Source organism: Pectobacterium sp. 1950-15, assembly GCF_037136835.1.
Classification (GTDB): Bacteria; Pseudomonadota; Gammaproteobacteria; order Enterobacterales; family Enterobacteriaceae; genus Pectobacterium.
In genome coordinates this window covers 1-49,248 of sequence record NZ_JBBBQR010000025.1, presented here as the reverse complement: position 1 = coordinate 49,248, position 49,248 = coordinate 1, and the positions used below count along the sequence as shown (strand labels likewise).

Genomic DNA, 49,248 nt, shown 5'->3' with positions numbered 1-49,248 from the left:
GTGGCGCTTGACCAATGACGGGCTTGATTAAGCCTAAACGGATCGGGATCGATTAATGATCGGTCACGCTATACAACGGATTACGGCGCTGTAGCATTTGACCACCGTCACGCGTCAGCGGCACCCAGCCAACCGATCCACGTTTCACCGTCGGTTCAGTGAACAGCAGATCAAACGGTATCGAAACGTAGAAGCCTTTGGTGAAACTGCCTTCACCATATTCAGCGGCGCTAACGTTGGTTTTGGTTGCAAAGGCACCCGCAACAATCCCGCTATCAAAGCGGCGAGACAGATCGAGAGTGACCCCTTTGTCCCCTGCCAGATAACGACCCACACTCACCTTCGCTACCGCGCCTTTCACAAACGGCAGTTCCCAGTAGGCGGTCAGATGGCCTGTTACCACATCATAATCAGCCATTCTCATGATGTCGTTCCAGTCGCGCTGTTTGACGTAGTTAACATCCATCCCCAGCGCCCAGCTTTTACCGAACGGCCGATACAGCACCTCAGACCCGACACCCGCGTACATCATTTCCAGATAGCCGCCATAGACCTGGGTATACCAGTCCTGTGCAGGGTTATCCCTACGAGTCAATTGCAGATTGGTCAGCAGCAGATCCGAAGAAGTGACGTATTCACGCACCCAGGTTCTGACACGTGGCAGCGCTGCCCCATCCACTGGTGGGGCTTTATAGTTGAACTTGTCGTAGTTATCCAACAAATTCAGCGTCGCGGTGCCGCCCACACTCCAGTGATCGCTCAAACGATAATCAACGTTACCTTTCAGTGCAATCTGGTACATGTAAAAGGATTCAGGGCCACCGAAAGACTGCGTCAACGTCGGATCTAATGAATACGTTAGACGATCGGGCTCTGCGAGCAACACCTGCTGACCACGCACATCAGATACTGGCTCTTTGCGATACGTGTCCGGTTCCGGTTGACCCAGTGGGACGGCGGCCTGTTGAACCTGATGGAAAGCTTTGGCATCGACTTCCGTGCTGGCAATCGGTAAGCGCTGGCTGCGCTGAACAAGGTGGTATTCATCAATACTACCCGGTACATGATTCGCCAATACCGTCGCTGCGCGCAGTGTCGCTTGATCGCTATCACGATACTTGGTCTGATCGGCAACAATGGTGACCTGCTTTTGGTCCGCGTAAATATCGGCGTCCTTAAAGCCAGCCTTATCATTCAGCTCTTTCGAAACAAGCTGCCAGTTTGTTCCTTTGCCATCCTGCACCGGCGCATAAACAGGGGGTGCATCATCTAAGTAGTTCGGCTTCAGGCTGTTAAAGTTGGTACGCAGGGTAAACCCCCACATCAGGGTGTTGCCACGCTGCCACGACAGCGTAGTATCCAGATTGTTGCCAACACGGTAGACCGCACCGATGTTGAAGGGGGAGTCATGCTTGATAATACCGGCAAATTCACGGCTATAGTCATTGCCGTCATACTCAAATTTTAAACGCAGTGGATCCCACGGCGTCTGGTATTCAATCCCCCCAAACAACGCAGCGGGGCCGTGGAAGAAATTCTCAAACTCAAACTGCCCTCCACCCGCTTTAAAAGAATCACTACGCTGGCAGAAACTAGCCTTAAACGAACAAGCGGGGTTTTTAATATTGCCGCTCTCAGCCATATTGCCCCACCCCATCCCTAGGGTGAAATCAAACGAGCCTAAACGTTTACTGGCTACCAGATATTCGCTATCAAACAGGCCTGTACCGGCAATATCACGCAGTCCCACGGAAACCTGCGGCAACCAATAACTTTCCTGCCACAGCCTCGCTTTCACATCAAAGCCTTTATCTTTTTGCGTCTGATCGCCACTAAAAGCAGGGTTTGGGCTGTATGGTTGCGTACGCGTGTCAGTATAACGGACCGTTGTTTCCAGCCAGTCAAAAAGCTGGAGCGAGATGGAGTAGCGTCGGTATTCTTCGTTATCACGGTAATTAAGGCTGAACTCGCCCGTTTCCGCCATACGTGCGGTCGGCATCTGTAACAGGCCCGTGCCACCGAAATCAGACTGCGATACCCCCACAGGTTGAAAGCGCAGATTCGGGTTCGTCGCAGTACGGAGGCTTTCTGTTTCAGCCGCCATCGCCTGCGCACTCAAGATGCCGCCAATCGCCAACGACAGACAGCTTAATTTAACGTTTCTGTTCTTGGTCATTCGAGTGGAGTCCGGTTAGCAAGGTAGTCAGCAAGCTGCTCGTTAAGCGATGACATGTCCTGTGGTAAAACTGCGGGATCAAAGCCGATAAAAAGCGTTTCGCCCGCAGCGGGTTCAATATGCTGACGGTTCCACAGCGCCAGCGGCACTTTGCGCCATTGACCATTTCCCGCTATCAGATAACCATAACTGTTATCCGCCCCCGCTAGGAGTCGCCGTCCAGAGAGATAATTTTCGACCGACCATCCGGCACGCAGCGCCACTTTCCCCGACATCTCTAGTTCACCCACGTCAGCGGAGGTATTGACCAGGCCAATCAGGGACATCTTGTCATCATGAGGTGCCACATACAGTGCATAGTCCCCCACCAGAGGGCGATTATTTTCTGCATATACGCGCACGCGGTCAGGATCCAAATCTGTGCGGATACGCCCAGCAACATTAATCGGATTAATGGTCTTTCTCAGCAACCATGCGGAGATCGCCAGATCGCCATCGCCTGAATTGCGCCAGCGCGTTTCCAATTCAGCCAGCTTTTGCAGTAAGACATCCCCTTGCGCACGTACCTTCTGCGTCGTCGCAAAATCAGAAATAAATGCGGTTTGCCAGTTAATATTCTGTGGCCAGGGAACCTGCTCATAAAATTTTTCAAGACGCGTACCGTCGTCAAGTTTAACGACGGCGATCGTCTCTTGAGGTGATTTCACCGTCAGTTGCGCAGACGTCGCGACGCCGGAAACCAGCAGCAACAAGGTAGCGATACGATTGAGTGCCAACATTGCAGCCCCTTATTGTGCGTAGGGTTTTAATACGGTGAATGTTACCAATGCCATACTCGGCCCCATGTACTGCTGGCTTTGCACCACGCTTCCGTTAGTCGGATCGAGCCAGTAGCTATTGGTGTAAGATTCATTCAAAGCGGGGACAGTCACTCTTTCATCAAAACGCAGCAGCTCACGCGAGGTATCCAGAATTTTTATTGTTTCTTTGCCACGAGCCTGAAAAACAGACGTCGTTTCGTAACCACCACGGAAGACTTGAGACCACTCAACCCGGCTCTGCCACGTCATTGGTGTCGATGTCTTTAATAGACCTAACGTCAGGGGATCCTGTTGCAGGTTATCCACATAGCTAATGTCTTCGCCGAAGCCCTGCGTTTTCACCAGGCGGCCATGTTGGGTCGATACCATATTTTTATCGGCCCCAATCCATTTCAACTGATTTTGTTCGGCAAAAGCGAGCACAACAAACGCTTGCGGTGCCTTACCCACCTTCAGATAAGCCGAGGCATAGGGCGTATTGGCAACCTGTTTGGCCGTCACATGAGTATCATCCTGCCCGAAAAATGCCAGTTTAAACGTTTTCCCCACCTGATCCATATTTTGGGAGCAACCGGTTAATAAAATTGAGAAAAGGGGGATAGCAATCAGCACTTTCATTTCTGCTATTCGCTTTATTCTTGTCATACAATGAAGTTCCCGTTGAACAGCGTAGCCCAGAAAAAGAAAGGCCACCGAAGTGGCCTTGGGATTAGCGAGACATCAGGTTCTTGTCGTCGTTGTCGTCGTATTGTTGTTGTCATTGCTGGCAACAGCAACAGCTATACCAACAGCGACAGCGGCAGCAACACCCACAGCAATCAGTGCAGTGGTACCCGCAGCAGCACCGGCACCCGCAGCACCAGCCGCAACACCAACGCTTGCGCTGGTCGTCGTGGTGGTCGTGGTACCCGCAGCCGTTGCGCTGGAGACGCCATCAACAGCAAACGCGTTTGACGACATGGCCAGGACAGCAACCAGCGTGATTAACGTTTTCTTCATTACGATTTCCTTTTTAACATGAAGTACTTCAGGGTGGGGTACCGTCAAAAAGACCATACCCGTCCTTCATTCCAGCCAGAACAAGGAAAAAATACCTTATACCTCGTTTACTGACCGTTACCGGGATCCTCCCAGTGATGAGTTACAGTTCAATGGCGATCAAGCTTTCTATGACACAAAGCCTCTTCTTTAAGAGGCAACAGCCTCTCGATAAGCAACATTAGAAAGCAAAACTACAACTCGATTTTTGCAACACTGTTAAAAATAGCAAGATCCCGATGTAATAAACAGCAATGATCTCGGTAAAAAAGCAGATTCCTTTAATGAAATTTACAGTATTGCAGGAAAAAAGTCATAGATATCTTAACGATATCAATGTACTCATTCAGCAATATAAAAAAACGCCAGATATTTCCTAATCTGGCGTTTTATTAGCAAAGAACGTCACCTAAGTATAAGGAATAGTTATTCCAGCCATTCGGTATGGAATACACCTTCTTTATCCGTACGCTTGTAGGTATGTGCGCCGAAATAGTCGCGCTGAGCCTGAATCAGGTTAGCTGGCAGCACGGCAGAACGGTAGCTGTCGTAATAGGCAATCGCCGCAGAGAAGGTTGGCGTAGGGATACCTTGCTGAACCGCGTAAGAGACGACGTCGCGCAGCGCTTGCTGGTACTCGTCCGCTACTTTCTTGAAGTAAGGCGCCAGCAGCAGGTTAGCGATATCCGCTTTTTGCTCATACGCATCGGTGATTTTCTGCAGGAACTGTGCGCGAATGATGCAGCCAGCGCGGAAAATCTTGGCGATTTCGCCGTAGTTCAGATCCCAGTTATTTTCGTCTGATGCCGCTTTCAGCTGTGAGAAGCCCTGAGCATAAGAAACGATTTTACCCAGATACAGCGCACGACGCACTTTCTCAACAAACTCAGCTTTATCACCACCGAATGGCTGAGCCGTCGGGCCAGTCAGCACTTTAGAGGCAGCAACACGCTGATCTTTCAGTGAAGAAAGGTAGCGGGCAAAAACGGATTCCGTGATCAGAGACAACGGCTCCCCCAGATCCAGAGAGCTTTGGCTGGTCCATTTACCCGTGCCTTTGTTAGCGGCTTCATCCAGAATCACGTCAACCAGATAGTTGCCTTCTTCATCTTTTTTCTTGAAGATATCAGCAGTGATTTCAATCAGGTAACTACTTAACTCGCCTTTGTTCCACTCAGAGAACGTTGTAGCAAGCTCGTCGTTGTTCAGATTCAGAGCCTGCTTAAGCAGCGCATAAGCTTCAGCAATCAGCTGCATATCGCCGTATTCAATGCCGTTATGCACCATCTTGACATAGTGGCCAGCACCATCAGCGCCAATGTAGGTCACACAGGCTTCGCCGTCAGCTCGCGCGGCAATCTGTTCCAGAATTGGGGCAACCAGTTCATAAGCTTCTTTCTGGCCGCCCGGCATGATGGAAGGCCCTTTCAGCGCGCCCTCTTCCCCACCGGAGACACCCGTACCGATGAAGTTAAACCCTTCCGCGGACAGTTCGCGGTTACGGCGAATGGTATCTTTATAGAAGGTGTTACCGCCATCGATCAGAATATCGCCTTTTTCCAGGTAAGGCTTCAGCGACTCAATCGTTTTATCGGTTGCTTCACCAGCCTTCACCATCAGCAGAATACGGCGGGGTTTTTCCAGGGATTCGACAAACTCTTCAACGGTGTAAGAAGGCACCAGTTTTTTACCCGGGTTTTCCGCGATAACTTCATCGGTTTTATCGGAAGAACGGTTAAAGATGGAAACGCTATAGCCACGGCTCTCAATGTTCAGCGCCAGATTGCGCCCCATCACCGCCATACCGACAACGCCAATTTGCTGTTTGGACATTAAAGCAACTCCTGTCTGAAGGATAACCTGCCTGCAACGACGACAACGATTCGCGTTGCGACCCCGCAGGCAATTTAAAAACAGGCCAACATGGTAACTCAGCTTTGCGTGAGTGGATAGTGATTGGTTTGATAGCGAAAGATTGCCCAACAGGAGCATAGGGTGCGGAAAAGAAAAAACCGCAGAACGATTCAGCGATCTGCGGTTTTACAGCGTGTTATCACTCGATATTACTTTTTCAGCAGCGCCTTAATACTTTCTTTAAATTCAGCGCCAAACTCAGGATTACGTAATCCATAGGACACAAACGCCTGTGCGTAACCCAGTTTACGGCCGCAGTTAAAGTTTTTGCCTGACATCTGCACAGCATCAACCTGCTGAGTCGCAATCATATCGGCAATGACATCCGTTAACTGAATACGTCCCCATGCGCCGGGGACTGCTTTTTCCAGCAGTGGCCAAGCATCGGCAGTTAATACATAACGCCCGACCGCAGAAAGATCAGACCCCGTTTCAGAGGGTGCCTCAGGTTTTTCAATCATAGACGTAATTGCTGCCGCATCGCCCGGGTTCACCAGCGGTTTGTCACAATCGACGACAGAGTACTCAGGCAACACCTCATAAGGACGATGCTTCACCAGCACCTGGCTACGCCCTGTTTCTTCAAAGCGAGAAATCAGCAGCGCCAGGTTTTCCTTTGTCTGATCGGCCGTGCTTTCATCCAACACCACATCGGGCAGCACCACCACAAACGGACTATCGCCAATGATTGGGCGAGCACAGGAGACCGCATGCCCTAACCCCAGCGTTTCTCCCTGACGAACGTTCATGATCGTCACGCCTTTCGGGCAGATGGACTGTACTTCAGCCAGCAGTTGACGTTTGGCACGTTCTTCCAGCAGAGATTCAAGCTCAAACGAGGTGTCGAAGTGGTTTTCAATTGCGTTTTTAGACGCATGCGTCACCAGAACAATTTCTTTAATCCCCGCCCTCACACACTCGTTGACGATTTTCTCAATCACCGGGCGGTCAACCAACGGCAACATTTCCTTAGGAATGGCCTTGGTCACTGGTAACAAATTCATCCCTAAACCTGCTACAGGGATAATAGCTTTCAATGATGTCATGGATTGACTCTCTTCAATCTGATGGTTTTTATCTGGAGAACGATTTTGTTTTATCGAACACTTTTAACTTAGCAGCGTAATCCCACAACGCCATGCATGACACTAAGATTACACCCAATCTGTGACAAAGCGATCTCAGCTATCTGACTTTTTCTACTCCCACCTCGAATCGATCGCTGATTTAATCAGCAAGCTCGGCATAGAGAAGGTATGAAGGTATGAAGGTATATAGATGATACTGAACTCACATTCTGATTTAGTAAGCTGGGATTTATTTTTAAGATGAGGAGTCAGTTACTCTATAAAAATCAGTTCTGCCGTAGTAACCGTAGAATATCCTCAGTTTTTTCAACCATCAGAGCATGGTCAGCTTTAGACTCTACATTTAAGCGGACAACAGGTTCTGTGTTAGAAGAGCGGAGGTTAAATCGCCAGCATTCAAACTCCAGGCTGATGCCATCAGTTTCGTCGATAGACGAAGCCTCAGGTAAGTAAGCGGCTTTAACACGCTCTATCGCTTTAGCCGGCTCATTCAACGTGAAATTGATTTCGCCAGATGCCGGATAAGCCTGCATTCTTTCACTTACCAGATCCCGTAAGCTCTTATTTTTTACACAGAGTAATTCCGCAACTAGCAACCACGGAATCATTCCAGAGTCACAGTACGCAAAAGAGCGAAAATAATGGTGGGCGCTCATTTCGCCACCATAGATCGCATCTTCTTGTCGCATCCGCTCCTTAATAAAGGCATGGCCAGTCTTTGACATAACCGGTGTTCCCTGATGGGAATTGACAATATCAATGGTGTTCCAGCTTAACCGAGGATCATGGATGATTTTTGCACCAGGCTCCTTTTGCAGAAAGGCGTCAGCTAATAGGCCAACGATATAATACCCTTCGATAAATTCGCCAAGATGGTTAAACAGAAAACAGCGATCAAAATCACCATCAAACGCAATCCCCATATCTGCTGAATGTGCAATCACTGCTTCAGAAGTATCTTTTCTACATTCAGGCAAAAGTGGGTTGGGAATACCATTCGGAAATGAACCGTCAGGTTCGTGGTGTACCTTGATAAAAGTTACAGGCATATTTAATTTATTGAACTGCTCTTCCAGGGCGTCAATAATATGGCCTGCAGCACCATTACCGCTATTAATGACCAACTTCAATGGCTTGAAATTATCTGGCTTAATATAGCCCATCAAATGTTCAATGTAATTTTCAAGTACGGAAATTTTAGTATAGCTGCCACGAGCGTCCTGCTGGACGGGGGAGAAATTATTTTTTTCAGCCAGTAATTGTATATCTCGCAACCCCGTATCGCCGCTAATAGGCTTAGCACCACCACGAACCAATTTCATGCCATTATAATCAATGGGGTTATGGCTTGCAGTTACCTCAATACCACCATCAACTCCAAGGTGGAAAGTCGCAAAATAGACTTCTTCAGTACCGGATAAACCGATGTCAAGCACCTGAACACCAGCATCCATCAGCCCATCTGCCAGAGACAACTTCAGGCTTTCGCTCGTTAAACGAACATCACCGCCGACGACCACACGCTCAGGTTTGAGCAATTCGCCATAGACACGACCGATGCGGTAAGCAATATCATCGTTTAATTCGCTTTCTAGGCGACCACGAATATCATAAGCCTTAAAACAAGTTAACTTTTCCATTATTTATCACTTCTTAAAAAACTGGGGTATTTTAGATAAATTCTTTCCTGCAACAGCGCTTAGCCAAGGTAGTTTATTGCTCTTCATCGCCTTAACATCTTCTTTTGTTTTCATTATCATATTAGACAAAGAGCGATTACTCATACCACCGATCCTCATGTTTATAATAACCTTGGGTATATATTTCACTGTTACTTTATGAATCCAAAGATAACGAAGTAAAGAGTCATAGTCGGCCGATATTCTATATGACAAATCAAAAGAGCCAAAACGTTGGTAGCAAGCACGCTTCATATAAAAAGTTGGGTGTGGAGGCATCCACCCAAGCTTCATTTTATTTATATCAAAACCGCCGCTTACCCATTTACGAACAACCACATCGTTGTCTGTCGAAGAGATATAATTCAAATCACCATAGACTGCATCGGCATTCGATTCACGCATGGCATCAACGATATCTTTTACAGCATCTGGGTAGGCAAAAAAATCATCTGAGTGAAGGAAACCAACGATATCGCCAGTAGCAGACAATATTCCTTTATTGAGAGCATCATATATTCCCTTATCGGGTTCACTTATAATAACTGATACTCTACTACAGCTACTTTTAATTAAAGATAACGTATTATCTTTAGAACCGCCATCGATGATAATATATTCAATATCAGGATAAGTCTGCGCATTTAATGACTTTAACGTATCAGATATCGTCTTAGCACTATTGTATGTGGCAGTAATAATACTTACTTTCATTTTAATACCCTACACTAATAGTGCCGACACGCAATACGTCATCCTCACCTAAATAAGCGCCACTGCGAACCTCTATAATTTCCAGCATCACTTTACCGGGGTTTTCAATCGCATGTGATGTACCAATTGGTATATAAATTGACTCGTTTTCTGAGACTAGATGTACTTCATCACCCCGATGGACTTTAGCTGTCCCTGAAACAACAACCCAATGCTCTGCCCGGTGATAATGAAGTTGCGTCGCCGTTCTTTCCCCAGGTTTTACGACAACCCGTTTGACATGATAACGCTCTCCTTCCGCGATTTGATCATGGGATCCCCATGGGCGGAAAACCTCGCGATGCTGTAAGTATTCGCAGCGCTCAGAACGTTTCAATTTCTCTACTATAGCCTTAACATCTTGGACGCTATCTTTATTCGCCACTAAAACGGCATCTTTCGTCTCAACAACAATAAGGTTATCAATACCTACCGTTGCAACAAGTTTATTCTGAGAATAGATGTAACTATTATTTGTTTTCTCAGTTAACACATCCCCGCGAATCGCATTTCCATTTTTATCTTTTTCTGCAATGTCCCATAAGGCGGACCATGATCCCACATCACTCCAGCTGGCATCCATCGGGACGACCACTGCATCGCTCGTTTTTTCCATAACGGCGTAGTCAATGGAGTCATCTGGGCAAATGTGGAAAGCCTTACTATCTAAGCGAATAAAGTCTAAGTCCTTATTAATGCCTTCGATCGACTTACTGCATGCGTTGTATATTTCAGGACTATGGCACTCTAGCTCTTTCAAATAGCGGGATGCTTTAAACATAAACATACCGCTATTCCAGTAATACTCACCCGAATCCAGATAGTTTTGAGCACTAACCGCATCTGGTTTCTCGACAAAGGAAGCTACGGTAAAAGCACTCTCAATCGATGATCCTCTGCGAATATAGCCATAACCGGTCTCAGGTCGATCAGGCACGATACCAAAAGTCACTAACTTACCTTTTGATGCATGTGTAATCGCTGACGAAACTGCCGCGACAAATGCATCTTCATTTTGTATAGCATGATCGGCAGCCAGGACCAGTAGGATCGGATCATCACCATTTTGAATAGCCTGCAGTGCAGCCAGAGCAATAGCAGGAGCTGTATTACGTCCTACAGGCTCTAAAATGATCCCGCTATGTTTTATGCTTTTTTGTCGCAGTTGCTCAGCGACAATAAACCGGTGTGCCTCATTGCAAATAAAAAGAGGCGACTTATGTTCTATATCATGCAATCTCATTACAGTATCTTGCAACATTGTTAAGTTACTGATTAAAGATAGAAATTGCTTTGGATATAATGTTCGTGACAGGGGCCATAAGCGAGAGCCCGAGCCGCCTGCCATAATAACTGGTAAAATCATAAACCACCCTTATTTCAAGAAATAATTCTTAGTATTTTCATGAACGTCTGGACTTGACAACAATTGGTCAATTTCGAACCAGTTATAATTATCATGTTGTTTATTTGGAAGTTGAGACAAATCAATATCAAGATTTAACTTGTAGGCCAGAACAACATAATGGGTAGAAAAATCATCGCCAGAAAAATTATCTGTATAAAAGTGTTCATAAGGTGCAATAAAATTTGCTGAGTCAAATGTTGCATTCACATTTAACTCATCTAATGCCAACCGAGTGAAGGCACTGGAAATGGTCTCATCTTTTCGTATTCTTCCTCCGGGAACAAACCAGTAATTTTTTGCAGGAAGGTTAAGTCGTTTCCCTAACAAAATATGACCACGTTTATTCTCAATGACAAAATCGATAGATATCAGAGGAGTCTTTTCAACAATTTTTTTAAAAAGATTTCTTTCCAGGAACTCTGCCATATTATTTCCTAAAAGAATTTTGATTAGCCAAAAACCAATGGTATGTTTTTAACAACCCTTCTTCTAATTCTACTTTATATTGCCACCCTAGTTTTTTTAACCTAGAGACATCCATTAATTTTCTTGGTGTGCCATCAGGTTTACTGGCATCAAATACTACTTGTCCTTGGTACCCAACAACCTTTGCCATCGTATTAGCCATTTCACCGATAGTACAGTCAACACCTGTACCGACGTTGATATGTGACAGCATAGGATCAGTATGAGAATCATAGACGTTCTTATCCAATTCCATTACATGAATTGAGGCTGCTGCCATATCGTCTACAAACAAAAATTCTCGCATCGGTTTACCACTCCCCCATACGACAACTTCAGGGGAATTTAAAACTTTAGCTTCATGAAAACGGCGCATTAATGCCGGAATGACATGAGAATTTTCAGGATGGAAGTTATCATTTTCGCCATAGAGATTAGTTGGCATTACGCTGCGATAATCTCTGCCATATTGTCGGTTATATGACTCGCATAATTTTATTCCGGCAATCTTGGCAATAGCATAGGGCTCGTTCGTTGACTCCAAAATACCAGTTAGTAGAGCCGATTCTTTCATCGGCTGTTCAACAAGTTTAGGATAAATGCATGAAGAACCTAAAAAAAGCAATTTATGCACACCTGATTGGTGTGCATAATTTATGATATTGCTTTCAATCATTAAATTTTCATAAATAAATTCTGCAGGATAAGTGTTATTCGCATGAATACCACCCACTTTCGCAGCCGCAAGATAAACTTCATCAATATGCTCGTTGGCAAAGAAACTTTTAACTGCGTCCTGTGATAAGAGATCCAACTCATCGCGCGTGCGGACGACTATCTCGATATCATTTCTGGTCTGGAGTTGTCTCACAATTGCAGAGCCGACCATACCCCGATGGCCAGCAACATAAACGCGTTTTTTCATTCTTATCTCTCCACAGAAATAGATACGTCAAATCCGTGTTGCTTGAGTAAGACATGCTGTTTCGCGTTATCCAGATCTGAAGCAACCATTTCGGCACACATTTCATTTACAGTGATTTCTGGAACCCAGCCCAATTTCTCTTTCGCTTTTGCCGGATCGCCCAAGAGAGTCTCAACTTCTGCAGGTCTAAAGTAACGAGGATCCACTTTGACGATAACATCACCCACTTTAACCGCAGGCGCATTATCTCCCGTGATAGATTTTACTGTCGCGATTTCATCAACACCGCTACCGCTAAACTCGAGTTCAATCCCAGCTTCCAATGCTGACATACGAACAAATTCACGTACTGTAATTTGGTAACCCGTTGCAATGACAAAATCTTCTGGATTATTTTGCTGCAACATTAGCCACTGCATACGGACGTAATCTTTAGCATGTCCCCAATCACGCAGCGAGTCCATATTTCCCAAATGCAAACAAGACTCTAGCCCCTGAGAGATATTGGCAATAGCTCGAGTAATTTTACGAGTAACAAATGTTTCACCACGACGAGGAGATTCATGGTTAAAGAGAATACCGTTACAGGCATACATTCCATATGATTCACGGTAGTTTACTGTGATCCAATATGCATACAACTTCGCTACAGCGTAAGGTGAACGAGGGTAAAATGGCGTAGTTTCTCGCTGAGGAATCTCTTGCACTAAGCCGTAAAGTTCAGACGTCGATGCCTGATAAAAACGCGTCTTTTTCTCTAATCCATTAATACGAATCGCCTCAAGAATACGCAGTGTGCCAATAGCATCAACATCAGCGGTATATTCAGGTGACTCAAAAGACACAGCAACATGCGATTGGGCACCGAGATTATAGAATTCATCGGGCTCAATCTCTTTAACGAGACGAACCAGGTTCGAGGTATCCGTCAAATCCCCATAATGTAAATGAAGATTTTGACCATATTCCTCACTAATATGATCAATACGTGTCGTATTGTAAGAAGATGCTCTTCTTACAATACCATGAACTTCATAACCTTTTTCTAGAAGAAACTCTGCCAAATAAGAACCATCTTGACCAGTAATACCACTAATAATTGCCTTTTTCATGTATATTCCTAATAAAAAACTATTTCACAAGGTTATTTAGTTTCTTGCTATTGATTTCATTAATTAATGAAAAATAATTTTCACTGACAACGCGACAAGAGAAATTCTCCACAACAAAATCCCTCCCCAAGCGCCCCATACTCTTCCTTTTTTCTGACGAAAGGAGGAACATATTCTTTATTGCGTAAGCAAAAGCGCAAGTATCAAACGGCTCAACAGTAAATCCTGTACGCTCATTTATAACAATATCTTTCAGACCAGAGGTTTCAAAACAAATCACTGGCGTTTCACTAGCCAAAGCCTCAGCTGCGACTTGTCCAAAGGATTCAACAAGAGAGGGAATCACAGCACAGTCTGCACATGAATAAAGTGCTGATAGCTCTGCAGGCTCTGTAATATGCCCAACCCGTGAACAAGAAAAACCTGAAAATGCTTCCGGTGACTTTTCTGCACTGCCAAAGATTATTAGGCGAATTCGGGGAAGATCGTTTTCTGATACCAAAGACTTCAAATGATTCAAAGACTCTTCAAGCTGCTTTCCGCCTTTCATCGGGTTTTTATTACCGCCAATTGCGCCAAAAATAATCAAAAAATCACTCTCGGAAAAGCCCATTTTATATCGAAGCTCATTACGTTCTAGCGCACTCAATGGCTTAAAAACATCAACATCTATTGGATTAGGTAATAATCTAATATCAGCACCTTTTAAAATCTGGCTTTTTTTAGCCCTGTCGAGCATCCACAAAGAAGGTACGGTATAAACAATGTCTTTCCTTTTGTTCAACATTCCTTTTTTAATTTTCCAAACATAAAAAGACCAATTTATTCCTTTGACCCCTTTCTTGCAAAGTGTATATCCATTTATAAAATCGATATCTAACTCTTCATTACCATTTTTACACTCAAGATCAACTTGAGCACAATGCTCAACACCGCAATATAACCATTCATCATGTAATGTAATGATCGACCCATGTGGAATTTTATCAAAATCGAAAATGCTTAACGTATCGTTGTTTATCCAGTGAAAATGATGGACATCCTTGGTGAAACTGAACGAATCAATAACTGGTTTATAGGAAAAAAGATTCAGAGAGTGTTTTATTGGATTGCTATCAAACTGCATCTTTACTAAGACAAAAGAGATTATTCTTTTAAAAAAAGGCCATCTCCCAGCATTATCCTGGTTAATAAAATCAACGCTATATCCATTATCTAAAAGTAAAGAACCAAATTTTTTCGCTGCAATTGCAGCACCTCCCTTAGACAAGGAAAAGGAGATCAGCTTTACTCTAACCATCAGTAATATGACTCTATTTGTTTTCTATTAATTTCATCAAAATTTATCAATGATATATTGGAACAAAACTCATCGTACCGCTCATTCATTTCTGATATCGCATGACTTAACGAGGACGTATCATTAACATGGAAGACGATTCCTGCTTTATATGCCTCGACAAGATCTTGTCCACATCCAACCTTATCTGAACAAATAACAGGTAAGCCGTATGCAAGTGCTTCCTCAACAACCAATCCCCATGGCTCAGAAGTTGAAGGGAAAATAAAAATATCATGCTCGACAAAAATAGAATTTAGCTCAGAATTATTAACATATCCTTTGAACCGAACATTCTCACTAGCCCTATTCTCCAGGCTCTCTCTCTGCGGCCCATCGCCAACAATAGTCAGTGACAACTCAGGATGAGTGCGGAAAAAATCCAAAAGGAAATCCAAACCTTTTTCTTCAGCTAATCGGCCAACATACAAAAATCGGCCACGATAGGTGTGTTTATCATGTCTAACATGATTCGCCATAGCATGATTATTCAACCCCACTCCGTAGGTAGTTATAACCTCGCCCTGAAAATACAGTGATTTAATGAGTTCTCTATGAGGGGCACCACTACAAAAAGCTGCTGAGATTCGACTCAGAAACAAACTTTTAATTTTTCCTTTTAATCCAGAAACCACGCTCTCATAGCGAGTAGATTCGATCACAACAGCGTTTTTCGCACGTGGGCTAGTAAAGGCCACGCCCCAAAACTCAATAAGATCCCATCCACCTATGAAAATTTTTTTATACTGAACAGTACGCAATAATTTCAGCAGATGGAACAAAGAAGTGTACTTCTGTCTTAACTCAAAGCCGCCTTGATTGATGAATTTATATTCGAAATTCATTTTACCCTTAATAAAATCGTCGTTTCTTATTTCAGAACCGCTGGAAATAAAAACAACAAGGATCCTTTTATTTTTTGCAATTTCGTTATAAAGATTTATTTTATAAAAAGCAGGGAGATGGGTAACAAATATAATGTCATACATAAGAATACCTAACTGAGGTTTTTTCATGAATTACGAAAAATAAAATTCATTAGCTTATTACTTGCGTATTCAGGTGCCAGTAAGTTAAGGACATTATTTTTTCCTTCCTCGGCAGTCTTTCTAGACCACACCATATCGTGTATGACTTTATCAAACGCGTTTATGATTTCATCTTCTGAATCAGTGCTCAAAAAAATGGCACCATTATTACCCAACACATGGCGGACATCACTGATATCCGTTGAGATTACTAATAAACCGGAATTTGCATATTCTACAACCTTAGATGGAAACGTTGTGTTAGCAAGAGCGCCGCTGATCGGTTTCAACGCAAGTCCAACATCACAATTGACCAACAGATCATGATAATCAGAGTTGCTCAACCTTCCATGGACACGAACAGCAGGGAATCCTTCCTCATTCATTAGATTTTTAAAGCTATCTAAAGATGGACCTTGCCCGGAAATCTCAAACTGAACATTACGCCACCTGCGACTATCTGAACGCATCAAACGAATCGCACTGGATAGCCGCTCAGCTCCTGTGTCCTCAGATAACGACCCAGACAATAAAATAGATACCTTATTTTTATCAAATACGGTGGTTTCTCTTATCACAGGACTCACAGTGCCATAATAACAGGTTGTATGTTCTATTTTTGTCATCGACGACAGTGCAGAACATGCGAGCATTGCACCATCGTTGCAAAAGGTATCATAGAGCCAAGGGACGATTGACTTAACTTTCTTTTTGAGTGATTTGCCTTCATTCGAAACAATCTCTCCATCTTCAATATCTATGATTCTTTTTGTTCTGAAAATAACTGAAGTAAAGAGACTTAATATATAAGCAGGCAAGCGATTATAGAAAATAACAGCTTTATCTGAGTAACCACCTTTAGCTATAGAGCAAGCAGTAATAATAGCCAAATAAAAAAAGGTGAGTAGCTCGGAAAGAAAACGAATATGTGTAAAAGGCAAATAGATAATATTCGCATCGCCTTTTTTTATTTTTTTAAGGTTATAAAACTTAAAACGACCATCTGCCCTTCCTCTGCCCATGCTAATAATATCAACATGTACGTTAGCATTAGCTAACGCATCAGCAACCATAAAGACCTTTCTGGATGCGGCAGGGCTATCTGTCGTTATATTTCGTTCACTTCTAACCATGTCATCAATAGCATTACAAATGATAATAATTTTTTTCATGGAAAAATACGTTTAACCTTAGCAGGTACACCAGCAACTAAAGAATTTGGAGGTACATTATCAATAACAACTGAACCGGCGGCCACAATAGCACCCTTGCCTATTGTAACGCCTCCCAATATCATTGCCCGAGCACCAACCCAGCATCCTTCTTCCACAGTAATTGAGACTGCGGTTCCTTTACCTGCTCTTCTGTCACTAGTCCCAATTTCATGAGAACCAGTAATGAAACTGACTTCAGGTCCAATATCACAATTATCCTTTATTGTTACAGTAGCCATAACATTAGAATATATTCTTACATTAGGACTCAACCAAACATTGTTCCCTAAAAGCACGTCTCCATTTCCATAAACGCCACCACCGCCACAGTAACACACGTTATTACCAACATGGACTTTAACAAGCCTGAGAAGGAATCGTCTTAAAGAGAAAAAACGAGATATCGGAAGAATATTATGTATAAGAAAAACCAGAAACCTAAACATTCGAAGCGATCCTTTTATAATTAAACCATCCCCAGAAAGATAAGAAAAAAACCATCCGAGAATAATCAGAGATAGAATAAGCTTCTCCTTTTATCATGGCCACAATAAAACCGAAAAACATAAATACAAACAAAGGAGTATTTACAGCCCCCCTAAACTGATAATCGATAGTAGATATATTTTTGAAAGCCGAATAGTAAGTAATTAAAATATTAATAAAGAAAAATATCCCACCACTGAAAATAGCTCGCACAATTCCGATATCTGAATAAACATCACTTGAATTTGGATTGAGAACGATCCCTTCACCAAACATTAGTGAATAAAGCCCTTCAGGGAAATAGATCATTGAGGACAAGTCATTCAGCGTCCCATTGTTTTTATATTCACTAAAGGAAAAAATATTAAAACCCTCTTTCAACCAACTTTGGTAATCATTAAAGAAAACACTAGTAATTGTCACATCCATATTTACAAGAAGGAATGATAACGAAATAGTTATTATAGAAATGAAAAAAGCATTTTTCTTCTGAGAAGAGAAATAGATGATAACTGCAACTGCAATTAGTATCAAACCTAATCGAGCATTAAGCAGGCAAATAATTGAGGACACTAGAATTAGCCATAGCTTCTTCAAAAAGAAATCTCTTACTGCATTATGATTATAATTTTTTAAAAGAAGATTTAAACCTAAAACAACTGCAATGCTTAATGGAAATGCATATAAGTGATGCCGTGTAAGTCCGTAACCACGAAAAGTTAAAGCTGCAGTAAACCCAGTTGAATCATATCCCTGATTACCGTAAATATAGTCAATGATACCAAGTCTAAGGTTGGGAAAAGCAACCATGAAAAGAACAACTAAAAACTGCATAAGAACAAAATAGTTTAAGCTTGAGACTAATCCTTCAGATGTTTTTATATTTAATGCATAATAAAAACAAAATGCTATTAGATAACCTTGTATTATTGGTCCTAAAAAATAGACCAATATATTCAAATTAACCTCTCTGTAGAAAGGATTCAAAACAATAGCAACAGATGAAAAAAACAACAATAGTGCAGTGAGTGATATATTGACTTTAAAATTATAAATAAAAATTAACACCAACAATAAAACATAAAACGCCAACTCAAGCCCACCTCGTAAGACATTACTCAGGCTTATTCCTAATAAAATAAAAAGACCGCCAAAAATATAACGCATAAAGCACCCACAAAGCCTGTTTAGTAGTTATTTTATCGAAAATAAAAACCTCTATTTCCAAACAAATAATATCTTAATCATCCCAATAAAATATTCTTTACTAAAAACAAAATAAGGATCTATCGATATCAACTTAATAGCTTCTTTTTTATAGTCCCTTGACAGTTGCCTAAAAGAAAATTTCCGCCATTCGTTTTTTGATTTTTTATAAATATTTTCATTTTTAAAAAAATCAATAGTCATATGGTGGTATTTTGCTATAAGCGCCAAGTTACCTGTAGTATTGGTACTATGAATCCTATAATTCGCCAACACGCAAGGAAGAATATCTATGGTTCCGTTATCTTTTGTTAAAGTTAACCATAAAAAAAGATCCTCAACTTTTAAATCGTCTCGATAATTACGTTCACTTAAACAACGCCTCCGAATTAATATTGTAGCTGGAGGTATTTTGTACCCTTCGAACATAATTCTTTCAAAATCGAAACTGTCTAAAACATCTTGGAACGCAACTGAAGTTAAATGATTATTTTCGTCAATAGTATTAACATAAGCGCAGCACGCAACGCATGAATTGTTGAGGTTCATGTAGTTGACTTGTTTTTCTATTTTGTTTTCCAACCACATATCATCAGAAGCCAAAGGGGATATAAAATCACCGGTACATAGCTTCAAGCCTTCCTGTAACGTCTTAGAAAGACCTTCATTATTTTTATTAATATAGATGAAATCATATTTTTTTCTTAGCTCAACAATCACTTCATGGGAATTATCTGTCGAACCATCATTTAGAACGATTACTTCTATATTTTTATAGCTCTGATTAAAAACACTTTCTATAGCATCTTCAACGTATTTATCATGATTATACACAGGGATAATGACGCTTACTTTTTTGTCCATTATTTAGGCCCATAAAACGAAAAATTTGAAAAAACCATTCTTATCTATCTGCGACAGATTCTATTAAGATTAAAAAACACAAAAGTCATATATAAAGAATAATTTATCAGATATGCAATATTAACGCCTTGGGTGCCAAAGTGAGAAACCAGAAAATATGATAAAATCACAAATAAGGCACTAAAAAAAACTTCAGAAAAAACAAACCACTTAGTAGCTCCTCTAGATATCATAGGATATGCATAGAGCCAGCTAGCTATTTTTATTACATCACCAGCTAATTGTATAAGAAAAAGATTTCTTGCTTCTCTAAATTCATCAGTAAATAACAAACTGATAATTATATCCTTGAGAAAATATACACATAATGCCATAACGGAGACAATAGGAACGACAATCAATAAGGTTCGATTGATCTCTTTCCTGATGTCATTTATATCCTTTAGTACTGAAAGCTTAGGTAAATAATAAGTACTTAATGAGATAGTTATAACACCGAGATAAACTTCTGATATCTTCCAAACGGCCTGCCACTGCCCTGCTTGTTCCCATCCTCCGTGAGAGATCAAAATATTACGAACGCCAATTAATGCAACTGGTGCTGTCAACGCGGATGAAACCGCCATCAAAATGTATCCACCAATTTTCTTTTTTTTCTCTTTTTCTGTTACTCCCCACCAATAGCATAAAGAAAACCACGGTTGCCGTAATACACCGACTAGCATGATAACACCGATGATTCCCATCTGCACCGATGCTGCGAGTAAAGCCCCTGTGATACCCCAATTAAGTATTAGTATAACCATAAACACACATGAAACGGCGGTAGATATCGCGCCAAGTAAAATATAGCGTTTATATTGTTGATACCCATTAATTACAGAATTTATTAACGTTCCCAAGGCGGAAAATGGCAGAACAGCGGTAGAGACTAAAATAATCCAAGCATAATCTTCATTATGGAATAACCATAATGCTAAAGGATGGGAGAATAAAAACCCAACCGGCATTATTGTACCTAGAATGATCAGCAGCCACCATGTACTTGCTTTCCACCAAGGGGAACAGGCCTCAATGCCATTTTTTTCAAACTCAGCCGTATACCGAACTAGCCCACTTCCTAATGGCGCATTAACGATCCCATTTAAACCTCCAACCATACTCTGGATCTGGCCAAGCATAGCCATCCCTGTGGGCCCAGTATAGATAGCAACAACTTTTGCAATAATAAAACCACATCCCATTCGTGCGAGTGTCAGTAGCCCACTGAAAAAAGTTACTGAGAGCAGTTTTCTCATCCTTGGTACTCGTTGATTGCTGTTATCACCGCCTGTAATTCATCATCTGATAGCGTGGGACCTATGGGCAAACTGAGTACCTGCTTGTGTATCTGCTCAGTGATAGGGAAGCTACCTTCAGTGTAGCCTAACCCTTCATAAGCCTGTTGAAGATGTGGCGGAGTTGGGTAGTGAATTAATGTTTGAATTCCTCGCTCAGCAAGATACGCTTGCAGCCTGTCTCTACTGTCACATCTGATAACAAACAAATGCCAGACATGTTCTAAATAGTCATGAGGAATTTGTGGCAATGAAATTAAACTATTCTTTATTTGGGTACAATAAGTCTCTGCGATTGCTTGGCGTCTTGTATTATCCTGTTCCAAATATTTCAATTTCACAGAAAGAAAAGCGGCCTGCATTTCGTCAAGCCGATTGTTAACGCCTTGATGAGCATGCTCATATTTTTTATGCGAACCATAGTTACGCAAAGCCTTCAACATTTTAGCCAATTCATGGTCGTTAGTCGTTATCGCTCCCGCATCACCTAATGCACCAAGATTTTTTCCAGGATAAAAGCTAAATCCAGATGCAGTACCCCATGCTCCCGCTTTTTTTCCACTAAATACAGCGCCGTGTGCTTGAGCACAGTCTTCGAGAACTAAAAGATGATGCTCTTTTGCAATAGCAATAATCTCATCCATTGGGTTAATTCGCCCATATAGATGAACAGGTAAAATAGCCTTTGTTTTTGGTGTTATAGCCGACTTTATAGCATCAGAAGATAAATTATATGATATAGGATCAGGCTCAACCAAGACCGGTTTTAGATTATTCTCAGTTATAGCTAAGATGGAGGCGATATAGGTATTTGCTTGCACAATAACTTCATCACCGTCTTGTAGTTTCCCTAATTCTTTCCATGCTCTTAATGTTAAAATAAGCGCATCTAATCCATTTGAAACGCCGATAGCATATTTTGTACCACAAAATTTGGCAAACACGTCTTCGAAATCAGAAAGTTCTTTTCCTGCTATATACCAGCCCGAGGAGACAACCCGTAATGCAGCCTCCATAAGCTCACTATGATATTTATTATTTATATCTTTTAATTCTAAAAATTTGATCATTTACTTAAATCCCAATCATAAAAATCATGAACTATACCCCTACCACCAAAGCCTTCCTTCTGAGCTATTAGCCCTTCATTAAGGAAAGTTCCTGCATTCTCAGTTGATATACCAAAACTGAAGTACTCTCGATCAGAATAAACATTTTCAATAAGATGACCAAGAATGTAATCAAGCGCACCACACCTTCGACCTTCACTGTTAGATGATAGATATTGTGTATGCACTATGTGACCAAAATCATAGATCAAGCATCCTGCAATTAATTCTTCTGATTTGACCGCGGTATAAAGCTTTATATTTTTTTCAAATTTTGAAGCTAATAACTCTAGCTCATCCACAGAGTGTACAGGTTTAGCACCAAATTTTGACAGCACTTCGCTTAATAAGGTATGGAATGCACGAAAATCGTCTGAAACATTGATTGCAACATCATTTTTCGCTGCTTTTCTTATCACATTTTTTCTAGAATCAGAAAATTTAGGTCGCTCTTGCAATGAAATTACAGATGACAGATCACGTCTTGTTAACTCAGCATTATTAACAAACAAAGCATAAAGATCTTCGTCTGATGGATATTTTTTAAAAACAGAGGGAATACATTTGTATGTTATTTTTTTGTATCCTTGCTCAACAAAAAATTCTTTAATTGCTGAAAATAAGTCTAAAACATCTTTTGCATGCAATGCTGTGCCATATATCAGTCCACCGTAAGTCAAACCTGAGTGACTATAGATAACACCATCAATTTCATTTGCAGGGAAAACAGCAACTGGCTTATTTTTTTTATAAGCAATTAATGATTTATCATTAAATCTATCTTCATGATATTTAAAATAATCAGTGTGAATCAGAAAAACACCATTCTTTGAATTTTCAACAACGGAATTCCAATCATGATATCTATCTTTTTCCAATGGCAACAACTCTATCATAAGTCGAATTCCTCTTTCGTTTTTTAATCATTTAGATACTAACCTCTAAACTTCAGTTAAATGAAAAATTATTTGTAAAATAATGAGATGCAATAAAAGAATGCTCAGTTGCATTCTCCTAAAGTAGTTGGATCTATTTTTTTAATTAACTTCGCTGGCGTACCGCCGATAACTGAATAGTCGTCAAAAGAATCATTAACATAACTATTAGCAGCAACGATGCAATACTTGCCTAATTTTACTCCAGGCATAATTATAGTTGAGGCACCAATCCAGCTGTGGTCACCAATAGAAATGCCACCTTTAATTATAGGATATATTTTCTGCAAGACAGGGCTGGCATTTGGACCAGAATCAGTCATAATATTAATATTCTGAGCAATACTAACATGTTGACCAATAGTCACCTTAGCATTGAAGCCGTTGATTACTGTATTCATTCCAATATAGCTGTTATCACCTATTGATACGATATGTCCAGGTGAGCCATAAATAGAACACCTCTTGGCGATCTTCACATTATCACCCAGAGAAATATTATTTATACTACTCGAAGGGTCTACGCTTGCACTTCCTGATAATGAAATGTTCTCGATTTTCATAATCGCCCCTCTAATATTTTTTTATAAAGTTTTCTAAAATAAAAATAAAATAATCAAGGTCTATCTGATTCAATCTATGATGTACTGGTAGAAAGAAAACATTTTCCCCATAAAAAATGCTCGACTCTACTCCGTGATTTTGCATATGTTCTTTTAATGAAGGCAAAGATAGTCCATCTGGAACAGTAAACATGAACACAGCTGGTGTTTCATCTTTCTTTAATTTCAGTCGTTCAAAAAAACCTAACGTCTTAAGTCTGTCTTTAAGATAATTATAATTTTCAATTCTTTTCGTCTTATAATCATCTGTAGCACCTATATAACTCGATAATACATGACGTATATAACTATATTTTTCATAGCTTAATTCGACTTTGCTTTTTATTTCTTTTTTACTTAAGACCACACCTCCGTATTGAATTGGAAAATATTTAGGGAAACTATATATGATATAATCCCCTTTTCCTGAAGCGGGACTAAACGAATTAAATGAATGAGCAAAGTCTTCTATAACCGGAATTCTAAGCGCATATATATCTTCCATATCTTCATATATAGTGCCGAACTCATGTACAACAATTATCGCTTTAGTTTCAGATGTGACTTCCCGATTCCATCTACATACTTTTTCGACAGCATTTGTCACACAGCTGCTGACATATAAATTTTGCGTTGTAGATAATATTGTTACAACATCTGATAATTGCAATTTTAGATCTATTAGTGACAGATGAATTCCATCTCGTGCTTTTAAAACATAGTTCAATTTATAGCCTGCGTGTTTTACTTCAAAATAGTGATCACACTGACTTTCTTTGGGAACAAGACTGTTTTTGTAAATGAAGCTAGTATCAAAAGGACTAATTCTATAAGATGGCCTCATAAATACATCTTCTGTAGCAATCCAGCAACAATCGTTCAAATTATACGCCCCCATCTTCAATTAATATTATCAATATATGAGAAATATAATTTCATTTTTTACCCAATAAGAACTCATCATAATTGCGAATATAGTCTGACTCATCGTAAGGCTGATCGGCTAATACCATCAATACACAGTCCTCGGAAAAATCATACATTTCATGCCAAATATACGGTTCAATAGCGATGCCTTGTGCAGGATTATCTAATAATAATTCAATTTTCTCATCACCATTATCGAGTAAAAAACGGCATGAGCCACGAACTGCAATAGCAACTTGCTTTAAAGCTTTGTGGGCATGAAATCCTCTACGAACCCCATCTTTAGTTTTAAACAAGTAGTAAACACGTTTAATTTCAAATGGAATATTTTTCCTTTCTTCTAGAGCGACCAAAGCTCCTCGTTCATCAGCGAGTGTTGGCAGTTGTATCATTTTTACTTGCATAATTTATCTACTGTTCTCTGAGCAGTTGTTTTAGATACTGACCATACTGATTTTTGATCAGCCTATTTGCTGAATCCAGCAACTGTGAATTAGTTAGCCATCCGTTACGCCAGGCAATTTCCTCCAAACACGCTATCTTCATCCCTTGTCTTTTCTCTACCGTTTCAACAAAGGTCGAGGCTTCGATTAAGCTATCGTGCGTGCCTGTATCTAACCAGGCAAAACCACGCCCTAGAAATTCCACTTCCAGTTGTCCGCGCTCCAGATACATTTCATTAAGTGTCGTAATCTCCAGTTCGCCTCTTTCGGAGGGTTTTACCTGTTTGGCTAATTCAACAACTTGATTATCATAGAAATATAAACCTGTTACCGCCCAGTTCGATTTGGCTTTTTTAGGTTTTTCTTCAATAGAAAGAACATTTTTGTTCCCATCAAATTCAACGACGCCAAATCGTTCTGGATCCATAACTTGATAACCAAATACTGTCGCCCCCGCATTCTTAGCAGCGACGCGCTTTAATACTGGACTAAATCCTTGTCCGAAAAATATATTATCGCCTAACACCAGGCTACAACTGTCACCATCCAAAAACTCTTCGCCAATAATAAATGCCTGGGCCAAACCGTCCGGTTTAGATTGAACAGCATAGGAAAGGCGGATACCAAAACTTTCACCAGTACCCAGTAATCGCTTAAATGCGTGTAGATCTTCAGGTGTGGTAATAACTAGAACATCCCGAATTCCAGCCAGCATAAGGACAGATAACGGATAATAAATCATTGGTTTGTCATAAATAGGCAATAGCTGTTTAGAAACGCCCAATGTAATAGGGTAAAGGCGAGTTCCTGAACCGCCGGCAAGAATTATACCTTTCACAGTAAACTCCAGTAGAAAATCAGCTTTTTGATAAATTTTTGCTAGATAACTTATCAGAAAGGCATAAGAAAATCCGGATGCAAGCATCCGGTATGCCAGTAATGAATTACATTTTTAGATAGGAATATTAACTATTTTTTTCTGACTTATAGTCATACGCATAATAGTGATAATTTCCATAGCCGTAATAACTCGCAGCTCGTTTTACAATTGCGTTCAGAATAACGCCTTTTATCTCGGTGCCATTTTGTTCAAAGCGACGAATACTCACTTCAATTTCTTTTAGTGTATTCACTTCAAAACGAGCAACTAAGAGGGAAGTCCCTGAATGACGGCTAATAATAGCAGCATCTGTTACAGCCAAAATCGGTGGAGTATCTAGTAATACGATATCGTAATTATTTGCAGCCCAGTCTATGAATTGAGAAAAACGGCTATGCATCAATAATTCTGATGGGTTTGGTGGTATTTGTCCTCTGGGGATAAAGTCCATATTTTCAACGGCTGTTTTACGCAAGCATTTATCAGCAACAGACTGCCCTGACAATATATCAGAAAGCCCATTGGCTCCTGTGCACCCCATCAATTCATGGGCATATCCTTTACGCATATCACAGTCAACGATCAGTACTTTCTGCCCTGACTGCGCAACCACAGCCCCCAGGTTAGCGCTAACAAATGTTTTACCAATTGCCGGGCTTGCCCCTGAGATCATCAGTACATTATTTTTTGCTTCCATCATTGCAAAATGTAGGCTAGTGCGTAAGCTTCTGATCGCTTCAATCGCCAAATCAGCCGGACTTCCTAATGCCAACAACTCTGTTGACCGAGTGTTACCTTTTTTACCTCTGCCAAGCAGTGCTCTATCTTTTTTCTGCTGCCATTCAGAAAGCGGCACACTCGCATAGACATTGATCCCTAATTCTTCCAACTGCTCAGGGCTTTCAATACCTTTATGTAATAAAGTTTTTAGTACAACAAATGCCGTTGATACCATTCCACCGAGTAAGATAGCCAGTAGCACAATAAGTGCTTTTTTAGGTTTTACGGGGCTTAATTGAATTGCAGACGGGTCAATAATTCGAACATTTCCTACAGTACTCGCTTTGTTAATACTAAGCTCTTGCTGCTTATTAAGTAACTGCATGTAGACTTCTTGCCCAACGTTTACATCACGCGTTAAGCGTAATATTTCCTGTTGGGTTTTAGGCATAACGCCTACTCGTTTATTAATTTTCTCACGTTCTTCTTCTAACGTTTTACGTTTTTCCATCAAAGCACGGTAGGCTGGGTGTTCCTTAGTATAAAGTTTCGATATTTCAGCTTCTTTAAAAGTTAATTCATTTAATTGAGATTCAACTGCAACCATCGTATCCAAAACTGCTTTTGCCTCTAACGATAAATCTACAGATTCATTTTTTTGACGATAGCTGTTTAACTTATTATCTGCATCATCCAAATTTAAACGTACACTAGGAAGCTGCTCTTTCAAAAACTCCAGACTCTTCCCTGCTTCTTCTGACTTACGCTCAACGTTTTGCTGTAAGTAATTTTGACTAATACTATTAAGTATTTTATTAGTAAGCTCAGCCTCTTCACCTTCAAAGCTCAACGATAGCACACCAGTATCTTTACCTTTATCGGCGACAGACAGATTACCTAGAACATTGTTAATTGCCGTAAGCGTATTCAGCTTTTGTACACGGAATACCATTCCTGGTTCAGCCTGAATCTCACTCAGCAATATAGAGAGTCCATCATGTTTTTCTATTTGCCCAACTTTGCCCTTAAATTTTACAACATCACCGACTTCGACTTGATACGTCTGTAAATCCAAAACAGTTAACTTAATTAACTTTTCTTGCCAAGATTGAGGAACTTCAAGCCGTGAAACAGCAATTTTTCCAGGTTCATCGTCCATCAGACGGGCGAATCCTTTGCCAAAAATCGGAAAGTACTTTTGTTGGACAACAATATCCAACGACAAATCCTTCACAGTCTTACCCACAACCATACGAGACTTTATCAACTCGATTTCAGCAGCCGATTCTGGTTTAGCATCGGGTAACACGCTGGAAATATCTTTCAGCAAAGAGTTCCCTGAACTTTGTTCCACCTGAATGAGTGCATCTGCTTTATAAATCGGCGTGGCAAAGGTCGCATAAAGAATACCAAGAATTGTGAAAACTGCAGTAACACCAATAATTAACCAGCGATTATCCAGCAATGTTCCCAACAAACGTCCTAAATCAATCTCATCCGTATTGGTTTCGGATGCTTTTACTGAAATTTTCTCTGCCATGGGTTTCCCTGACTTGTTAACGGCTTAATGCCTGCACCCATTTCTGGGCAGACTGCTCAAGTTGCAAGTAAACGAATTCAAATGCTTCACGACTTTTGCGGTATGGATCAGCAATCTCTTGCTGATTAAGCCAGCGGCCAAATAGCATTGTCTTGCCTCGGACTTCTGGCGCAATACGACATACGCCATCAATATGCCCTTTTTCCATAACCAGAATAAGGTCATATTGCCGACATAATGCTGACGTTAATTGCTGCGCTTCATGTCCATCAAGAGAGAGATTATGCTGGCTCGCCACGTCCGCTGCGGTCGCGTCTGCAGGTTTTCCAACCAATGCGCCTAGCCCTGCGGATGAAATTTTTTTGCTAGGCAATGCCTGTTTTAACAACCGCTCCCCCGTAGGGGAACGACAGATATTACCTACACAGACAACCAATATTGAATCAAACATAATTATCTCTATGGCCAGGTACGAACACGTAAACCACCTTCCGTCAACTGATTGAATGCGGAAATAGTTGGAACTAATTGAGATATCAGGCGATTCCAACGAACTATCGGCGCGCTCGTCACATATACAATATCGTAGGGCTGAAGCTGGAACTCCGTTCCCATCACCATTGCTGTTGCATCAGCAGCGTTGAGCTGATAGATATTTGCCAGTTTAGGGCCTTGTGTTCCCCTTAATGGACGAATAACAAATACCCCCGTTGCATCAGCCAACGTCTGATCCATCCCTTCTGCGTTGCCAAGTGCTTCCGTGAGTGTCATGCCACTACGATCCATTTTAAGCGTACTTTGTTTCTTGACTTCCCCCATGACGAATACTTTCAAGTCGTCGTTACGGGGAATATAAAGGATATCACCAGGGTAAAGCAGGGTATTTTGGGATAGATCGCCATTTTGCATTAGCGCTTGAAGGGAGATTCGCCTTTCCTGGCCATTATGTGTCAACACGATATTACGCCAGTCGGCATCTTCGCTTAACCCCCCAGCTTTATTTATCGCATCCAGAATAGTCAATGGCACATTAGTAATAGATTGTTCACCAGAGGTTTTCACTTCACCGGTTACATACGCCTTTTGAGAACGGAAGGCAGCGATACTGACATCAACCTGCGGGGACTCGATATAAGTGGCTAAGCGAGAAGTAATTTCTTCACGTACCTCAGTTACCGTTTTACCCGCGACTCTTACCTTACCAATATAGGGATAGAAAATTGTGCCATCAGAGTGCACCCAGTTCCCCGTATCCGCGGCAGTACGGTATGTACCAGCAGGTGTCGTCAGCTCAGGGTGATCCCACACGGTAACCATGACGACATCACCAATACCAATGCGGTATTCATACTGTTGTAGTTCACGTTCTAGCGCAGGGTTAGTTTGCGCAATCAATGGCTTTGGCCGCATTTTATCCACTAAATAAGGTGTTAGTGGATAAACATTTACTAATTTATCAATATTAAAATCAGCGTCTTGCTGCTCAATAACTTCTTTGCCACTCGTAGAAAGATGGCTACCGGGAATTATGGTACAGCCGCTCAGCAGAACGAGTGACACTGCTACTGGTATCAATTTCAACTTGTGCTTTATCATCCTGTTTATGCCATCGCTTATGATTAAATGTCGCGCAAATCCCTACAAAATAACTCGTTATTATAGAGGACTTTTATTCGAATAAACCCGCAGAGTGGGACGTAAAAAACAGCTAATTCACTGCATCAGCGCCGTTGCTCCATTTTCTCTGCAACAGCAACGTGTCCATGACTACTACGCCGGAACCACGTCAGTAGACGCCATATTCGGGTAATTGACCAAAAATAGCCAACAAAAATCACCAGAAACGCGCTCAGCATGATGGATTCCGTCACACCGCCAAGCTCGCCAACAATGCCCACGGCGGCAAGAATCAAAGCAGCCAAAACAATTGCCAGCAAAGACCGCCGAGAACTCAGCCCTGCCCGCATTAATATATGGTGCAAATGTTCACGGTCAGGCTTAAACGGGCTATCGCCACGACGGATACGGCGAACCATAATCGTCACCATATCCATAAGTGGAATGGCGATAAACCACAGTGCAGTTACAGGACGAATGACAGCTTCGCTACCTTGCGTTGCCAAAATCAGTAGCCAGATAACCGTAAAACCAATAAGTGTGCTACCCGCATCCCCCATAAACACTTTAAATTTTGTTCCCCATGGCACACCAAGGTTCAGCAAAATATAAGGTAGCGTCGCAGCCAACAAGCACAAGCTCCACTGTGCTAGTTCGTGTCGTCCATCAAGATAAAAAACTACTGCCAGAGCACCAAATGTTACACAGGAAAGTGTGCCCAGTAAGCCATCAATGCCGTCAACCATATTAAAAGCATTGATAGCTCCCCATACCGCAAACAGCGTAACCGTATAACCGACCCCCCCTAAAAACAGCTCATAACCGAATAGCACCTTGCCTAAGGAAGAAAGATATAGCCCCGCGTACATCATCAGGCCTGCCACGAATGCCTGTAGGCCAACACGGGGAAGAACAGGAAGATCAAATCGGTCATCCAGCACACCAACTGCCAGTAGTGACGTCGCGCAAACCATATAGAGGGAGAAGTTAGGGAGCCATGTAGGATCAAATGCATACATAACCCACAGAGCTATGTATATAGAAACGCCACCAACAAGTGGGATATGCCCACTGTGTCTTTTGCGCTCGTTAGGTTTATCCACCAACCCGACTTTTATTGCTACTTTTCTTGCTAAGAACAACGCAATAAAAGCACTCAGGAAAACCACCATGAACTCTTGCATTTTTGCACCATCACTAACCCGTTATGTGAATGTTTTGCAGCAGACACGCTACCGCCCTTGGCTCATAGCTACCAATGCGCTGTCAAACAACGTACGGAACACCATCCTGTGGCTACACCCTGGATCCGTAAACCATCTGTTTGTGTGTAAATACTCCATTTGCTTGCTAGCCAACTGAACCCACTAACAAAATATGGCTAATTAATATATTTATTTATAAAAATATAGCTAAATCGACAAAGCCAAATTTTCACCCCCATAGTATTGACGACGAAACGCAGAGTACAAGGGGAAGATGGCTTAAAAGGAGCTTTTCAGAATAAGACTACGGGCATCCCTGTCGTAAAAATCTTGCTAAATCCGCAGGCATATTCTATGCGTTGTATGCTCATGCAATCAAATACTAACGTGCGTTACTCTATGTATCATTCTTAAAATTTTACTTATTGTCGATCTTTCGCCCCCCCCCTCCAACAAGCTATACAACGTTTCATGTCAAAAAAATGACAATGTCTATCAGGGCACCTATCGGCTCAAAATTTGCTTATAGCTTATAGATTGTGCTTCTCATAAAGAATATCCCTGCAAATTCTGGTTCATCTGTGTCTGCCCTGATACGCTATCGAGGTTATGTTCATTTAAAGGTGAAAAAATAGATATGGAGTGGATCGCTGATCCAACGATATGGGCCGGGTTGGCCACGCTGGTTGTCCTGGAACTGGTTCTGGGCATTGATAATCTTATCTTCATCGCCATTCTGGCTGAGAAACTACCAAAAGAACAACGCGATAAAGCCAGAGTCGTCGGTCTGTTGCTTGCCCTGATTATGCGCCTGTGTCTGTTGGCGTCCATTTCCTGGCTGGTGTCTTTGACTACCCCCCTCTTTACGCTCCTTGGGCACACATTCAGCGCTCGTGATGTCATCATGCTGATTGGCGGGCTATTCCTGCTATTTAAAGCCACGATGGAGCTCAACGAACGCCTCGAAGGGAAGGATGAGGAACAGCAGGCCCAGCGTAAAGGGGCCCGTTTCTGGCCGGTAGTGGCACAGATCGTGGTACTGGATGCAATATTCTCGCTGGACTCGGTGATTACCGCCGTCGGCATGACCGATCATCTGCTGGTCATGATGTCCGCCGTGACCATTGCCATCTTCCTGATGCTACTGGCCAGCAAACCGCTGACCCGTTTTGTCGCGGAACACCCGACCATCGTCATCCTGTGCCTTAGCTTCCTGCTGATGATTGGCTTCAGTCTGGTCGCAGACGCCTTTGGTTATCACATCCCTAAAGGTTATCTCTATGCGGCGATAGGCTTCTCGGTGCTGATTGAGATGTTGAATCAGGTTTCCCTGTTTAACCGCCGACGCTTCCTTTCCTCTTCAGTTCCGCTACGCCAGCGTACCGCAGAGGTCGTTTTGCGTATTTTGCGCGGCAACCACGAAGAAGCTGAGCTAGACAACCAAACCTCATCGATGATTGCCGACAACACCCGGGCGGGCCAAGAGGTGTTCAATCTTCAGGAACGTCGGATGATCAAGCGGGTATTGGGGCTGGCACAGCGAACCATCAGCAGTATTATGACATCGCGGCATGATATTGAGCCGATTGAGCTGAACATTACACAGGATGCGCTCGCTAAACTGCTAACGACCAACCAGCACTCCCGACTGGTGGTAACCGACAGCAGTACCTCTGACGAACCATTGGGGATCGTATATGTTGCTGATTTACTCCAGCAGCAGCTTAACCGCGAGCCATTTAACCTGCGTATTCTGATTCGTCAACCGCTGGTTTTTCCCGAGCAACTTTCGCTTTTGCAGGCGTTAGAACAGTTTAGAGAAGGAAGAACACATTTTGCGTTCGTCGTTGATGAATTTGGTTCGATGGAAGGGATTGTTACATTAAGTGACGTGATGGAAACCATCGCGGGTAACCTGCCGCGCGAAGGAGAAGATCGCGATGCGCGCCACAGCATTCAGCAAAATGACGACGGCAGTTGGACCGCAAATGGCTATATTCCGCTGGAAGACCTGACGATGTATGTTCCGCTGATGCTGGATGAAAAGCGCGAATACTACACGTTGGCGGGGCTATTGATGGAGCACGCGCAGCGGGTTCCACAGGTGGGCGATACATTATCAATCGATGGTTATCAGTTCACTATCCTGGCAGTGGAAAGCCATCGAATCGTGGAGGTTCGCATCACCCCAAACGACGAACCACAAACTGATTTTGAAGTGTGATAGCGGCGTAAAATACCGCGTTTATCAACAGCCCCTTTCCGTTCGGTAGGGGCTGTTTTCTATTACCTATCAGGCAGGCACCATAATCTCTGTGGCAATCACCACGACAATCAGCCCAACCAAAACAGGAACCGATGTACGCTTCACCACCTCAAACGGTGATATTTTTGCCATCCCGGCCACAGCAACCACCACGCCGGATACCGGGGAAATGGTACGGCCCAGATTGGAAGCCTGAAGCATCGGAATGACCAGATAGGCCGGGTTGATACCCATTTGCGACGCCAGCTTTGGAATCAGCTCAACAAACGCATAGAACGGCGCATTACCCGAACCGGTCGTCATCGCAGCCAGCATCGTGATCGCAACCAGCACCAGCATAATCACCAGCCCGCCGCTGCCAAATGACTGCGCCAGGCCAATCAGGCCGCTGATAAAGCCAATAGTGCCAAGTCCCTGAGCAAAGACACCAGCTGCAACCAGCAGAATTACAACGCTAGAGAAGGCATCGGCCATGCCACGATAAGCCACATCCAGCCCATCAAACACCTTTTGTGCATTGAACGAGCGGACAAATTCCAGCACCGCAGCCAACACCATGCAGATCACCAGCACGGTGATGATGTGGAGTTCTGGCCCCCATTTGCCATCAAACACCAGTACACCAATGATCGGCGTAAACGGCAGAATGGCGTAAAAACGCGGGGCATCGGTCTTGATTTCACTGACGTCCAGAATCTCATGGCTGACATTCGCTTTGTTGTCCAGATAGCGCTGCCAGAAGAAATGCGCGACGGCCATACACACGATCGCCATGATAGAAATAGGGAGCGTGGCCTTAAAGGCGAAATCCACTAATTTCATCTGCGATGCCTGAGCCGCCAGCACTACGTCACCCGACGTCGGCGACAGGATCAGCGCCACAGGGGACGCACAGATTGCGGCAGCAGCTCCACGGCTAATCCCGACGTTCACCATGACAGGGAATAACGTCGCCATTAACAGCACTCCCAGCCCGGTTGCCGATGACACCGCCAGCGACATCAGACAGGCGACAAAATAGGCCGCAATCATCAGTAAATAAGGCGAGTTGATCATTTTCAGCGGACGGGAAACCAGTTTGACGACGACATCATTGGCACCGATATGCGTCATATAAGCGGCAAAGCCACACAGCACCATAATCATCATGCCGAGATCGCCACCGCGGCTCATCAGCAAAATTTTTACGTATTCAACAATATCCGTTGCGCTCCAGCCTGTCGCTTTCGCGCTGGCTGGCAATACGTTTTTCCCCAGCATGGCACTGATTGCCAATAGTAAGAGGCCTCCCACCAGCAACACGCCAGTCGCGGAGTACCCTTTTATAATGTAACGACCGACCAGAATCGTTACAGCAACACCAATCAAAAGTTCGAGCATAGTGTGTTTTGATACCTGAGTAATAAATTATCTGACAGACATTCCCCGGCAGCGGAGTAACGGCGCACCGAAAATAGGGAGCGAAGTTTACTGCTTTAGAAAATAAAAAAAGAGAAAAATATTAGTATGCAGCATTAAAAAAGAGACACCGAGCACAAAGCCGGTCTGGAGAAGGATGACAAACCAAGGGAAACGTTGGGGAGGAGCTGCCGGTTTACTGACAGGAATCAGCAAACCGGCTATCCCCGTCATACTTCAAGTTGCATGTGCGTTGGCTGCATTACTCGGCACACTTGCGTGTACCTCGCCCCGTTGGGGCGACTGCAAGCAGCGTTCAAATCTGCCTGAGGCAGATTTGTCAGTCACCCGAATCACTTACCGGAGTAAGCTCATCGGGATGCCTTCTCTTGCCGCCTTCCTGAAACTCGAATTATTTAGGGTATAAAACAGCGTATTTAGAAAATTAAAGACGATCGAGGAGTTGCTTCAGGTCTTTACCCTTTTGGCTTTGCTGGTTTTGGCTGGCCCAGTCATTCAGGCGCTTCTTCAGCTCGTCCTGTAGGCGTTTACGCAGCAGTTGATCGACCTGTAGCTGATAATTTAATTTATCCCACTCGCCATAGACCCGTAACGGGATCGCCGTGTTTTTCAGCACGCTGACCAACTGCTCATCGCCCTGCCATCCTTGAGTGATAGAGACATTCAAATTGACATCACACGTCTGGGCAGGCAAATCGAATTGTCCAACACCGTTTAGTGACAACAGTTCTGAACGGCCATTGAGATCGGTAAGGCGCAACTTACCCGCGTTCAACTGGGCTTTTCCCGTCAGCTGTTGTAGCTCAGTGTAACGCTCATAGCGCTCTTGTCCTCGCACATTGCCATTACTACGCGCGACAGCCATCTGCACCATTTGCTGAATATTCAAACCCTGTAGACGGACACCATTGGCCTGCAGCGTCGCCGTTCCCTGCCACTGCTGGAGCAACGCAGGTAGCGTAAAGCTGTTGCCACTGAACTGTCCTACCAGCGAAAATTTTCCGCTGACTGTCTCGGCGGGCTGCGCAAACGCGGGCATCAGTTGAGACAGTTCAATATCCTTGAGTTCTGGGCGTAACGTGATGTTAGTTGATGGCTTCGTCACAACTTTACCGGGTAATGAGAAATGTCCACTGCCCAGTTCGCCGCTCAATGCCGTAATATCCAGCAGTCCCGGCTGATTCTCTGCCCGTAGCGTAAACTGGCGGACATCAAGCCCGCGGTAAATCATCGTCGCGGCCTGTAGCGACAAACGCGCCGTGAATGCCTGTAAGCTATCTTCTGGCTTGGTTAACCCACTTTCATTTGAAATCACAGGGGCTGATGATTTAGCCGGCACGACAGCGGCATTGTTCTCTTTTACCGACGCGATCCCCAGCAGGGAATCCAAATCCAGCTTCTCAGACAGCAGATCTAATTCGTAATGAGGGATATCCCCCAGCGTCACGCTACCAGCACCAGACAGCTGACTATTATTGGTATTAAGTGAAAGCTGGCTAAACGTGATTTTTTCAGGCTGCTGTTGATAACTTGCCTGAACACTCCCCGTTCCGCTGATACCGTTTGTTGGTATTCCTGCCCCCTGAAGCTGGTAATCTAGCTTGGTAATATTGGCATTGACCTGCTGGGGGAAATGCAGCAAATCGACATCTGCGGCAAGAGAGAAGGCAATATCGCGCTGATCGCGATTGATGCGGCTTGATAATTCGATGTTAACCTGGCGGTCGCTGTTCTGCTCCATCGCAAGATTAATATCGCGAACATTAATCTGTTCGTTGTTACTGCGTTGCAGAATCAGCAGGCTATCAGCGACTTTTATCTTATCGATATCCAGCCGCCAGCGCCGTTCTTCAGATGGGGCTTGCGAACCCGCCGGAGCAATGGGGGCATTGTTGGCCTGTTTGGCTTCGCTTTCCGGCGTCAGGCGAATAATCGCCCCTTTCAGCATCACCTGCTTGACCGCGAGCTTATGCGACAACAGCGGCCACAGTTGCACATCAAGACGCATATTCTCCGCGCTGACAATAGGTACGCTGGAACCTGGCGCGCTTAGCGACATCCCGCCGGATAATATGCTCAGTTGCGGCCACACATGCCAACGCAGATCGCCATCCAGTTGAAGGCGATAGCCGCTACGTTCCTCAACTTGCTTCACCATGTAGGCGCGGAAGTCATTGGGATTAACCAGTACGACCAAGGCCGTCATTCCTGCCACCAGCACGACAAGCAGAATTGCCAGCGTCGTCAGAAATCTTCTCATGCCACCCTCATTGCGAAACGCACGGCCACCTGCTTTTTACCTTGCAAGCCTGTCGCCAGACGCTCAGTCTTTATCGATCCGGCTCGCTACCGCACCCTGTTGATCTTTATACTTGGCATCCTGACGACGGTTGTATGGACGAGCCGCCGGCCCTGAAAGCGGTTCAAAACTCAGAGCGCCAATCATCATACCGGGGCGTAATGCCAGCGGCAACTTACCTGAATTATAGAACTCCAACACAATTCTTCCTTGCCAACCGGGATCAATGCGGTGTGCGGTGACGTGAACCATCAATCCCAGACGTGCCAGCGAAGAACGGCCATCCAGCCAGCCGACCAAATCATCCGGCAGCGTCACTGACTCAAACGTTACTGCCAGCGCTAACTCTCCCGGATGCAGGAAGAACGCCTCACCTTCTGGTAAATTGATTTCATCACTCATAACGCGATCCAGCGCTGCACTGACCTCATCCTTCGGTCCGCTTAAATCAATGAAAGGCGCGGTGTGTCCGCGGAAGACACGAAACTGATTTCCCAGGCGAACATCAACGGTCGCGCCAGAGATCCTCTCGGTTGGCGGACGGGGCGTAATCACCAGTCGGCCATCATCCAGCCAGGCTTCAATGTCACGGTCACACAGTCTCATCTTATTCTCCATTCCACACCGGTATCTATCAGATAAACCTCATCTATCTCCGTCATACTTCACGCTGCTGGCCTTGTTTAAAACATTACCGTTCGGTCATGCAGCCTGAATGATTCAGGGTATCTTATTCAAAGAACTGGCTTATCTTGGCTTTCAAAATATCAATCGCAATACGGTTTTTCCCGCCACGCGGCACGATAATATCGGCGTACTGCTTAGATGGCTCAATGAATTGCAGAAACATCGGACGCACGGTCTTCTGATACTGTTCCATCACAGAATCCATTGAACGCCCGCGCTCATTCACATCGCGACGCATACGGCGCAGCAGGCAAATATCCAGCGGCGTATCGACAAAAATAGAGAAATTCATCTCATCGCGCAGGCGTGCATCCGTCAACAGCAGGATACCTTCAAGGATAATGACCTTTTTCAGCTCAATATGCACCGTTTCCTGCTTGCGGGTGTGTTCGACATAGCTGTACTGCGGGACTTCAATAGCCTGACCCGCTTTCAGCATCTGCAAATGTTTCAGCAGCAGGCTGTGATCCATTGAACTCGGGTGGTCATAGTTGGTTTTTACCCGCTCTTCCATCGTCAGGTGGCTTTGATCTTTATAATAGCTGTCTTCAGATATCACCCCGATATGCTGATCGCCGACCTGATCGCGTAATTCCCGATACAAGGTACTGGAAATAAGACTTTTACCCGAAGCGGACGCTCCTGAGATCCCGATGATGACACACTGGTGAGACTGATCAGTCATGGTATTAACGACCTGATTAACATAAATAAAGAGAGGGGAATGCGCCAACAGGCGCTTTGACGCCGCAATTATAGGGAGTTAGCCCCCTTCACGCCACCCTTTCCGCGTATTGCGCCCCAGAGAAGCGAGGACTGATGCAGGATCAAGCCGGGACAAAGCCCGGCCTTATAGCAGGCTACAGCGCCCGGAAAGAAATTTCGCCGGGAATCGTGTCACCCTGCCAGTAGAGCTGAGCGGCAACCTGCCCTGCCAGTTCACGGTACAGAGAAGTGAATTCACTGTCCGGCTGGCTGACGACCGTCGGCTCACCGCGGTCAAGATCTTCACGCAGGGAGATGTGCAGCGGAAGCTGGCCTAACAGGGAACAGTGGTATTTCTCCGCCAGCTTCTGTGCGCCGCCCGTACCGAAGATCGGCTCCAGATGACCACAGTTGCTACAGATGTGTACGCTCATATTCTCAACGATGCCCAGCACTGGCACGCTGACTTTTTCAAACATCGCGATGCCCTTCATGGCATCCATCAGTGCAATATCCTGCGGTGTCGTCACGACGACGGCACCGGTGACAGGAATATTCTGCGCCAGCGTCAGTTGGATATCGCCCGTACCCGGCGGCATATCTAACACCAGATAATCCAGATCCGGCCAGAGCGTATCCTGCAACAGTTGCAATAACGCCTTGCTGGCCATCGGCCCACGCCACACCATCGCGTTATCGTCCGTGACCAGATAACCAATCGAGTTGGTTGCCAGACCGTGCGCGATAATCGGCGCCATGTGTTGACCGTCCGGCGAGGTTGGGCGCTCACTGGCCGAACCCAGCATAGTGGGAATAGAAGGGCCGTAGATATCGGCATCCAGAATGCCCACATTCGCACCTTCAGCCGCCAGCGCCAGCGCCATGTTGACCGCCGTGCTCGATTTGCCGACTCCACCTTTGCCGGAGCTGACGGCAATGATGTTTTTAACGCCCTTCACGCCAGCCTGATCGTTAACCCGACGCAGCGTCGCGATATCGTGCGTTAAGCGCCATTCGACCGCCTTTGCGCCTGATAAACGTAATAGCTCATCGCTAACCGTTTCCTTTAATACAGCCAAACCGCTCAGCCAGACAAACGGCATCGTCAGTTCGATATGCAACACGTTATCCAGCAGCGCACAATGACGCAGAGCATTCAGTGTCGTCAGGTTATTTTTCAGTGTCGGGTGCTGAAAAGTAGATAAAACCCCGGTGACCATGGCACGCAGTGCTTCAGGACGTTGTTCGGGGACTGTCGCGTTCATTCCGGCTCCTTGAAATTCTCATATTTGACCGTTGAGACCGTATATAGCATACCAGAGCGAGGGAAGCCTGACGCCCTTCGGCGTCAAAAACGTGGAAACACTACGCAAATTAAAATCTGCCATGGGGTTTCCTGCCGTTTTACTCACGCCAGCGGTTTACGCAGCAAGGCGCTATCGGTTAACATCGATCTCCCTCTATTCACAAAAGAAAGCAAGTTCCTCATGACTCAAGTCGCAAAGAAAATCCTGGTAACGTGCGCGCTGCCTTACGCTAATGGTTCGATTCACCTCGGTCATATGCTTGAACATGTTCAGGCTGATATTTGGGTTCGTTACCAGCGAATGCGCGGCAACCAGGTTCACTTTATCTGTGCGGACGACGCCCACGGCACGCCAATCATGCTGAAAGCACAGCAGATGGGTATTGCGCCGGAAGAGATGATTGCGGCGATGAGTCAGGAACATCAGCAGGACTTTGCTGGCTTCAATATCAGCTACGACAACTACCACTCCACGCATAGCGAAGAGAACCGTGAGCTGTCTGGTCTGATTTATGGCCGGCTGAAAGAAAACGGCTTTATTAAAAATCGCACGATTTCTCAGTTGTACGATCCAGAGAAAGGCATGTTCCTGCCGGATCGTTTCGTCAAAGGTACCTGCCCGAAATGTAAGGCAGCCGATCAATACGGCGATAACTGCGAAGTCTGCGGCGCAACCTACAGCCCAACGGAACTAATCGAACCAAAATCAGTGGTGTCTGGTGCCACGCCAGAGATGCGTGATACAGAGCACTTTTTCTTCGATTTACCCGCGTTCAGCGAGATGCTGCAAGCCTGGACACGCTCTGGCGCATTGCAGGAGCAAGTCGCCAACAAGATGCAGGAGTGGTTCGACTCTGGTCTGCAACAGTGGGACATTACCCGCGACGCGCCATATTTCGGTTTTGAAATTCCTGATGCACCGGGCAAATACTTTTATGTCTGGCTGGATGCGCCAATCGGCTACATGGGGTCGTTCAAGAATCTGTGCGACAGACGTGACGATCTGAATTTTGACGATTTCTGGAAGAAAGACTCAGACGCGGATTTGTATCACTTCATCGGTAAAGACATCGTTTATTTCCACAGCCTGTTCTGGCCGGCGATGCTGGAAGGCAGTGGTTTCCGTAAACCGACGAACCTGTTCGTGCACGGCTACGTCACGGTCAACGGTGCCAAGATGTCTAAATCACGCGGCACCTTCATTAAAGCAGGCACGTACCTGCAGCATCTGGATGCCGATTGCCTGCGTTATTACTACGCGGCAAAACTGTCTTCTCGCATTGATGACATCGATCTTAATCTGGAAGATTTCGTGCAGCGCGTGAATGCTGACATCGTTAACAAGGTTGTCAATCTGGCATCGCGCAATGCCGGTTTCATCAACAAGCGCTTTGACGGCAAACTGGCGGCCAACCTGGCCGACGCTGAGCTGTACAAAACCTTCACCGATGCTGCCGTCAGCATTGCGGAAGCCTACAGCAGCCGTGAATCCGGCCGTGCCATTCGTGAGATCATGGCGCTGGCGGATATCGCCAACCGCTATGTTGACGAACAAGCGCCGTGGGTTGTAGCGAAAGAAGAAGGTCGGGATGCCGATCTACAGGCCATTTGCTCAATGGGCATCAACCTGTTCCGCGTGCTGATGACGTACCTGAAGCCGGTACTGCCATCGCTGGCACAGCGGACAGAAGCGTTTTTGAACACGGAACTGAGCTGGGACGCCATCACCGCCCCACTGCTGAGCCATCAGGTTAGTCCATTTAAAGCGCTGTTTAATCGCATCGATCTGGATAAAGTCAACGCGATGGTTGACGCGTCTAAAGAAGACATGGTCACGGCGCAAAAAGTCGTGTCTGGTCCTCTGGCGGACAACCCAGTGCAGGACACCATTAACTTTGACGATTTTGCCAAGGTCGATATGCGTATCGCCTTGATTAAGCAAGCTGAATGGGTTGACGGGTCTGACAAGCTATTACGTTTGACGTTGGATCTGGGCGGCGAAACCCGTCAGGTTTTCTCCGGCATTCGTGAAGCCTATCCTGACCCCGCTAAGCTGGAAGGCCGTTTAACCGTCATGGTCGCCAATCTGGCGCCGCGTAAAATGCGCTTCGGCATATCAGAAGGGATGGTGATGGCTGCGGGCCCGGGTGGGAAAGATATCTTCCTGCTAAGCCCAGACAGCGGCGCCCAGCCGGGTATGCAGGTCAAATAATCATCACATCAAGCCGGATTCTTATCCGGCTTTTTTTTGCAACAATTTCTCCACAAATCCCCGTTTATTCCTTTCCGACTGACACGCGGCTCCGCATAGTTTGTAACCATGAAATAACAAAATCGTTATGCATTACAATATATAGCGAATGAAAAATATACCCCTTTATAGGTGTAATGGGGGTTTAAATACTTAAATTTTGATTTTGCGCAAAGCCCACATTTTATGTGTTGTTAAATTGCTCGCAACAAAAATGACACATAATTACACAGGGAAACTAATGCAACTGAATAGACGAGGTTTCTTTAAAGTTTGCGCGGGGGGGATGGCTGGAACCACTCTCGCGGTATTGGGCTTTACACCCACGGAAGCAATGGCATCAGTACGTCAATATAAGCTGTTACGCGCAAAAGAGACGCGTAACAACTGCACATACTGTTCGGTCGGCTGCGGTGTGCTCATGTATAGCCTGGGCGATGGCGCCAAGAATGCAAAACCTTCCGTTTTCCATATCGAAGGTGATGCAGACCACCCAGTCAGCCGTGGCTCCCTTTGCCCGAAAGGTGCTGGTCTGGTCGACTACATCCACAGTGAAAACCGCCTGCTCTACCCAGAATACCGTGCACCAGGCTCAGACAAATGGCAACGAATCAGTTGGGAAGACGCGATCGAACGCATCGCGCGCCTGATGAAAGCTGACCGCGACGCCAACTTCCAACGTACCAATGCCAAAGGCGAAACCGTCAACCGCTGGCTGACCACAGGCATGTTGTGCTCCTCTGCCGCCAGCAACGAAACCGGCATTCTTGACCAGAAATTTGCCCGCTCTCTCGGCATGGTCGCCATCGACTGTCAGGCTCGCCTGTGTCACGGCCCAACCGTCGCCGCGCTGGCGCCGACATTCGGTCGTGGCGCCATGACCAACAACTGGGTTGATATCAAAAACGCCAACGTCATCATCGTCATGGGCGGCAACCCGGCAGAAGCACACCCGGTCGGTTTCAAATGGGCCGTTGAAGCGAAAACGCATAATAAGGCGAAACTGATCGTTGTCGATCCGCGTTTTAACCGCTCCGCGGCCGTTGCCGACCTCTACGCGCCTATTCGCGCAGGGTCAGACGCCGCCTTTCTGCTAGGTATTGTTAACTACCTTATTACACACGATAAAATTCATCATGAATACGTGGTGTCTTACACCAGCGCCAGCCTGATCGTACGAGAAGATTTCAGTTTTGACGAAGGTTTGTTCAGCGGCTACGACGAACAAAAACGTCAATATGATAAATCCAGCTGGCAGTATGAGCTCGATGAATCCGGCTTCGCCAAACGGGATACCACACTGTCCCACCCGCGCTGCGTCTGGAATCTGCTGAAAAAACACGTTTCCCGCTATACGCCGGAAATGGTGACATCGCTATGCGGTACTTCAGCCAAAGATTATGAAACGATCTGCCGCACGCTCGCCGAAACCTGTGTACCGAATAAAACCGCAACCTTCATGTACGCACTGGGCTGGACGCACCACACCAACGGAGCACAGATCATTCGCTCAGCGGCCATGATCCAACTGTTACTTGGTAACATCGGTATGGCAGGCGGCGGTATCAACGCCCTGCGCGGTCACTCTAACATTCAGGGCTATACCGACCTTGGCCTGCTGTCGTTAAATCTGCCGGGCTATATGCCGTTGCCGTCAGAAAAACAGCCGGATCTGAAAACTTATTTGGGTCAAATCACGCCAACGGCGCTGCTGCCCGATCAAGTTAACTATTGGAAAAATACACCAAAATTCTTTATCAGCATGATGAAGAGCTTCTACGGTGATAACGCGCAGGCAGCGAATAACTGGGGTTATGACTGGTTGCCGAAGTGGGATCGTAGCTACGACGTCATGGTGCAAACCGAGCTGATGGTGGAAGGCAAAATGAACGGCTACATTGTTCAGGGCTTTAACCCCGTTGCCGCGTTCTCCAACAAGAATAAAGCGACCGAAGCACTCTCCAAGCTCAAGTACATGGTCATCATCGATCCACTGGTCACGGAAACGTCTACATTCTGGCAGAACTATGGCGAATTCAACGACGTGGATACGAAATCCATTCAGACTGAGGTCTTCCGTCTGCCCTCTTCCTGCTTTGCTGAAGAGAATGGGTCGATCGCCAACTCCGGCCGCTGGCTGCAATGGCACTGGGCGGCGGCTGAGCCACCAGGAGAAGCCCATCACGACGGTAAAATTCTCGGTAAACTGCTGATGCGCCTGCGTGAGCTGTATAGAGAAGAAGGCGGCGTATACCCTGATCCGTTGATGAACATCAACTGGAACTATAAAGACCCAGAAGACCCAACACCGGAAGAGATTGCTCGCGAAGCCAACGGTATGGCGCTGGCGGATATCTACGACGACAGCGGCAAGCTGATCCTGAAAAAAGGCCAACAGGTTGCTGATTTCTCGCAGCTGCGTGATGACGGCTCCACATCCAGCTTCTGCTGGATCTATGCTGGTAGCTGGACAGAAGCGGGCAACCAGATGGATAAACGCGACAACGCGGATGCCGGTCTGGGCTGTACGCCAAACTGGTCATGGTGCTGGCCGCAAAACCGCCGCATTCTCTACAACCGCGCGTCTGCCGACCTGCAAGGGAAACCGTGGGACAGCAAGCGTAAATTGCTGGAATGGACCGGTCAGAAATGGCAAGGCATTGATGTGCCTGACTTCGCCGCGACCGTCCCGCCGGGCAAGGACACCGGGCCATTCATCATGCTGCCGGAAGGTCTGGCACGTTTGTTCTCCGTAGACAAACTGGTAGACGGGCCGTTCCCTGAGCACTACGAACCGATCGAATCGCCTATCGGTACTAACCCGCTGCATCCATCGGTGGTGTCCAGCCCGGCGGCGCGTTTGTTTGAACGCGATGCGAAAACCATGGGCACCGCGAAGGACTTCCCTTACGTGGCGACGACATACTCAATTACCGAATTGTTCCGTCACTGGACAAAACACGCACGTCTGAACGCCATTGTACAGCCGGAACAATTTGTCGAAATCGGTGAAAACCTGGCGAAAAGCAAAGGCATTAAAGCAGGCGATGAAATCAAAGTTTCCTGCCAGCGTGGCTACATCAAAGCCAAAGCGGTGGTCACCAAGCGAATCAAAACGCTGGAAATTGCCGGACGCAGCGTGGAAACCGTTGGTATCCCTTGCCACTGGGGATTTGAGGGAACCACCCGTAAAGGGTTCCTGGCTAACACACTCACCCCGAGCGTCGGTGACGCTAATTCACAAACGCCTGAGTACAAAGCGTTTTTGGTTAATGTAGAGAAGGTGTAAGGGTAGCCAACTATGTCAATGCAATCACAAGATATTATTAAACGTTCGGCCACCAACGGCTTTACACCGCCTCCGCATGTGCGTAATGACAAAAGCGAAGTGGCAAAACTGATCGATGTCACCACCTGTATCGGCTGTAAAGCTTGTCAGGTGGCCTGTTCTGAGTGGAACGACATTCGTGACGAAGTCGGCCATAACCTCGGGGTTTATGACAACCCGGCGGATCTGAGCGCCAAATCCTGGACGCTAATGCGCTTTTCCGAAGTGGAAGAGAACGATCGTCTGGAATGGCTGATCCGTAAAGATGGCTGTATGCACTGTAGCGATCCGGGCTGTCTGAAAGCCTGTCCTTCCGCTGGTGCCGTCATTCAGTATGCCAACGGGATCGTTGATTTTCAGTCCGAGCATTGTATTGGCTGCGGCTATTGTATCGCCGGCTGCCCGTTCAATATTCCACGTCTGAACAAAGAAGATAATCGTGTCTATAAATGTACGCTGTGCGTCGACAGGGTTAGCGTTGGGCAAGAACCGGCCTGTGTGAAAACCTGTCCGACCGGTGCCATTCGTTTCGGTACAAAAGACGAAATGAAGCATCTGGCGGAAGAACGCATCACCGATCTGAAAAGCCGTGGTTATGAAAACGCAGGCCTCTACGATCCGCAGGGTGTGGGCGGTACGCATGTGATGTATGTTCTGCACCACGCGGACAGACCATCGCTCTATCACAATCTGCCAGATAACCCGCAGATTTCCACGCCGGTCAATCTGTGGAAAGGCATTCTGAAACCGCTGTCCGCGTTAGGGTTTGTCGCCACGTTCGCCGGGTTAATGTTCCACTACGTCGGTGTCGGTCCGAACACTGAGGAAATGGATCATGAGCACGAGGGAGAAGACAAAGAAGGGGGAGACAAACATGAGTAAGCCACAAATGATTTTGCGCACCAAGTTTATCGATCGCATCTGTCACTGGATTGTGGTGATTAGCTTTTTCCTGGTCGCGCTCTCGGGTATTGCTTTGTTCTTCCCAACCCTGCAATGGCTGACGCAGACGTTTGGTACGCCACAAATGGGACGCATTCTGCACCCGTTTTTTGGCGTGCTGATCGTCATCTGTCTGATCCCGATGTTTTTCCGGTTTGTTAGTCATAACATCCCGAAGAAGCGCGATCTGCCATGGTTCCTCAATATTGTTGAGGTATTAAAAGGCAATGAGCATGAAGTCTCTGAAGTGGGTAAATACAACCCAGGTCAGAAGATGATGTTCTGGAGCATCATGGGGCTAACGCTGGTACTGCTGATCACTGGGGTTATCATGTGGCGCCCCTATTTCGCCCACCTGTTCCCGATTGATATCGTGCGCTACGCTATTCTGATTCACGCTGCTGCGGCTATCGTCCTCATCCATGCCATTCTGATCCATATGTACATGGCGTTCTGGGTCAAAGGATCGATCAAAGGGATGATTGAAGGCAAAGTTTCCAAACGCTGGGCGCGTAAACACCACCCACGCTGGGCACGTGAAATGGAAGAGAAAGAAGCGAAGAAGTAATTCACGTTCTTTCATTTAATCTCCTCCTCAAATGCCCGCCTCGCGGGCATTTTTCTTTTATCCGTAGTCAGCACAAATCGTTATAACTTACATCCAAACGTCATAATGCTCCCCGCTTTCCCGACTATCGCTCACTGGCTATGATGCAGTATTATTTTTAAATAGACATCCAGACATAAAGACAGCTATAAAGTAGTGACGCAGAAAACATAACAATACTGCCATCGACACGACACACTATCGTCAACACAAGATCCTTTTATAAAACGCCATGGAGCTGATAATGAAGAAATTTACGCCTGCCCTGCTTGCACTGAGCTTACTGACCGCATTACCGGCACTGGCCAATCAGAGCGCCACCATTGCTCCCGTTCCGGCTGCTATTGCCAATCATAACGGCCCGGTTCGCATCGCCGTTATCCGCAATCTGGGATCGGACGACAACACCACGCAGTTTGTTTCCGGCGTGCTCGAAGAAGGTAAAAAGCTGGGCTTCAAGGTCAGTACCTTCCTGAGTAACGGCGATGACGCTCGTTTTCAGGATTTCGTGAATCAGGCTATTAGTCAGAAATATGACGGTATCATCCTGTCACAGGGTCGCGATCCCTACTCTACCGATTTGATTAAACGCATCGTCGACAGCGGTATTGCCGTCTCCGTGTTTGATACTGCCGTGAACGGCGAAATTCCGGGCGTGACCGTCACCCAGCAGGACGATGCCTCACTGACTAACGAATCACTCGGCCAGTTGGTGAAGGATTTCAACGGCAAAGCCAATATCATCAAACTGTGGGTTGCTGGCTTCCCGCCGATGGAACGCCGCCAGCTCGCCTATCAACAGATCCTGAAAGCCAACCCCGGCATCAAGGAACTGGAATCGATTGGTGCCGTGTCTTCTGACGTACAGGGCGATACCGCCAACAAAGTCGGCGCAGTGCTGGCGAAATACCCGAAAGGCAAAATCGATGCGATCTGGGGATCGTGGGATGCCTTCAGTCAGGGTGCTTATAAAGCATTGAAAGAAAACGGTCGGACAGAAATCAAACTGTACAGCATCGACATCTCCAATCAGGATTTACAGCTGATGCGCGAAGCGAGCAGCCCGTGGAAAGTCAGCGTGGCCGTCGATCCAAAACTGATCGGTAAAGTTAACCTGCGTCTGGTTGCCAACAAGATAGCCGGTGAACCAACGCCAGCCACCTACGAGTTCCGCGCTGCCGCGATTCCGCAGGCGCTGTTAGCCAGCCAGGCAGGTGCGGTCAATGTCGCCGGATTAGCGAAAATCATCCCAGGCTGGGGCCACACGGATGATTTTATCGCACCGTGGTTTGCTACACTGGAAGCCAAACAGGCGAAATAACACGGAGATAACTCATGGCATCGACCCCTCTGCCCACCCCCGATTACAGCCGTAATATGCGGCTGATTGGGCACAGCGATCAGGGCGGCAGGCCCGATGGTGTGCAGGTGATGGTTCACCGCGGCTACGCTTACATCGGGCATATGGTTTCACAAGGCGTGTCGATTGTGGATGTGCGCGATGCCAAAAATCCCAAGCCAGCGGGGTTTATTGCTGCCCCGCCCGGCACCTGGAATATCCACCTGCAAACGCATGATGACCTGCTGCTTGTCGTTAACGCACGCGATTTGTTTGCCGACGCCAGCTTCGCCGAGGAAAAGGTCTATTACACCCGCTCCGTCGCCGATACGGTCAGTACCAAACAGCAGGGCAAAAGCTGGAGCGCCGGATTACGGATTTTCGATATCTCAACGCCGGATAAACCGCGCGAGATCAGCTTCCTGCCGCTGGACGGTATCGGAATTCACCGCATCTGGTACGTGGGCGGGCGCTGGGCCTATGTCTCCGCCCTGCTCGATGGCTACAGCGACTACATCTTTCTGACTATCGATCTGGCCGATCCACAGCGTCCGGAAGTTGCCGGTCGTTACTGGCTCCCCGGTATGCACACTGCCGGAGGAGAAACCGCAAGTTGGCCGGACGGCAAGCGTTATGCGTTGCATCATGCCATCATCAGCGGCGACACCGCCTATGGTAGCTGGCGCGATGGCGGGCTGACGCTACTGGACGTGAGCGATCGCACCAATCCACAGCTCATCAGCCACCGTAACTGGAGCCCGCCGTTTGGCGGCGGCACCCATACCGCGCTGCCGTTGCCGGATCGCGATCTGCTGATCGTGTTGGATGAAGCGGTTTTGGATAATCAGGAAGATGGCGAGAAATTGATTTGGGTGTTCGATATTCGTGAGCCGAGTAATCCCGTGAGCATCGCCACCTTCCCGCAGCCGAAAGAGATAGACTATGTGAAGAAAGGCGCACACTTTGGCCCACATAACCTGCATGAAAACCGCCCCGGCAGCTTCATCAGTTCTTCACTGATTTTCGCCACGTATCAAAATGCGGGCGTGCGGGCTTACGACATCAGTAATCCGTACCAGCCGAAAGAAACCGGTGCGCTGGTGCCTGCTGCGCCAGCCAGCATGGTCGATAAACGTCCCGGCAGGCCGCAGATTATTCAGTCCTGCGATGTGTTTGTTGATGCCGACGGCATCATCTACAGCACGGATTACAACGCGGGTTTGTCGATTATCGAATACCGGGGTTAATCGAAAAAAAAGCCCTGCGGA

The 49,248-nt window shown here is 45.5% G+C and carries 41 protein-coding genes; 7 read left to right on the top strand and 34 right to left on the bottom strand.

From position 1 onward, the window contains the following. Positions 1 to 52 precede the first annotated feature (52 nt). From WCT94_RS19755 to wecA, 29 genes are all read right to left on the bottom strand, one after another. Positions 53 to 2,176: a YjbH domain-containing protein gene (locus WCT94_RS19755; RefSeq protein ID WP_336871383.1), complete on the bottom strand. Its 2,124-nt coding sequence runs from the start codon at positions 2,174 to 2,176 to the stop codon at positions 53 to 55. Then, positions 2,173 to 2,955 (bottom strand): capsule biosynthesis GfcC family protein, encoded by a 783-nt coding sequence (locus tag WCT94_RS19750; protein ID WP_336871382.1) that lies wholly within the window; start codon positions 2,953 to 2,955, stop codon positions 2,173 to 2,175. Before WCT94_RS19750 ends, WCT94_RS19755 begins: the two co-directional genes overlap by 4 nt. A 9-nt stretch (positions 2,956 to 2,964) precedes the next feature. Continuing rightward, on the bottom strand, positions 2,965 to 3,642 hold the full coding sequence (locus WCT94_RS19745; protein WP_336871379.1) for a YjbF family lipoprotein: 678 nt from the start codon (positions 3,640 to 3,642) through the stop codon (positions 2,965 to 2,967). Between the two features lie 75 nt (positions 3,643 to 3,717). Then, positions 3,718 to 3,996: a hypothetical protein gene (locus WCT94_RS19740; RefSeq protein WP_336871377.1), complete on the bottom strand. Its 279-nt coding sequence runs from the start codon at positions 3,994 to 3,996 to the stop codon at positions 3,718 to 3,720. A gap of 465 nt (positions 3,997 to 4,461) precedes the next feature. Beyond that, the gene (gndA, locus tag WCT94_RS19735; protein WP_039312064.1) at positions 4,462 to 5,868 is read right to left on the bottom strand and encodes an NADP-dependent phosphogluconate dehydrogenase; all 1,407 of its coding nucleotides are present in this window, start codon (positions 5,866 to 5,868) and stop codon (positions 4,462 to 4,464) included. A gap of 230 nt (positions 5,869 to 6,098) precedes the next feature. Further along, a complete protein-coding gene (locus WCT94_RS19730) occupies positions 6,099 to 6,995 on the bottom strand; it encodes a sugar phosphate nucleotidyltransferase (protein WP_014914740.1) in 897 nt (298 codons plus the stop codon). A gap of 308 nt (positions 6,996 to 7,303) precedes the next feature. After that, complete coding sequence (gene cpsG, locus WCT94_RS19725) at positions 7,304 to 8,677, bottom strand: phosphomannomutase CpsG (protein ID WP_336871374.1); 1,374 nt, start codon at positions 8,675 to 8,677, stop codon at positions 7,304 to 7,306. A gap of 6 nt (positions 8,678 to 8,683) precedes the next feature. Beyond that, the gene (locus tag WCT94_RS19720; protein WP_336871371.1) at positions 8,684 to 9,430 is read right to left on the bottom strand and encodes a glycosyltransferase family 2 protein; all 747 of its coding nucleotides are present in this window, start codon (positions 9,428 to 9,430) and stop codon (positions 8,684 to 8,686) included. 1 nt (position 9,431) lies between these two features. Continuing rightward, positions 9,432 to 10,835, bottom strand: a complete 1,404-nt coding sequence (locus tag WCT94_RS19715) for a mannose-1-phosphate guanylyltransferase/mannose-6-phosphate isomerase (RefSeq protein ID WP_039468198.1) — start codon at positions 10,833 to 10,835, stop codon at positions 9,432 to 9,434. Positions 10,836 to 10,844: 9 nt separating this feature from the next. Beyond that, the gene (locus tag WCT94_RS19710; protein WP_336871368.1) at positions 10,845 to 11,303 is read right to left on the bottom strand and encodes a GDP-mannose mannosyl hydrolase; all 459 of its coding nucleotides are present in this window, start codon (positions 11,301 to 11,303) and stop codon (positions 10,845 to 10,847) included. A 1-nt stretch (position 11,304) separates the two neighbouring features. After that, a complete protein-coding gene (gene fcl / locus WCT94_RS19705) occupies positions 11,305 to 12,267 on the bottom strand; it encodes a GDP-L-fucose synthase (protein WP_014914735.1) in 963 nt (320 codons plus the stop codon). 2 nt (positions 12,268 to 12,269) lie between these two features. Next, positions 12,270 to 13,379 carry a GDP-mannose 4,6-dehydratase gene (gmd, locus tag WCT94_RS19700; RefSeq protein ID WP_319847136.1) on the bottom strand — a complete coding sequence of 370 codons (1,110 nt, stop codon included), beginning with the start codon at positions 13,377 to 13,379 and terminating at the stop codon, positions 12,270 to 12,272. A gap of 19 nt (positions 13,380 to 13,398) precedes the next feature. Next, positions 13,399 to 14,679, bottom strand: coding sequence for a glycosyltransferase (locus tag WCT94_RS19695; RefSeq protein WP_336871366.1), 1,281 nt, complete (start codon positions 14,677 to 14,679; stop codon positions 13,399 to 13,401). Next, complete coding sequence (locus WCT94_RS19690; protein ID WP_336871364.1) at positions 14,679 to 15,734, bottom strand: glycosyltransferase; 1,056 nt, start codon at positions 15,732 to 15,734, stop codon at positions 14,679 to 14,681. The genes WCT94_RS19695 and WCT94_RS19690 overlap by 1 nt, the downstream gene beginning before the upstream one ends. Continuing rightward, positions 15,731 to 16,918, bottom strand: a complete 1,188-nt coding sequence (locus WCT94_RS19685) for a glycosyltransferase (protein WP_336871361.1) — start codon at positions 16,916 to 16,918, stop codon at positions 15,731 to 15,733. The genes WCT94_RS19690 and WCT94_RS19685 overlap by 4 nt, the downstream gene beginning before the upstream one ends. Then, the gene (locus WCT94_RS19680; protein WP_336871360.1) at positions 16,915 to 17,406 is read right to left on the bottom strand and encodes an acyltransferase; all 492 of its coding nucleotides are present in this window, start codon (positions 17,404 to 17,406) and stop codon (positions 16,915 to 16,917) included. The genes WCT94_RS19685 and WCT94_RS19680 overlap by 4 nt, the downstream gene beginning before the upstream one ends. Beyond that, complete coding sequence (locus WCT94_RS19675; protein WP_336871359.1) at positions 17,399 to 18,613, bottom strand: hypothetical protein; 1,215 nt, start codon at positions 18,611 to 18,613, stop codon at positions 17,399 to 17,401. The genes WCT94_RS19680 and WCT94_RS19675 overlap by 8 nt, the downstream gene beginning before the upstream one ends. A 51-nt stretch (positions 18,614 to 18,664) precedes the next feature. Further along, positions 18,665 to 19,516, bottom strand: coding sequence for a glycosyltransferase family 2 protein (locus tag WCT94_RS19670; protein WP_336871358.1), 852 nt, complete (start codon positions 19,514 to 19,516; stop codon positions 18,665 to 18,667). 44 nt (positions 19,517 to 19,560) lie between these two features. Continuing rightward, positions 19,561 to 20,814, bottom strand: a complete 1,254-nt coding sequence (locus WCT94_RS19665) for an O-antigen translocase (protein ID WP_336871357.1) — start codon at positions 20,812 to 20,814, stop codon at positions 19,561 to 19,563. Continuing rightward, the gene (locus WCT94_RS19660; protein WP_336871356.1) at positions 20,811 to 21,923 is read right to left on the bottom strand and encodes a DegT/DnrJ/EryC1/StrS family aminotransferase; all 1,113 of its coding nucleotides are present in this window, start codon (positions 21,921 to 21,923) and stop codon (positions 20,811 to 20,813) included. The genes WCT94_RS19665 and WCT94_RS19660 overlap by 4 nt, the downstream gene beginning before the upstream one ends. Continuing rightward, entirely contained in the window at positions 21,920 to 22,858 is a 939-nt protein-coding gene (locus WCT94_RS19655) for a GNAT family N-acetyltransferase (protein WP_336871355.1), read from the bottom strand. The genes WCT94_RS19660 and WCT94_RS19655 overlap by 4 nt, the downstream gene beginning before the upstream one ends. A gap of 104 nt (positions 22,859 to 22,962) precedes the next feature. Next, complete coding sequence (locus tag WCT94_RS19650) at positions 22,963 to 23,460, bottom strand: acyltransferase (RefSeq protein WP_336871353.1); 498 nt, start codon at positions 23,458 to 23,460, stop codon at positions 22,963 to 22,965. Positions 23,461 to 23,470: 10 nt separating this feature from the next. Continuing rightward, positions 23,471 to 24,343, bottom strand: coding sequence for a DegT/DnrJ/EryC1/StrS family aminotransferase (locus tag WCT94_RS19645; protein ID WP_336871351.1), 873 nt, complete (start codon positions 24,341 to 24,343; stop codon positions 23,471 to 23,473). A 91-nt stretch (positions 24,344 to 24,434) separates the two neighbouring features. Further along, the gene (locus WCT94_RS19640; RefSeq protein ID WP_336871350.1) at positions 24,435 to 24,830 is read right to left on the bottom strand and encodes a sugar 3,4-ketoisomerase; all 396 of its coding nucleotides are present in this window, start codon (positions 24,828 to 24,830) and stop codon (positions 24,435 to 24,437) included. 7 nt (positions 24,831 to 24,837) lie between these two features. Then, the gene (rfbA, locus tag WCT94_RS19635) at positions 24,838 to 25,707 is read right to left on the bottom strand and encodes a glucose-1-phosphate thymidylyltransferase RfbA (RefSeq protein WP_336871384.1); all 870 of its coding nucleotides are present in this window, start codon (positions 25,705 to 25,707) and stop codon (positions 24,838 to 24,840) included. Between the two features lie 127 nt (positions 25,708 to 25,834). Next, the gene (wzc, locus tag WCT94_RS19630) at positions 25,835 to 28,009 is read right to left on the bottom strand and encodes a tyrosine-protein kinase Wzc (RefSeq protein WP_336871349.1); all 2,175 of its coding nucleotides are present in this window, start codon (positions 28,007 to 28,009) and stop codon (positions 25,835 to 25,837) included. A gap of 16 nt (positions 28,010 to 28,025) precedes the next feature. Then, positions 28,026 to 28,460: an arsenate reductase/protein-tyrosine-phosphatase family protein gene (locus WCT94_RS19625; RefSeq protein WP_039550972.1), complete on the bottom strand. Its 435-nt coding sequence runs from the start codon at positions 28,458 to 28,460 to the stop codon at positions 28,026 to 28,028. A gap of 8 nt (positions 28,461 to 28,468) precedes the next feature. After that, positions 28,469 to 29,605, bottom strand: a complete 1,137-nt coding sequence (locus tag WCT94_RS19620) for a polysaccharide export protein (RefSeq protein WP_336871346.1) — start codon at positions 29,603 to 29,605, stop codon at positions 28,469 to 28,471. 125 nt (positions 29,606 to 29,730) lie between these two features. After that, the gene (wecA, locus tag WCT94_RS19615) at positions 29,731 to 30,810 is read right to left on the bottom strand and encodes a UDP-N-acetylglucosamine--undecaprenyl-phosphate N-acetylglucosaminephosphotransferase (protein WP_336871344.1); all 1,080 of its coding nucleotides are present in this window, start codon (positions 30,808 to 30,810) and stop codon (positions 29,731 to 29,733) included. A gap of 658 nt (positions 30,811 to 31,468) precedes the next feature. Between wecA and WCT94_RS19610 the strand changes: the two genes are divergently transcribed. Next, positions 31,469 to 33,055, top strand: a complete 1,587-nt coding sequence (locus tag WCT94_RS19610) for a TerC family protein (RefSeq protein ID WP_336871342.1) — start codon at positions 31,469 to 31,471, stop codon at positions 33,053 to 33,055. Positions 33,056 to 33,124: 69 nt separating this feature from the next. On the opposite strand, the gene dcuC is transcribed toward WCT94_RS19610, so the two are convergent. The 5 genes from dcuC to apbC form a co-directional block, all read right to left on the bottom strand. Beyond that, positions 33,125 to 34,477 (bottom strand): anaerobic C4-dicarboxylate transporter DcuC, encoded by a 1,353-nt coding sequence (gene dcuC, locus WCT94_RS19605; protein WP_336871341.1) that lies wholly within the window; start codon positions 34,475 to 34,477, stop codon positions 33,125 to 33,127. A 463-nt stretch (positions 34,478 to 34,940) separates the two neighbouring features. After that, positions 34,941 to 36,776, bottom strand: a complete 1,836-nt coding sequence (asmA, locus tag WCT94_RS19600; RefSeq protein ID WP_336871339.1) for an outer membrane assembly protein AsmA — start codon at positions 36,774 to 36,776, stop codon at positions 34,941 to 34,943. Between the two features lie 63 nt (positions 36,777 to 36,839). Further along, a complete protein-coding gene (gene dcd, locus WCT94_RS19595) occupies positions 36,840 to 37,421 on the bottom strand; it encodes a dCTP deaminase (RefSeq protein ID WP_225087396.1) in 582 nt (193 codons plus the stop codon). 124 nt (positions 37,422 to 37,545) lie between these two features. Next, positions 37,546 to 38,187: a uridine kinase gene (udk, locus tag WCT94_RS19590; RefSeq protein ID WP_015839564.1), complete on the bottom strand. Its 642-nt coding sequence runs from the start codon at positions 38,185 to 38,187 to the stop codon at positions 37,546 to 37,548. A 175-nt stretch (positions 38,188 to 38,362) separates the two neighbouring features. Beyond that, entirely contained in the window at positions 38,363 to 39,472 is a 1,110-nt protein-coding gene (gene apbC / locus WCT94_RS19585) for an iron-sulfur cluster carrier protein ApbC (protein WP_319847117.1), read from the bottom strand. A gap of 222 nt (positions 39,473 to 39,694) precedes the next feature. Between apbC and metG the strand changes: the two genes are divergently transcribed. The 6 genes from metG (at position 39,695) to WCT94_RS19555 (ending at position 49,227) form a co-directional block, all read left to right on the top strand. Next, positions 39,695 to 41,725 carry a methionine--tRNA ligase gene (metG, locus tag WCT94_RS19580; RefSeq protein WP_336871337.1) on the top strand — a complete coding sequence of 677 codons (2,031 nt, stop codon included), beginning with the start codon at positions 39,695 to 39,697 and terminating at the stop codon, positions 41,723 to 41,725. 280 nt (positions 41,726 to 42,005) lie between these two features. Next, positions 42,006 to 45,053: a formate dehydrogenase-N subunit alpha gene (gene fdnG / locus WCT94_RS19575; protein WP_336871334.1), complete on the top strand. Its 3,048-nt coding sequence runs from the start codon at positions 42,006 to 42,008 to the stop codon at positions 45,051 to 45,053. 12 nt (positions 45,054 to 45,065) lie between these two features. Further along, complete coding sequence (gene fdxH / locus WCT94_RS19570) at positions 45,066 to 45,974, top strand: formate dehydrogenase subunit beta (protein WP_336871332.1); 909 nt, start codon at positions 45,066 to 45,068, stop codon at positions 45,972 to 45,974. Continuing rightward, positions 45,967 to 46,602, top strand: coding sequence for a formate dehydrogenase-N subunit gamma (fdnI, locus tag WCT94_RS19565; RefSeq protein WP_336871331.1), 636 nt, complete (start codon positions 45,967 to 45,969; stop codon positions 46,600 to 46,602). Before fdxH ends, fdnI begins: the two co-directional genes overlap by 8 nt. Before the next feature lie 283 nt (positions 46,603 to 46,885). Continuing rightward, positions 46,886 to 47,962 carry a sugar ABC transporter substrate-binding protein gene (locus WCT94_RS19560; RefSeq protein ID WP_181848250.1) on the top strand — a complete coding sequence of 359 codons (1,077 nt, stop codon included), beginning with the start codon at positions 46,886 to 46,888 and terminating at the stop codon, positions 47,960 to 47,962. Between the two features lie 14 nt (positions 47,963 to 47,976). Beyond that, a complete protein-coding gene (locus WCT94_RS19555) occupies positions 47,977 to 49,227 on the top strand; it encodes an LVIVD repeat-containing protein (protein WP_336871330.1) in 1,251 nt (416 codons plus the stop codon). The last annotated feature ends 21 nt before the right edge of the window (positions 49,228 to 49,248 follow it).

What these genes read in the sequence shown, in the direction of transcription:
- WCT94_RS19755 (WP_336871383.1), bottom strand. Translation starts at nt 2,176, where the DNA reads ATGACCAAGAACAGAAACGTTAAATTAAGCTGTCTGTCGTTGGCGATT.
- WCT94_RS19750 (WP_336871382.1), bottom strand. Translation starts at nt 2,955, where the DNA reads ATGTTGGCACTCAATCGTATCGCTACCTTGTTGCTGCTGGTTTCCGGC.
- WCT94_RS19745 (WP_336871379.1), bottom strand. Translation starts at nt 3,642, where the DNA reads ATGACAAGAATAAAGCGAATAGCAGAAATGAAAGTGCTGATTGCTATC.
- WCT94_RS19740 (WP_336871377.1), bottom strand. Translation starts at nt 3,996, where the DNA reads ATGAAGAAAACGTTAATCACGCTGGTTGCTGTCCTGGCCATGTCGTCA.
- gndA (WP_039312064.1), bottom strand. Translation starts at nt 5,868, where the DNA reads ATGTCCAAACAGCAAATTGGCGTTGTCGGTATGGCGGTGATGGGGCGC.
- WCT94_RS19730 (WP_014914740.1), bottom strand. Translation starts at nt 6,995, where the DNA reads ATGACATCATTGAAAGCTATTATCCCTGTAGCAGGTTTAGGGATGAAT.
- cpsG (WP_336871374.1), bottom strand. Translation starts at nt 8,677, where the DNA reads ATGGAAAAGTTAACTTGTTTTAAGGCTTATGATATTCGTGGTCGCCTA.
- WCT94_RS19720 (WP_336871371.1), bottom strand. Translation starts at nt 9,430, where the DNA reads ATGAAAGTAAGTATTATTACTGCCACATACAATAGTGCTAAGACGATA.
- WCT94_RS19715 (WP_039468198.1), bottom strand. Translation starts at nt 10,835, where the DNA reads ATGATTTTACCAGTTATTATGGCAGGCGGCTCGGGCTCTCGCTTATGG.
- WCT94_RS19710 (WP_336871368.1), bottom strand. Translation starts at nt 11,303, where the DNA reads ATGGCAGAGTTCCTGGAAAGAAATCTTTTTAAAAAAATTGTTGAAAAG.
- fcl (WP_014914735.1), bottom strand. Translation starts at nt 12,267, where the DNA reads ATGAAAAAACGCGTTTATGTTGCTGGCCATCGGGGTATGGTCGGCTCT.
- gmd (WP_319847136.1), bottom strand. Translation starts at nt 13,379, where the DNA reads ATGAAAAAGGCAATTATTAGTGGTATTACTGGTCAAGATGGTTCTTAT.
- WCT94_RS19695 (WP_336871366.1), bottom strand. Translation starts at nt 14,679, where the DNA reads ATGGTTAGAGTAAAGCTGATCTCCTTTTCCTTGTCTAAGGGAGGTGCT.
- WCT94_RS19690 (WP_336871364.1), bottom strand. Translation starts at nt 15,734, where the DNA reads ATGAAAAAACCTCAGTTAGGTATTCTTATGTATGACATTATATTTGTT.
- WCT94_RS19685 (WP_336871361.1), bottom strand. Translation starts at nt 16,918, where the DNA reads ATGAAAAAAATTATTATCATTTGTAATGCTATTGATGACATGGTTAGA.
- WCT94_RS19680 (WP_336871360.1), bottom strand. Translation starts at nt 17,406, where the DNA reads ATGTTTAGGTTTCTGGTTTTTCTTATACATAATATTCTTCCGATATCT.
- WCT94_RS19675 (WP_336871359.1), bottom strand. Translation starts at nt 18,613, where the DNA reads ATGCGTTATATTTTTGGCGGTCTTTTTATTTTATTAGGAATAAGCCTG.
- WCT94_RS19670 (WP_336871358.1), bottom strand. Translation starts at nt 19,516, where the DNA reads ATGGACAAAAAAGTAAGCGTCATTATCCCTGTGTATAATCATGATAAA.
- WCT94_RS19665 (WP_336871357.1), bottom strand. Translation starts at nt 20,814, where the DNA reads ATGAGAAAACTGCTCTCAGTAACTTTTTTCAGTGGGCTACTGACACTC.
- WCT94_RS19660 (WP_336871356.1), bottom strand. Translation starts at nt 21,923, where the DNA reads ATGATCAAATTTTTAGAATTAAAAGATATAAATAATAAATATCATAGT.
- WCT94_RS19655 (WP_336871355.1), bottom strand. Translation starts at nt 22,858, where the DNA reads ATGATAGAGTTGTTGCCATTGGAAAAAGATAGATATCATGATTGGAAT.
- WCT94_RS19650 (WP_336871353.1), bottom strand. Translation starts at nt 23,460, where the DNA reads ATGAAAATCGAGAACATTTCATTATCAGGAAGTGCAAGCGTAGACCCT.
- WCT94_RS19645 (WP_336871351.1), bottom strand. Translation starts at nt 24,343, where the DNA reads ATGAGGCCATCTTATAGAATTAGTCCTTTTGATACTAGCTTCATTTAC.
- WCT94_RS19640 (WP_336871350.1), bottom strand. Translation starts at nt 24,830, where the DNA reads ATGCAAGTAAAAATGATACAACTGCCAACACTCGCTGATGAACGAGGA.
- wzc (WP_336871349.1), bottom strand. Translation starts at nt 28,009, where the DNA reads ATGGCAGAGAAAATTTCAGTAAAAGCATCCGAAACCAATACGGATGAG.
- WCT94_RS19625 (WP_039550972.1), bottom strand. Translation starts at nt 28,460, where the DNA reads ATGTTTGATTCAATATTGGTTGTCTGTGTAGGTAATATCTGTCGTTCC.
- WCT94_RS19620 (WP_336871346.1), bottom strand. Translation starts at nt 29,605, where the DNA reads ATGATAAAGCACAAGTTGAAATTGATACCAGTAGCAGTGTCACTCGTT.
- wecA (WP_336871344.1), bottom strand. Translation starts at nt 30,810, where the DNA reads ATGCAAGAGTTCATGGTGGTTTTCCTGAGTGCTTTTATTGCGTTGTTC.
- WCT94_RS19610 (WP_336871342.1), top strand. Translation starts at nt 31,469, where the DNA reads ATGGAGTGGATCGCTGATCCAACGATATGGGCCGGGTTGGCCACGCTG.
- dcuC (WP_336871341.1), bottom strand. Translation starts at nt 34,477, where the DNA reads ATGCTCGAACTTTTGATTGGTGTTGCTGTAACGATTCTGGTCGGTCGT.
- asmA (WP_336871339.1), bottom strand. Translation starts at nt 36,776, where the DNA reads ATGAGAAGATTTCTGACGACGCTGGCAATTCTGCTTGTCGTGCTGGTG.
- dcd (WP_225087396.1), bottom strand. Translation starts at nt 37,421, where the DNA reads ATGAGACTGTGTGACCGTGACATTGAAGCCTGGCTGGATGATGGCCGA.
- udk (WP_015839564.1), bottom strand. Translation starts at nt 38,187, where the DNA reads ATGACTGATCAGTCTCACCAGTGTGTCATCATCGGGATCTCAGGAGCG.
- apbC (WP_319847117.1), bottom strand. Translation starts at nt 39,472, where the DNA reads ATGAACGCGACAGTCCCCGAACAACGTCCTGAAGCACTGCGTGCCATG.
- metG (WP_336871337.1), top strand. Translation starts at nt 39,695, where the DNA reads ATGACTCAAGTCGCAAAGAAAATCCTGGTAACGTGCGCGCTGCCTTAC.
- fdnG (WP_336871334.1), top strand. Translation starts at nt 42,006, where the DNA reads ATGCAACTGAATAGACGAGGTTTCTTTAAAGTTTGCGCGGGGGGGATG.
- fdxH (WP_336871332.1), top strand. Translation starts at nt 45,066, where the DNA reads ATGTCAATGCAATCACAAGATATTATTAAACGTTCGGCCACCAACGGC.
- fdnI (WP_336871331.1), top strand. Translation starts at nt 45,967, where the DNA reads ATGAGTAAGCCACAAATGATTTTGCGCACCAAGTTTATCGATCGCATC.
- WCT94_RS19560 (WP_181848250.1), top strand. Translation starts at nt 46,886, where the DNA reads ATGAAGAAATTTACGCCTGCCCTGCTTGCACTGAGCTTACTGACCGCA.
- WCT94_RS19555 (WP_336871330.1), top strand. Translation starts at nt 47,977, where the DNA reads ATGGCATCGACCCCTCTGCCCACCCCCGATTACAGCCGTAATATGCGG.